Source organism: Nocardia sp. NPDC060259 (genome assembly GCF_042728775.1).
Taxonomy (GTDB): Bacteria; Actinomycetota; Actinomycetes; order Mycobacteriales; family Mycobacteriaceae; genus Nocardia.
The window spans coordinates 1-56,473 of sequence record NZ_JBHXAY010000007.1 but is presented as its reverse complement, the minus strand read 5'-3'; the positions used below and the strand labels follow the sequence as shown (position 1 = coordinate 56,473).

Below are 56,473 nucleotides of genomic sequence, written 5' to 3'. Positions count from 1 at the left end.
AGAGGCGGTGTTGTGCAGACCCGCGATCACCCGCGCAAGGGTCGTCTTCCCCGCGCCGGACGGGCCGACCACGGCCAGCGCTTCACCCGCGCGCACCGTGAAATCGATGTCGACAAGGATCTCGTGGCCGTCGGCGACCGCGCTGATCCCGTTGACGCGCAAGGCAGTCGCGCCGTCGGCTCCGTTCCCCCGCGACACCGTCACACTGTCGGGACCGGCAGCTCCATCCACGCCGCCAACGCCGACCTTGTCGAATCGACCTGGGGTCGAATCCTTGCCTGTGGACGGGAGAGCGGTCTCCGGCCCGGCGGCCCCCGCCTCGTCGATGACCGGCATACCGCCGGGCGGGTGGACCTCGACCACCGTGTCCGCGATGGCATGGACCGTGGTGGTGTCGTGACCGGAGAGGAGGACCGCGGTCGACTCGCGGACGGCGAGGTCGGCGATGAGGCGGGCGATGTCGGTGCGCAGGGCGCCGTGCAGGCCCGCGAGCGGCTCGTCGAGGACGAGTACCTCGGGGCGGCGGAGGAAGGCGCGGGCGAGGGCGACGCGGCGTTGCTGGCCGCCGGAGAGGCGGCCGCAGCGGCGGCGCAGGTGGGTGGCGTCGAGGCCGACCAGTTCGAGGGTGGCGCGGCGGTCGGCGGCGGAGGCGGCCGGCGCGGCTTCGGCGAGCAGCGCGCGCACCCGGAGCAGCGGATTCAGTTCGGAGCCGGGGTCCTGGCCGACGTAGGCGATCCGGGTGCGCCGGAAGGTCCGCAGCGCGCCGGAATCCAGCGCGAACACCTCGTGCCCCGCGACCAGCACCGCGCCTTCATATCTGGCGCCTGCGGGAAGATGGCCGAGCAGCGCCCGCATCGCGGTCGACTTACCCGCACCCGACGGACCGGTCAGCGCTGTGACCGTGCCTGCCTTCAACCGGAAGGACAGCGGCGCCAACAGCACCGCACCGGATTCGGCGACCACGGTCAACCCATCGACGACGGCGGCGTCGCCGGCATCGACCACCGATATCCCACCGCCAGCCGTCACCTGGTCCGACGCGAGGGGATCAGTGCTCGTCTGATCGATAGTCCTGCCGGTGGATTCACCCACCGTGGGCCTGCTCTTCGCGACACCACCGGTGACCACCAGGTTCACCCCGACCGCGACGATCGCGATAGCCGCGCTCGGAGCCAGCACCGCCCACGGGTTGAGCAGTAGGCCGGAGGCATTGTCGCGCACCATATTCGCCCAATTGTTGTCATCGAGAGCGGGCACGCCGAGGAAGGAGACGGTACTGACGAGGTAGACGGCGACGACGAACCGCAGGCCTAGCTGGGTGGTGAAGACCGACCGCAGGTTCGGCAGAATCTCCCGGAAGACCACATGGGACAGGGACTCTCCGCTGGCGATCGCCGCTTCGACATAGCCGCTGGTCGCGATGCTCGACGCGGCGGCCGCGAAGATCCTGGCGCAATAGGGCACACCGAACAGCAGCGACACCGTGATCAGCGCGAACACCCCGCCCTGCGGCCATGCGGTGAGGACAAGCAGGATGCCGAGCACCGCGGGCAACAGGATCACCAGATCGCCACCGAGTTCGATCACCGAACCCGCACGCGGGCGGACCGCCGCCACCGCACCGAGCACCGCCGACAACACGGTCACCGCCACCGCGATCACCGCCGACACCACCAGCAGCTGGGTACCGCCGGCGAGCAGATGACTCAGCACATCCCGGCCGAGCCGATCGGTCCCGAGCACCGCTCCCCCACCGGGCGGCCCGAACGGCATCCCGACCGCCCGCTCGGCGGGATAGGGCGCGAGTAACGGCCCCACCACCGCGACGAGCGCGACCAGCCCCACCCCAGCCGCCGCCGACCACCGCCACCACCACGCCCGGGCGTTCATCGCGCACCTCCCGATGCCCAGTTCCGGACGAAGTCGGCCGCCGCGAGCAGGGCCATGATGAGGATGGCGGTGAGTGCGACGACCGCGGCGACCGTCGCGGTGTCGCGGTCGGCGACCGATCCGGCCAGCACCGCACCGACTCCCGGGTAGTTGAACAGGGTTTCCACGACCAGCGCGCCGCCGAAGAGCATGCCGACGGAGGTGGCGTAGCCGGCGACGATGGTCGGCGCGGCGAAGGGCAGCATGTGCCGCACCAAGACGGTGCGGGCCGGAAGTCCCTCCAGCACTGCACTCTCTACGTGCGGCGCGGTGGCCACATCGTGCAGTGCCGAGCGCACCACCCGAGCGTTCCAGCCGATCTGCGGTATCGCCAGGGCGAGCACCGGCAGGATCAGCATCTCCGGGCCCGCGGGGAAACCGGAGCGGTCGGTGATGGTGACCGCGGGCAGCAAACCCGTGGCCAACGAGAACACCAGGATCAGGAGTGTCCCGCAGACGAATTCGGGAACCGCGACCGCGACCGTGCTGGCCGGCTGCAGGAAGCGCGCGCCAAGGGCGGTCGGCCGCACCGCCCACCAGCAGCCGAGCACGAGCGAGGTCGCGACGGTGAGCAGTAGCGCGATCCCGCCGAGCAGCAAGGTCTGCGGAAACTTGTCGGCGAGCAGCGCACCGATCGAGTTGCCGCGCGCGGTCTGCCCGAAGTCACCGGTCAGCACGCCGGAGAGCCAGTGCCAGAACTGCACCGGCACTGCGCGGTCGAGGCCGAGCTCGTGTTCCTTCGCGGCGAGCTCGGCCTGTCCGGCATCCCTGCCCAGCGCCGAGCGGGCCGCGCTGCCGGGCAGCAGGTCCACCGCCACGAAGACGATGGCCAGCAAGGCCAGCAGCAGCGCGATCCGCCGAAGCAGTGGCAGGGCGAAGGTTTTCACGGCGATCACGCCAGCCAGGCACGTTCCAGCTGGACGCGGGCGAAGCCGCCGAGGGTCGGCAGACCTCGCACCGGCGCGGCGGCGATGTCGATGCCGTCGGCCATGCCCCACACCAGATAACCGCCACGCTCGAACTCGATGCGCTGGATGTCGCGGACCGCCTTGGCGTAATCGTCACCAGAGGCGGCGAGCGCCTTGGCGGTGGCCGCGTCGAACTCCGGGTCACGGAAGGCGGTTTCGTTGCGGTTGGTACCCGAGGTCATCAGCTTGTCGGCGAAGAAGAGCACCGAATCGTTGGTACCCCACGACACCGTGTAGAGCGGTGCGTTCAGCCAGGTCTGGTCGTAGAAGGACGTGGGTTCGACCGCCTGTACATCCAAGCGGACGCCGATCTCGGCGAGCTGGGTGGCGATCACCTTCGCCGATTCCACCTCGCCGGGCACCTCGGCCTTCGTCACGAACGGATAGCTGCGGCCGGTATCGAAATTCGCCTCGCGCAGCAGGGTTTTGGCGCGCTCGATGTCGCGGTCACGACGCGCGAGCGCGGTGTCGTAGCGCGGGTCGGCGGTGCCGAGGATGTCGGCGGCGGTGGTGCCGTAGCCGGAGTGCACCTGGTTGACCAGCGCGGTCCGGTCGACGCCGAGACGCAGCGCGGTGCGCACCCGCGCGTCGGCGAACGGGCCGTCGGCGACGCGCATCGCCACGCCGAGCATGGTGTCGTTCGCGCGCCGGACCACCTGCAGGTCGCCACGGCCCGTCGCGGTGCGTCCGGCGATCGCGCCGACATTGGAGGCGAGGTCGATCTGGCCGCCGAGCGCGGCATTGCCGAGCGCGGTGACGCTGTCGAACATGGTCACCTCGATCGCGTCGAGCAGCGGCGGGGTGCCGTGCCATTGCTCGTTGCGGACCAGCCTGGCATTGCCGCCCTGATAGGACTCGAGCCGGAAGGGGCCGGTGCCGATCGCGGCGGCGAAGTCGGTGGTGCCCTGCGGAACGGTGAAGGTCATGAGCCGAAGCAGCAGTGGCAGTTGGGTATTGGGCGCGGACAGGGTGAACACGACGCGGTTCGGGCCGTCGGCGGCGATATCGCTCTCGGCCACCGGCATCTTCGACGCGCCGCCGACCGAGCGCAGGCGGCGCATCGACCACACCACGTCCTCGGCGGTGACCGGTGCGCCGTTGTGGAACTTCGCGCCGTCGGCGATGGTGAATGTCCAGCGGCGGTTGTCGGCGGAGGGCTCCCAGCGCGAGGCCAGTCGCGGCGCGACGGTCGGGTCGGCGCCGGGGACGGTGAGCGCGTCGTAGACGAGCGAGGCGATCAGGAAGTCGCTGTCGTTGCTGAGATTGGCGTGCGGATCGCGCTCGATCCGGGCGGTGGTGCCGAGCGCGCCGACGCGCAGCGTGCCGCCCTTCTTCGCGGGCCCGTCGGCCCCCTCGTCGCTCGTGCACGCGGCCGCCAGCAGTAGTGCGGTGACGCCGAGCCCGGATTGCAGGAGTTGCCTGCGTGTGAAACCCATCGTGTTGCCTCCCTCTAACCGCGTGCGCCGCACCACTTTTCCTGGCGTCGCAAACTAGGCGAGGCTAGCCTAAAGTGCGGGCCGAGTGGTGGGGATCCTCGCGACCGTCGCCGAACCGCAGCCGGGCTGGACACCCCCCGAATGTCGCCCCTTCGGACACTTCGGGTAAAACACCGTGTTATATGAATTAGCTATTTCTCAGCTGATATCTTAGGTAAGTCTTGCCTAATTAGAAAACAAGCACTACCTTCGCTCATCGAGTCTCCGATCACCCGTGTTCGACCGATGCGAAGAAGGGAAGGCCGGTGAAAAGCGTTCTGTCCGAACGTATGACACTTCACCTGCACGACATCGAACATCGCGAGCTACCGCCCGACGCCGCCACGGCCGTCCGCGCGCTCGCGACCGACATCCGACACCGATTAGGTGACGCACCCCACACCGAGACCTTGCACGACCCCGTGCTGCTGGCCCAGGTGCGCGACCGCGCCGCCGAACTCCCCGACGCCGTCCGCCACGCCGTGCGACCGCCCGCCACCGCGGCGGGCGCCACCGTCGTGCGGGGCCTGTGCGTCGACGACGCCGAATTCGGCCCGACCCCGCCGCACTGGCAGGCCGCGGCCACCGCGGCGGCCGACCCACGGCACACCGGCTCGCTCGAACTCGACATCGCGCTGCTGCTGCTGGCACGGTGCGCGGGCGAGCCGTTCGGGTGGCAGGGCCAGCAGAACGGCAGGCTGGTCAACAACATCCTGCCCGCCGTCGGCCACGAGGACGAGCAGTCCGGCGCGAGCAGCTCCACCTTGCTCAGCCCGCACAGCGAGGACGCCTTCCACGCCGCGCGGGCGAACCTGCTGATGCTGACCTGCCTGCGCAATCCCGACCGGGTCGCGACCACGGTGTCGTCGGTGGGTCAGGTGCGGTTGCCCGAGGAGGATCTGCGCGCGCTCGCCGTGCCGACGGTGCCGATCCTGCCCGACGTGTCCTACGGCACCGATTTCGATCAGCCCGCACCCGCGCTGCCGACCATCTGGTTCGACGAAACAGGTAGTCCCACACTGCGTTACGATCCCGCCTATACCCCGCTCGACGATGCCGACCCGGTATTCAGAGCGGCCTATGCCCGCCTCACCGCCGAGCTCGCCCGGGTCTGCCACGCGCCCGCGCTGGCTCCGGGAGAGGTCCTGCTGGTGGACAACGACGTCGCCGTCCACGGCCGGGTGCCGTTCCGCGCCCGCTACGACGGCACCGATCGCTGGCTCAAACGCGTCAATGTCCGGTTGCCCGAACGTCGCAGGCGCCCGCAGGAGTCGTCCGAGAATGGGTATGGGCAACAGGTGGTCGCGCCGTTCCGGGCGAGCACTGATCGGACAGCAGAGCGGGGCAGGACAGATGAACGAGGATCCGTTGAACAACCGTGACCGGAGCATCCCGCTGCGGGTGCTCTCGCGCAGCGACCTGGCCGACGTGCCGATCACCCCGGCGGAGGTGGTCAGGGCCGTCGAGGAGGCGTATCTCGCCTTCGCGGCAGGCGAATCCGACAACCCGCGCAAGCTGAGCGTCGCCGATCCCGGCGGTTCCTCGGTGTCCTACGCGATGCTCGGCCGCGACGGCAGGCGCCGGGTGGTTGCCATGAAGACCTCCTACAAGTTCGATCCCGGCCACGACCGCAGCACCAAGCGGTACTACACCACCATCACCCTCTACGACGACACCACCGGCGCGCCCATCGCGATGATGGACTGCGCGCGGGTCGGCGCCTTACGCACGCCCGCGGTGTCGGCACTGCTGGTGCGCGAGACCGTGCGACGGGGTGCGGAGAGCGCGCTGCTCATCGGCACCGGCACCCAGGGCCGCAACGCCCTGCCGCACCTGCTGGCGGTGAATCCGCAGCTGCGCAAGCTGATGGTGTTCGGCACCCATCCGGAGGGTTTGGCCGCGGTACACACCCATCTCGCCGACGCGGCGCCGCACGCGCTGCTCGAGGTGGTCGACGATCCGTACGCGGCGGCCGCCACCGCCGACGTGGTGCTGGCGACCGCGGGGCCCGGCACCGAGGTCGCCCTCGAATCCGCCCATCTCGCACCGGGTTCGGTGGCGGTGCTGGTCGGTTACGGGCTCGCGCCGTCGACCCTGGTCGAGGCCGACCGGGTGGTCGCCACCAGCGCCGCGCAGATGGCGCTGACCGGCACCGATATGGCCGGGCCGGACGGGACGCTGCGCAGCGTCGATGCCGAACTGCCGCAGATCCTCACCCGCAGCACACCCGCACGGCGCAGCGAGGATGAGAAGATCTTCGTCTACAACAGTGGGCTGGTGCTCACCGATATCGCGGTCGCGCACGCGCTGGCGGCCCGTGCCATCGCCGAGGGACGGGGTACCGAGGTGCCGTTGTGGGACTGACGGACGCCGGTTCCGGTGGCGGCGTCGGTGGTTCGTCCGCCGACGCCGCCGTCCTGCGTCGGGCGGGTGAGCCGCAGCCGGGTCATGATCGGCCGGCGCACTGTGCGCCGCCGATGCCCGCTCGGATCGGCGTGGTGGAACACCGGCTGCTCGAGGCTCCGCGGCTGCTCGGCGATATCGCGGAGGTTGTCGGCGGACCCTTCCACGTGATGTTTCCCGACCGGGTCGCGATGAACATCAACGCCTTCCATGCCGCGTTCACCGACGCCGGAGTCGACGGGTTCGTGTACTTCGGGAAGAAGGCGAACAAGGCGGCGTGCGTGGCCAGGGCCTGTGCCGAGAACGGCGCCGGCATCGATGTCGCCAGTATCGGTGAGCTGGTCGCGGCGCTGGCGCAGGGAGTGCGCGGCGAGGATCTGATGGTGACCGGGCCCGCGAAGTCCGACGAGCTGTTGTGGCTGGCGGCGCGGCACCGGGCGCTGATCGCGATCGACGCGCTCGACGAGCTCGATCGGCTCACCGAACTCGGGGTACCTGCCCGCATCCTGCTGCGGGTGCTGCCCGGCGGCTCGACCAGCCGTTTCGGTCTAGACCCCGTCGAGTTGGAACAGGCCGTGCAGGCGGTGGCCGTCGAAGGCCCGATCACGCTGTCCGGCTTCAGCTTTCATTTGTCCGGCTATGACGCCATGGCCCGTGCCGAGCAGGCTGTCGCACTGGTCGGGCACTGTCTGCGGGCACGGGCGGACGGTCACCCGGCCGACACGATCTCGATCGGCGGCGGGTTCGGGGTGAACTACCTCGATGCCGACGCGTGGGCGCGGTTCCAGGACAACCTGAGCGAAAGCTGGTTCCATGCCGACCAGCCCACCGGTGGCTACTACCCGTATCACTTCCCGGCCCCGGGCGCGGACATGCTGACCGCGATCCTCATCCACAACGATCTGGCAGGACTGGTGCGCGACAACGGGATCCGTCTCGCGGTCGAGCCGGGCCGGGCGCTACTGGACCGGGCGGGTAGTTCCGTGTTCCGCGTCCAAGGCGTGAAAACCCGTACCGCACAGAGCGAACCGTACGACATCCTCACCGTCGACGGCACCAGCCTGAGCCTGTCCGAGCAGTGGTTCGCCAGCGAATACCTGCCCGATCCCGTGCTGTGGCCGCCACGATCCGGCCATCGCACCCCCACCTGTGTCGGCGCCACCACCTGCCTGGAGTCCGACCTGCTGAGCAGGCGGCGGATCCCGCTGCCGCGTCGCGCCCGCGTCGGCGATCTGCTGATCTACCCGAACACCGCCGGGTATCAGATGGACTCCAACGAGTCCCCGTTCCACGAACTCCCGCTCCCGCCCAAGGTCGTGGTGCGCGAGGCAGGCGACCGGTTGCGCTGGAGTATGGACGCCCGCTGATCCACCCGAGCTCCCAATCCGATGGAGGAATTTCCCATGGCTCTCGTCACGCGCGTGACGGATCTGATCGGCCGCACTCCCCTGTTCGAACTCGCCGTCACCGACTCCGGTACCCGGCTGCTGCTCAAGCTCGAACAGTTCAATCCGACCGGCGCCGCCAAGATCAGAATGGCCAGGTCGATGGTGCTCGACGCGGAGCGGCGAGGTTTGCTGCGCGATGGCGGGCATATCATCGAGTCGACGTCCGGCAACACCGGGCTCGGCTTGGCGGTGGTCGCGGCCGAACGTGGCTATCGATTCACCGCCGTGGTCGACAACCACGCATGTAAGGACAAACTGCGCGCGATGCGGGCCATGGGCACCGACCTGGTGTTCGTCGCCGACGACGGTGACGACGAGCTGGCCACCTCGGCACGAGAGGACCTCGCCGAGGCGATGGCGGCCGCCCGCGACGACGCCTACTTCACCGAACAGCACAACAACGACGCCAATGCCGTCGGCTACTACGCGGTGGCCGAGGAATTGCTGGCCGAGGTCGAGCGGGTCGACATCCTGCTCTCGGCGGTCGGCACCGGCGGCTCGCTGTTCGGCACGGCCACCCGGCTGCGCGAGCTCGGCCTGCCCGCCCGGGTGATCGGCGTCGAGCCGGTCGGTTCCATCGCCTTCGGCGGCGAGGGCGGCCCGTACTGGCAGTCGGGCACCGGGACCCCGCCCGGCGCGACCATCGGCACCGCCGTCGACTACTCCCAGCTCGACGAGGGCGTGAAGGTCGGCGATGTCGACGCCTTCGCCACCGCGCGCGCCGTCGCCAGGACACACGGTCTGCTGATCGGCGGTTCGGCGGGCGGTTCGGTGCACAATGCCTTGGCGCGGCTCGAGGAATTCCCGGCCGGGTCGACCGTGGTCACCATCGTGTGCGACGGTGGCGAGAAGTACCTCGACACCGTGTTCGACGACGACTGGATGGCCGCGCGCGACCTGCTCGACCCCGCCGCCGAATGCGAGATCACCACGCTGCTGCGCCGCTACTCGCCGCTGCGGCGCCACGACGAACTGCTGGAGGTCAGGTGAGCGCGATCGCGCGCCACACGAGCAGCCGCCCCGGGGCGACCCGGAGCCTGCGGGTCGGCGCCCAGGGGCGCCACCTGTGGAACCGTCCCGGAGCGGGCGGGTGATCGGCACGCGGGCGGACAGCGGCGCACTGGCCAGGCTGGCGACGCCGATCGCGTTGACGCAGCTGGCGCAGATCGCGGTCTCGACCACCAACCTCGCGCTGATGGGCACGCTCGGGGTGGCCGAGGTCGCCGCCGGTGGCCTGGCGCTGGTGCTGTTCAACCAGATCCGCACCATGTGCGTCGGGTTGATCACCGGCACCGGCAATCAGATCGCCGGGGCGCTCGGCGCGGCGGGGAAGCGCGGCGACTCGGCCGACGACGAGGTGCGCGGCGTGGTGCGCGCGGCGTTCGTCATCGCCACCATCGCGGGTCTGCTCGGTGGGGCCCTGCTGATCGGGCTCGGCTGGGCGCTGTCGTGGCTGGGCCAGGACGAGGGCGTGCTCGCCCTCGCCAGGCCGATGATGATCGCGCTGGCGCCCGGCCTGCTGCCGTGTCTGTGGTTCCAGGTGCTGCGCCAGTACACCGTCGGCATGCAGCGACCGCAGGCGCTGCTGCTGGTGACGCTCGGTTCGGTCGCGCTGAACCTGGTGCTCGCGCTGACCTTCATCCACGGCTGGGCCGGGATTCCGGCGAGCGGCCTGACCGGCGTCGGCATCGCGACCTCGCTGGTCTTCCTGATCACCTTCGCGGTGTTCTGGGCGATGGTGCGCCACGACGAGCGACTCGGCCCGACACTGCCGTCCACGCCGTGGCCGGTGCGCTGGGCGACCGTGCGCGAGGAATTGCGCCTCGGCACCCCCATCGCGCTGACCTACGGGTCGGAAGCGGGCATGTTCTCGGTGCTGGCACTGGTGATGGGCAGCTTCGGGCCTGCCGCGCTGGCCGCGCACAATGTCGTCTACCAGATCATCTACATCGTGTTCCAGGTGGCGATCGGCATCTCGCACGGTGCGTCGATCCTGGTCAGCCACGCCGTGTCGCGCGACGAGTACAGCCACGCCAAGAACCTGGCCTGGGTGGCGCTGCGGCACGCGGGCATCGTCGCCGCGGTCACCGGCGTGGTCTATGTTGCCGCGCCGAACCTGGTGCTCGCGCCGTTCCTCGACTCCGGCGACACCGACACGATCGCCATCGCGCACACGCTGCTGCTCATCGGCATCGTCCTGCAATTCTTCGACGCCGCGCAGAACATCGGTACCGGCCTGCTGCGCGGGCTCAAGGAGACCTCGGCGGGCTTCCGGCTGTCGCTGGTCGGCTACTGGGGCGTCGGCCTCCCCGCGGCCCTGCTGTTCGCGTTCCCGCTCGGCCTGGGCGCGGCCGGCGTGTGGTGGGGCCTCACGGCAGGCCTGGCCACCACCGCGGCGCTCATGCTGCGCAAGTACTTCGCCCTGCTCGACCAGGCGAGCACCGCGCGTCCCCTGCGGGTGCCTGCCACTCAATCGCGCTGACAACACGGCCCCGGTTCCGAGTGGAGCCGGGGCCGTGTTCGTCTCAGATATTCACGCCGTAGTCGCGGGCGATGCCCGCCAGGCCGGAGGCGTAGCCCTGGCCGATCGCGCGGAACTTCCACTCGTTGTTGTGGCGGTACAGCTCGCCGAAGACCATGGCGGTCTCGGTGGAGGCGTCCTCGGACAGGTCGTAGCGGGCCAGCTCGACGCCGGTGTTGGCGTCGGTGACGCGGATGTAGGCGTTGCGGATCTGGCCGAAGGACTGGCCGCGGGCCTGGGCGTCGTGGATCGACACCGGGAAGAAGATGTTGGTGATCGTCGGCGGGGTGGCGGCCAGGTCGACGTTGATCACCTCGTCGTCGCCGTCGCCCGCGCCGGTCAGGTTGTCACCGGTGTGCTCGATGGTGCCTTCCGGCGAGCGCAGGTTGTTGTAGAAGATGAAGTGCTGGTCGGAGAGCACTTTCAGGTTGGCGCCGGTCGCCAGCGCGCTGGCGTCGAGGTCGTGATCGGCGCCGGTCGTCGTCCGCACGTCCCAGCCCAGACCCACCGCCACCTTGGTGAGGTTGTCGGTCTGCTTCGACAGCGAGACATTGCCGCCCTTGGCGAGCGTGACAGTCATTTCAGTTTCCTTTCTCTGCCCAGGTCCGCAGGGTTTCGACCCGGCCCTCCAGTGCGCGCAGTTCGGACTCGTCGAGCACGGTGCGCTGAATGCCACGGTCCACCGCGAAGGCCGACTGGCGATGGTCGTCGATCACGTCCACATCGAGCTGCACGGCGGTGTAGTCGTCCGCCGCAGGCATCTGCTCGGCGATCACCTTCGCCCGTCCGCGCGCGCACAGCGCGACATTGCCGCCGCCCAGGATCAGCAGCGCCACCTCGGGCTGGGCCCGCAGCCGGGCCAGCGAACCGCGATCGGACTTGAGGCTGATGAGAATCCGCCGGTCGCCCGCGCGCACCGGCCACGAGACGGGAATCGCGTGCGGCGCGGGATCGGTCGTGACCAGCACCGCGATCGTCTCCTGCGGCCACACCGGCAACACGTCGAGCTCAGGGTGATCGGTCGCGTAATCCTGCTCGGCCGGATCGACTTCTGTTGCCATCTACCTCACCTCGACGATCGTCGGACACCACGTGGCCCGCCGCGAACGGCGAGCGCACCCCCGAGTCTAAAGCGGTGTGCCACATGCCCGCTGGCTCGCGCCGGATTGTCCGGCAGATCTCAGCAACGTCTCAGCCGTCACCCGCGCGCACTTTTCGATTAGCTGACCGGTAACTACTTCGGCCAGTAGGCGCGCCATTCCTGCGCCGTCAACGAGAGACGTTCGCCACGTGCGGATTCCGCGGCGTCCTCAGCGGCGCGGATGGCGGTGGCGAAGTCGAGGGTGGCCTTACGCAGGCGTTCCTCGGCGGAATCCGGCCCACCGAGCTCGACTACGCGCAGCGTGCCGGGGACCAGATCGTCGGGCAGGCCCGCCAGGGAACTGCGCGAGCGGACCTTTTCGGCCAGCGCCAGCGCGGGCTGGGCCATGGCGATGCCGTCGAGGCAGGAGCGGCGCGACTTCTCCGCGGATTTGCGCTCCTCCCACGCCTTTTCCTGGGCGGCGATCTTGTCGGCCACCGAGGTGCCCGCCGGCAGGTCGGCCGCGGTCAGGTGCGGGCTGCGGTTGACCAGCTTGCCGACCAGCGTCGCTGCCACCTCGTCGACGGTGAATTCGCCTGCGGCTTCGGCGATCCGGGAATGGAACAGCACCTGCAGCAGCAGGTCGCCGAGTTCTTCCTTGATGGTCTCGTAGTCGCCCGCCTGGATGGCGTCGAGCAGCTCGTAGGTCTCCTCGAGCAGGTAGGGCCGCAGCGAGTCGTGGGTCTGGGTGGTCTCCCAGCCGCCGAAATGCCACAGCCGGTCCATCACCTCGACCGCTCCGGCGAGTCCGGCCGCGACGACGGCGGTGTCGGCCGCCTCCTGGGTAGCCTCGCCGCCCATCAGACCGGCGTCGCTTCCGTCGGCACCGAAAGATCCACCATGCCTTGCGGTTTGCCGTCCAGCGCGAGCAGCAGATCGGCGACGAACTGCAGCACGGTGACATCGCGCACCCGGTCGGCGCCGACGCTGTCGGTGACCCGGGGCAGCGGCAACTGCACCAGGCCGCTGGCCGCGCGGTAGGTCGCGCTCGGGTAGAGCCGCTTGAGCCGGAGCTGTTTGGAATCGGGCAGATTCAGCGGCGCGATCTTGAGTGTCGTTCCGGTGACCACGATCTCGGACACGTCGTAGGCGCGGGCGAGCAGGCGCAGCTTGGCCACCGACACCAGCCTGCCGACCTCCACGGGCAGCGGGCCGTACCGGTCGACGAGCTCCTCCACGACCGCGGCCAGCGCCGGATCGTCCTGCGCGGCGGCGAGTTTGCGGTAGGCCTCGAGCCGCAGCCGGTCGCTGGCGATGTAGTCGGGCGGGATGTGCGCGTCCACCGGCAGGTCGATGCGCACCTCTTTGTTCTCCTCGGTGACGATCGGCTTGCCGTCGGCGGCCGCGCGATACGCCTCGACGGCCTCGCCGACCAGGCGCACGTACAGGTCGAAGCCGACGCCAGCCACATGGCCGGACTGCTCGGCGCCGAGCACATTGCCCGCGCCGCGGATCTCGAGGTCCTTCATCGCCACGGCCATGCCCGCGCCGAGGTCGGAGTTCTGGGCGATGGTGGCCAGGCGGTCGTAGGCGGTCTCGGTGAGCGGCTTCTCCGGCGGGTACAGGAAGTAGGCGTAGCCGCGCTCGCGGGACCGGCCGACGCGGCCGCGCAGCTGGTGCAGCTGCGACAGGCCGAGGGAGTCCGCGCGTTCCACGAGGAGGGTGTTGGCGTTGGAGATGTCGAGGCCGGTCTCGATGATCGTGGTGCAGACCAGCACGTCGTATTCGCGCTGCCAGAAACCCTGCACGGTGCGCTCTAGCTGGTCCTCGTTCATCTGGCCGTGCGCGACGACCACGCGTGCCTCGGGCACCAGGTCGCGAATCTTCTTGGCCGCCTTGTCGATCGAGGACACCCGGTTGTGCACGTAGAACACCTGACCGTCGCGCATCAGCTCACGGCGGATGGCGGCGGTGACCTGCTTGTCGTTGTAGGCGCCGACATAGGTGAGGACGGGGTGCCGTTCCTCGGGCGGGGTGAGGATGGTCGACATCTCGCGGATGCCCGCCAGGCTCATCTCCAGGGTGCGCGGGATCGGGGTGGCCGACATGGTGAGCACGTCGACGTGGGTGCGCAGGGCCTTGATGTGTTCCTTGTGCTCGACGCCGAAGCGCTGCTCCTCGTCGACGATGACCAGGCCGAGGTCCTTCCAGCGCACGCCGGTCTGCAACAGCCGGTGCGTGCCGACCACGATGTCGACCGCGCCGTCGGCCATCCCGGCCATGATCTCCTTGGACTCGGCCGCGTCGGTGAACCGCGACAGGCCCTTCACCGTCACCGGGAAACCGGCGACCCGCTCGGTGAAGGTCTGCAGGTGCTGCTGGGCCAGCAGGGTGGTCGGTACCAGCACGACGACCTGCTTGCCGTCCTGGACCGCCTTGAACGCGGCGCGCACGGCGATCTCGGTCTTGCCGTAGCCGACGTCGCCGCACACCACGCGGTCCATCGGGACCGCCTTCTCCATGTCGGCCTTGACGTCGGTGATGGCCGTCATCTGGTCGACGGTCTCGGTGAACGCGAACGCGTCCTCCATCTCCTGCTGCCACGGTGTATCCGGGGCGAAGGCGTGACCCGGCGCCGCCTGGCGGGCCGCGTAGAGCTGCACCAGCTCGCCCGCGATCTCGCGAACGGCCTTGCGTGCCTTGCGTTTCGTGTTCGCCCAGTCGGAACCGCCGAGCTTGGACAGGCTCGGCAGTTCGCCGCCGACGTAGCGGGAGAGCTGGTCGAGCGATTCCATCGGCACGAACAGCCGGTCGCCGGGCTGGCCGCGCTTGCCCGGCGCGTACTCGATGACGAGGTACTCGCGGCGGGCGCCGCCGATGGTGCGCTCGATCATCTCCACGAAGCGGCCGATGCCGTGCTGGTCGTGTACGACCATGTCGCCCGCGGTGAGCGCGAGCGGGTCGACCTGGTTGCGGCGCTTGGCAGGTAGTCGCTTGCCCTCGGTGGGGGCGGTGACCCGGTTGCCTGTCAGATCGGATTCGGCGACGACCACCAGGCTCGCGTCGTCGAAGATCAGGCCGTCGTGCAGCGAACCGCACAGCACACCGACCACACCCGGCTCCGGCACCGCGCCCGCCGCCAGGGCCGCTGCCGGCACCTCGGCGTCGGCGAGGCGTTCCAGAATGCGTTGCGCCGTACCGTGTCCGGTCACCACGACGACCGCGCGACCGCCGGTGGCCACGTGCGCGCGCAGCGACGCGAACATGGTCGCGACCAGTTCCTCGGACCCGCGTGCGGTAGGACCGGCCATTACAGGCAGGTTCACCTCCACCGGATCGCCGGAGCTGAGCGGGCTCAGCGTCCACCACGGCAACCCGAGTTCGTCGGCGCTGGTGTGCAGTTCGGGCAGGCTGCGGTAGCCGGAGGCGGCCAGGTCGAGGCCATGCGCGCCCAGTGGCGCGTCGCTTCCGAAAGACGCGGCGGTCCACGAGGCTTCGAGGAATTCCTCACCGGTGCGCACGAGATCGGCGGCGCGGGTGCGGATCTTCTCCGGATCGCACAGCAGCAGGTGGGTGCCTGCGGGCAGGGCCTCGGTGAGCAGGCTCAGCTTGCCGGGCGCGAGCACCGGAAGCAGGGCTTCCATGCCGTCGACCGGGATGCCCTCGGCGATCTTGTCCAGCATCTCGACCAGGGCGGCATCGGCCGCGTTGTCGGCGGCGACGGCGGCGGCGCGTTCGCGCACCGGCTCGGTGAGCAGCAGTTCGCGACAGGGCGGCGCGACGATGGTGTCGAGGGTGTGCTCGCTCAGCGAGCGCTGATCGGCCACCGAGAACGGGCGCAGCTCGGTGACCTCGTCGCCCCAGAACTCCACGCGCACAGGGTGATCCGCGGTCGGTGGGAACAGGTCGAGGATGCCGCCGCGCACCGCGAACTCGCCGCGCTTGCCGACCATGTCGACCCGGGTGTAGGCGAATTCCACCAGGCGGGCGAGCAGGGCGTCGAAGTCGTAGTCGGCGCCGACGCGCAGCACGATCGGTTCGATATCGCCGAGACCCGCCGTCATCGGCTGCATCAGCGAGCGCACCGTGGTCACCACGACGCGCAGCGGCTCCGGAAAGACCGGGTCGTCGGGGTGGGCCAGCCTGCGCAGTACCTCGAGCCTGCGGCCCACCGTGTCGGGGCCGGGCGAGAGCCGTTCGTGCGGCAGCGTCTCCCAGGACGGGAACATCGCCACCGACGGACCGAGCATCTCGGCCAGCTCGACGGTCAGGTCGTCGGCCTCGCGGCCGGTCGCGGTGACAACGACCAGCGACTGCTGGGCCGCGATCGTCCCGGCGACGAACGGGCGCACCGCCGAGGGCGCGACCAGTTCCACCCCGGACTTGCCGACCAGGTCGGCAACCGTCCGCAGCGCGGCGTCACCCCCAGCCGCCTCGGCCAGACCGGCGAGCGGAGGACGAAGGGAGGACATGAACGCTCCTGATACGCAGACGGGATGTTCCGGGTCGAGTCTAATCACCGGCCCCGACACGTTCGGCGCACGCCTCCCGCCCCGCCGCGGTGAGGTCTCGGGTCGCGCCCGACGAGGTGATGTCCCCCGCGCACGCGTACCGTCGAGGTCGTGAGTCTGGCTCAGCGGGAACGCCACGCCCTGGTGGCGACAATGATCGAAGCGGGCCCGTCGGCCCCGACCCTGTGCGGTACCTGGACGGTGCACGACCTGGCCGCCCATCTGGTGGTCAGGGAGCGCAGGCCGGATGCCTCACTGGGCATCCTGGTGAAGCCGCTGGCCGGATACCTCGACGCGGCCCAGGACAAGATCGCGCAGCGCCCCTTCGCCGAACTCGCCGAACTGGTCCGCACCGGACCGCCCTGGTGGTCACCGCTGCGGCCGGTCGACGCGTTCGCCAACCTCACCGAGATGTTCGTGCATCACGAGGACGTCCGCCGCGCCGAACCCGGTTGGACGCCACGGGAATTGGCGGCGAGCGACGAGTCGCGGCTGTGGTCGGCGCTGCGCGCGGTCGCCCGTGCCGCCTATCGCAAGGCACCCGTCGCGGTGGCGCTGGCGACGCCGGACGGCGACCGGATCACCGCGCACAAGGCGCCCGGTGCCGAGGTCGTGCTCACCGGCAAGCCGTCGGAGCTGTTGCTGCACGCGTTCGGCCGCAACGAGGTCAGGATCGAGACCACCGGCGACGAGGCCGACATCCGCGCGGTGCTCGCCACCGACCGCAGCGTCTAGAGCACGTAGCGGCGCAGGCGGCGGGCGGCGAACTCGCGGAAGTACGACAGCTTCTCCGGCGGCACGATCGAGGGCAGCAGGAAGTACCAGGCACGTTCCATCCTGGCCGCCATCTCGTCCATCGACTCGGTGCCGACGGCCACGATGTGCACGCCCGCCGTCAGCTCGTGCAGCAGCAGGCCGACCACGTCGGCGTCCAGATCGGCGTTCAGATCGCCCTGGGCGATGGCACGCTCGGCCAGCACCCGGTACGTCTCACTCCAGACCTTGGCGATGTTGTCGCCCTGGGCGCCGCGATAGTCGCCGATCTGATGGTTGAGCTTGAGCATCGCCCCGACCATCGGATCGTTCATCGACAGGTCGGCCACCACGTAGGTGATCCCGATGCACGCCTCCAGCGCGGGTACCCGGGAATCGAAGAATCCCTGACACGAGCCGATCAGGCGCTCGTTGCCCTGATCGACCACCGCCCTGGCCAGCTCCTCCTTGGAGCCGAAGTGAAAGTACAAGGCGCCCTTGGTCACATTGGACTGCGCGATGATTTCGCTGAGGCTCGCGTTGGCGTAGCCCAAACGGAGAAAGACATCGGCAGCGCCAGCAAGGACGGAGTCGCGGGTGATCTCCGCGCGCGCTTGCCTAGCCATCAGATCCGCCTGTCATCCAATAATCCAGCCATCCTGAAGTAGACCGACATCCCGAAGTTTGATCGACATACCGCCCGGCAGCACCCAAAAGGATGGGTGAACCGTACCACCAGGCGGCTACGGGGCAGCCGAATCCTGGATTCACTGTGGCAGTAGGCGCTATCGTCCGGTTACCCCGCCGATCCGCCTGCCTGCCCGGTATTCCATTCGGAGCTGAGCCCCGGTTCGGCTTCCAAGTGGCTCAATCCGTTCCAGCACAGATTGACCAGATGCGCCGCGACCACTTCTTTCGGTGGTTCACGCTCGTCGAGCCACCACGTCGCGGCGGTGGACACCATGCCGACGAGTGCCTGCGCGTAGAGCGGGGCGAGGCTGGTGTCGAGATCACGGCGAGCGAAATCGCTCGCCAGCAGGTGGGCGACCTGATTGACGGCCTCGTTGAGCAGGCTCGAATAGCGGCCGTCGGCATTGGCGGCCGGCTGATCGCGCACCAGGATCCGGAAGCCGTCGGTGCGCTCCTCGATGTAGGTGAGCAGCGCCAGCGCCACCTGCTCCAGCCGGACCCGCGAGCGATTCTGGGTGAGCGAGGAGGTGATCATGTCCAGCAGCATCGACATCTCGCGGTCGACGACCACCGCGTAGAGCCCCTCCTTGCCGCCGAAATGCTCGTAGACCACCGGCTTGGACACCTGCGCACGCTGCGCGATCTCCTCGATCGATGTCGCGTCATACCCCCGCTCGGCGAATAACGCGCGACCGATCTCGATCAGCTGCTGCCGCCGCTGCGTACCCGTCATCCTTGGCCTGATGGGACGCCCCGACTCGGTCGAAGACATGAGCTCCCCCGCCTCTCCGTGCTTTCGGTTCATCAGATCTGTACGTGCGTTCCAGAAGGCTAACAACGGGTCGCGCCGCGGCCACGACAGGCACACACAAGATTCGCCCCCGAGCGGGGAGATGTGCGAGGATCTAGGCCGTGCCGTAGCACAGTGGTGGGCTCTCACGGCCCACTGGTGTGGCGATCCGCCGTAGTGTAATGGCAGCACCTCTGATTTTGGTTCAGATAGTTCAGGTTCGAGTCCTGGCGGCGGAGCACACGGACACAGTGACGTATCGTCGGCCCGCACCATCACCGACCGAACCCGCCACAGCACACTCGCTGACAGGCAGCCGAGGGAGATCCATGCCACCGCAGACCGCCGTCGTCGTTCTCGCAGCAGGTGCTGGGACGCGAATGCGGTCGAAGACTCCGAAAGTGCTGCATCCGTTAGCAGGCCGGTCGATGCTCTCGCACGCGCTGCACGCCGCCGCCGAGATCGATCCGACCCACCTGATCACCGTGGTCGGCCATGACCGCGACAAGGTCGGCGCCGCCGTCGCCGAGGTGGGCAAGGAACTCGGTCGCGAGATCGTCAGCGCGGTGCAGGAGGAGCAGCTCGGTACCGGCCACGCGGTGCAGTGCGCACTGAGCTCGGTGCCCGCGGACTTCGACGGCGATCTGCTCGTCACCTCGGCCGATGTGCCGCTGCTTGACGGGCACACGCTCGCCGCGCTGCTCGACGAGCACCGCAGCTACGCCGAACGGCCCGCCGTCACCGTGCTGACCTTCGTCCCCGACGACCCCAACGGCTACGGCCGGATCGTGCGCGACGCCGACGGCCAGGTCGCCGAGATCGTCGAGCACGCCGACGCGACGCCCGCCCAGGCCAAGATCAAAGAGGTCAACTCCGGCGTCTACGCCTTCGACGCCTCCGTGCTGCGCACCATGATCGGACGGCTGTCCACCGCCAACGCCCAGCACGAGCTCTACCTGACCGACGTGCTGCGGCTGGCCCGCGAAGCCGGGCATCCGGTGCACGGCGCGCGACTCGTCGACTCCAACAAGGTGACCGGGGTCAACGACCGGGTGCAGCTGTCCGAGGCGGGCGCCACCCTCAACCGGTACATCCTCGAACGGCACATGCGCGCGGGCGTCACGATCATCGATCCGGCGACGACCTGGATCGACGCGACCGTGCGGATCGGGCGCGACGCCGTGCTCCGTCCCGGCACCCAGCTGTTCGGCGAGACCCACATCGGCGAGGACGCCGAGATCGGGCCGGACACCACGCTGACCGACGTCGTCGTCGGCGCCGGCGCGAGCGTCGTACGTACACACGGCGAGCGCGCCGAGATCGGTGACGGCGCGACCATCGGCCCCTTCAGTTACCTGCGCCCTGGCACCGTGGTCGGCGACGCGGGCAAGCTCGGCGCCTTCGTCGAAACCAAGAACGCCACGATCGGAGCGCACTCGAAGGTGCCGCACCTGACCTACGTCGGCGACGCGACGATCGGCGAGCACAGCAACATCGGCGCTTCCAGCGTCTTTGTGAACTATGACGGCGTCAACAAGCATCACACTGTGGTCGGTTCCCACGTGCGGACCGGTAGCGACACCATGTTCATCGCCCCGGTCACCGTGGGTGACGGAGCCTATACCGGAGCGGGTACTGTGCTGCGTAGAAGCGTTCCACCGGGGGCACTGGCCGTGTCGGGTGGGCCACAGCGCATCATTGAGAACTGGGTGCAGCGTTACCGTCCAGGAACCGCTGCGGCGCGCGCGGCGGCGGATGCCATCGCGGCAAACGAGACGTCTGATCAGACAATCGAGCAAAAGGATGGCAACCAGCAGTGACCGCGTTCTCGATCGACAACCAGAAGAACTTGATGCTCTTCGCCGGCCGGTCACATCCTGAGCTGGCCGAGCAGGTCGCCAAGGAACTGGATGTCGACATCACGCCGCAGACTGCGCGCGATTTCGCCAACGGCGAGATCTTCGTTCGGTTCGAGGAGTCGGTGCGCGGTTCCGACGCCTTCGTGCTGCAGAGCTTCCCCGCTCCGCTGAACCAGTGGCTGATGGAACAGCTGATCATGATCGACGCGCTCAAGCGTGGTTCGGCCAAGCGGATCACAGCGGTGCTGCCGTTCTACCCGTACGCGCGCCAGGACAAGAAGCACCGCGGCCGCGAGCCGATCTCGGCCCGCCTCGTCGCCGACCTGCTCAAGACCGCGGGCGCCGACCGCATCATCACCGTCGACCTGCACACCGATCAGATCCAGGGCTTCTTCGACGGCCCCGTCGATCACATGCACGCGCTGGTGCAGCTCTCGGAGTACATCCGCACCAACTACCAGTCGGACAACCTGGCCGTCGTCTCCCCCGACGCCGGTCGCGTGAAGGTCGCCGAGAAGTGGGCCGACTCGCTCGGCGGCACGCCGCTGGCGTTCATCCACAAGACCCGCGACCCGCTGGTGCCCAACCAGGTGAAGTCCAACCGCGTCGTCGGTGACGTCGAAGGCCGCACCTGCGTGCTGATCGACGACATGATCGACACCGGTGGCACCATCGCGGGCGCGGTCAAGGTGCTCAAGGAGGCCGGCGCGGGCGATGTCATCATCGCCGCCACGCACGGCGTGCTGAGCGACCCGGCCGCCGAGCGCCTGGCCAACTGTGGTGCCAGGGAAGTCGTCATCACCAACACCCTGCCGATCAGCGAGGAGAAGAAGTTCCCCACGCTGACCGTGCTGTCCATCGCGCCGCTGCTGGCGCGCACCATCCGCGAGGTCTTCGAGAACGGCTCGGTCACCGGCCTGTTCAACGGCAACGCGTGAACTGACGCTCTTACGGAACGGCCCTTCGGCAGCAGCTGAGGGGCCGTTTCTGGTGTGTGGACCGCTTGCGTGGTAGGCATGGAATCCAGGCCATTCGAGGGGGAGAACATGGGGATCGAACCGGAACGCCGGGTAGAGCTCAGTAAGGATCGGGTGCAGGACGCGCCCGAGTCATCCGCGCCGCCGCCCGCGCCGCCCGCGCCGACCGAGCGGATGTGGGTGGACGACGCCCCGCCCGCCGAGCTGCCTGCCCCCGCGCCCGCGCAGCCCGAGCTGCCGTGGGCCGGGATCGAACGGCCGGCGCCGCCGGTCGAGCTGCCGCCGTATCCGCCGCCACCGCCCGGGCCGGTCTATCCGCAGGCGTATCCCGTTCCAGGCCGGGTCGGTTATGGCGCGCCGCGGTATCCGCTGCCCTATCAGCCCATGCCGATGCAGCGCTACGGGTATGCCGACACCACACCCATCTGGTCGATCATCAGCTTCTGCTGTGTCGCGGCGTCGGTGGTCGGCGGGGCGATGCTGTGCGGGTTGCCGATCCTGGTGACCGCGCCGACCGGGATCGTGCTCGGGCTCGTCGGGCACGCCAAGGGCGAGCAGATGGGTAAATGGGCGGCGATCGCCAACGGCGTCGTCGCGGCGCTGGCCGCGCTGGCCGTCGTGCTGTTCGTGGTGGCGCTCGGCAGTCTCTGACCGGCACGGGCGATACTGCATCGATGGACGCTTTCACCGGGTTCCCGCTGGCGGCCCTCGACTTCTACGAGGACCTCGAGGCCGACAATTCCAAAGCATTCTGGACCGCGCACAAGCAGACCTACGACGAGGCGGTGCGCGCGCCGATGACCGCGCTCGCCGCCGAACTCGAACCGGAGTTCGGGCAGGCCAAGATCTTCCGGCCCTACCGCGACGTCCGCTTCTCCGCCGACAAGACGCCGTACAAGAACCATCAGGGCGCGGTGGCGGGCACGGCGCCCGGTGTCGGCTGGTACGTGCAGATCAACGCGGCGGGGCTGTTCGTCGCGGGCGGCTGCTACCAGATGTCGCCCGCGGCGCTGGCGACGCTGCGGGCCACCATCGACGACGACGTCCGTGGCGCCGAACTCGAGGCGATCCTCACGGCGGCGACCGCAGCGGGTTACACCATCGGCGGTGACCGCCTCAAGACCAAGCCCAAGGGCTACGCCATCGACCATCCCCGCATCGAACTGCTGCGGCACAAATCGCTCATCGCGAGCCGCGAGTTCGGCGCGCCCGACTGGCTGACGACCCCGGCGGCGGCCACCGAGATCCGGCAGGCGTGGACCGAACTGCGGCCGCTGGTCGAGTGGTTCACCGGCGTCTTCGAGGGCATCGAGCACTGACCGCCGGGCGTGGCTACGGTGACTGACGCCGACCGGAGGCCGATACTGGGCCTATGAGCCGTGAACCACTGGACATGGACATGGGCGACGACGATCAGGCCGACGACATCGTCGAATACGAGCGGTACGTCGAGGACCCGCCGGAGGACTACGTGATCCGCAATCACGAAGCCGACGCCGACGGCTTCCTCGGCATCAACGAGGAAGTCGGCGAGGAGTGGACCGAGAACGGCGCTGCCCGCGAGGCGGTCCACGAGGACGAACGCCCCGCCGAGGTCTCCGCCGTCCGGATAGTCAGCGACGACGGCGTCGACGGTGACCTCTACGACGAGGACGCGATCGACGGCGAAGAAGGCGTCGAACGCGATCTCGAGGGCGACGAGAACCTCACCGCGGGCGAGTACCTCGCCGACGAGCTCGACCTGTAGCCCTCAGCGTCGTTCGGCCAGGACCAAGGCGAACCGGTCGTCCTGGTCGGTCCAGGTGTGTGCCGTGGTGAAGCCGGCGGCGTCGAGTTCCGCGTGCAGGCCGTCGGGGCGGAACTTGGCGGAGATCTCGGTGCGCATCTGCTCGCCCGCCGCGAAGTCGACGGTCAGGTCCAGGTCGGCGACGGTGGCGGTCATCGCCTCGGTGGCGCGCAGGCGCATCTCGATCCACTCGTTCTCGGCGTCCCACAGGGCGATGTGCTCGAACTTGTCCGGGTCGAAATCGGCGCCGAGACGGTGGTTGAGCACGTGCAGGACGTTGCGGTTGAATTCGGCGGTGACACCGGCGGCGTCGTCGTAGGCGGGGACGAGGACGGCCGGGTCGATCACCAGGCCCGCGCCGAGCAGCAGCAGCTCGCCGGGTTCGAGCACCTCGTTGATACCGGACAGGAACTCGGCGCGCTCGGCGGGCACCAGGTTGCCGATCGTGCCGCCGAGGAAGGCGATCATCCGGCGGCCACCACGGGGGAGATTGTGCAGGGTGTCGGTGAAGTCGCTGACGACGCCGTGCACGGCCAGATTCGGGTACTCGGTCGCGATCTCGACCGCCGCGCCACGCAGCGCCGAGGCCGAGACATCCTGCGGTACATACGTTTTCAGCGAGCCTTCGGCGGTGAGCGCGTCGAGCAGCAGGCGGGTCTTCGCGGCCGAACCTGACCCGAGTTCCACCAGTACCTCGGGGTGGGCGGCCGCGGCGATCTCGCCGACGACTCGCCGCAGCAAGGCCCGCTCGGTGCGGGTCGGGTAGTACTCGGGCAGTTCGGTGATCTGTTCGAACAGCTCGCTGCCGCGGGCATCGTAGAACCATTTGGGCGGCAGGGATTTCGGCGTGGCGGTGAGGCCGGTGCGGGCGTCGGTGCGCAAGGCCGCGGTGAGATCGTCGTCGGTGAGATGGATGTCCAGCAGCGGCGCGGTCATGAACGGACCCTTTCGGTGACGGGAAGCTCGAGAGCGGTGATGGTGCAGTGGCCGGGGTCCGCGATCACCAGTCGGCGATCGGGGACCGGCTGCCACCGTGGATCGGCGTCGTACGGTTCGGAGCACAGCACGGTGTAGTCGTCGGCGACGAGGACCGACAGCGAGTGCCAGCAGGTGGTGGCCCACAGCTGTGTCCCGTTGCCGAGCAACAGGTTCAGGCGGGCGCTGGGCTGGTGGCGCAACACCGCGGCGGTCAGCAAGCGCAATGCGTCGGCTGCGTCGGCGATCGGGCCGCCGGGTCGGATCGCGCCGAGCAGTCCGCGAAGCAGCACCCACAGGGCCGCGGAATCGGTCAGCGCCTCGGCCTGCAACAGTGCCGCGGCCGAACCGAACAGGGGTGTGACATCGGCGCGGATCCGCACTGAATCGACGGACGACGCTGCACCGGCCTTCTGCCCGCCAGAAGACGACCCGGCAGGCGAATCCGATTGCACCGCACCATTTCCCTGTGCGTGAGGCACACCGGCGGGCACACCGAATCCTGACGCGGGGGCCAGTATCTCGTCCAGGTCGGCGAGTACGAGCGCCAGTGTTGTCCGCCAGTCGGGGACGACACCGTTGTGGCTGAAGGCCCAGTGCTCATCGACGAACGGCGCACAGGCCGCGCGCTCCACCGGCATACCGACAGTGGCCGACCGGACGGAGGCGAGCACTGCGCGCGATTCCAACTGACCGAGGACCTCGCCCACGGCCGGGTCGGTCCAGATGGGAGCCGCGTTGCGGTAGCGGGTGACCGCGTCACGCGCGCCTTCGACGCCCACATCGGCCCGGCGCCACCAGGCGACGCCGAAACCGTCGGCATTGATCGTGCCGCCTGCCCGCATATCGGTGGGCGCCCAGGATTGCTGGTAGAGCGAGTGGGAGCCGCGCACGACCAACTCACCGACCGGCACCGGCGGGCCGAGATATCCGAGGTGTCTGCACATCAGCGATCGCCCGCCCGTCGTGCGGTCCGGGAACGACCGACGTTGTTCCCGGACATCAGCCTTCGTCCTCACGCAAGTCGCGGGCCAGCCGGAATCCGGCGAAGATCTGACGGCGGATCGGGTGGTCCCAGTTGCGGAAGGTGCCGCGGCAAGCGACCTCGTCGGTGCCGAACGAGCCGCCGCGCAGGATGCGGTAGTCACCGCCGAAGAAGACCTCCGAGTACTCGCGGTACGGGAACGCGCGGAACCCCGGGTACGCCTCGAAACCCGAAGCGCACCATTCCCAGACGTCGCCGATCAGCTGATGCACGCCGGTCGCCGACACACCGGCCGGGTACGCGCCGACGTCGGCGGGCTCGAGATGCCGCTGACCGAGATTGGCCAGGCGCTCGTCCGGCGTGTCCTCGCCCCACGGATAGCGCCGCGACGCACCGGTGGCCGGATCGAACCTGGCCGCCTTCTCCCATTCGGCTTCGGTCGGCAATCGCTTGCCCGCCCAGCGCGCGTACGCCTCGGCCTCGAACCAGCACACGTGCACCACCGGCTGCCTTGGCCGCAGCGGTGCGCTGACACCGAAGGCCCGGCGCGTCCACTGCGCGCCGTCACGCTCCCAGAACTGTGGTGCGACGAGCCCGGCCTCATGCCGATGCGCCCAGCCCCGATCAGACCACAGTTCGGGCCGCTCGTAGCCGCCGTCGGCGATGAAGGCCAGGTACTGCTCGTTGGTCACCGGCGCGACATCGATGGCGAAGCCGGGCACGTGCACCGGGTGGGCGGGGCGTTCGTTGTCCAGCGCCCACGGGTCGGCGGAGGTGCCCATCAGGAATTCACCTGCGGGAACGACGACTTCGCCGCCGATCAGCGCCTGCGCGGCGGGTGGGGACGGCGCGGACAGCACCGGCGCGCCGAGGCGCAGCTGGTGGGTGGCGAGCATGGTCTCGTCGTGCTGCTGTTCGTGCTGGGCGATCATGCCGAACGCGAAGCCGTTGTCCACCAGTGGATCACCGGATAATGCGCTGGAACCCAGGACGTCCCAAACCTTCTCGCGCACCGTGCCGACATAGCCGCGCGCCTGATCGGGATTCAGCAGCGGCAGCGCGGGACGGTTCGCGCGGGCGTGCTTGAACGCGTCGTAGAGCTCGTCGATATCGGCCCGGACGGCCTCGCGGCCGCCGACATCGCGGACCAGCCAGAGTTCTTCCTGATTGCCGATGTGCGCGAGGTCCCAGACCAGCGGGCTCATCAGGGGCGAATGCTGGGCGACGAGGTCGGCCTCCTCGACGCTGTCGGTGAGGGTGGCGGTGCGGCGGCGGGCACGCTGCAGGACCTCGGCGATCCGGTCGCGCATGCGGTCGCGGCTGCTGTGGTCGGCGGGGGCGGAAAGGGTCACGGGATCAGCTCCGAACGAAGAGGGCGACAACGACATCGGGTCGGCGAGCGGGATCGTCACGATCCGTCATGTGCCGGCTTCGCCACGGTGAGCGGGCTGCGGCCGGACCGACATCGGCGGGCGGCGAGCGCCAATTCCTGTGCGGCGGTGACCGACCGGGCGTGCTGCTCGGCCAGCTCGAACAGATCCACTGCGGCTCGGCGCAATTGGGGGTCGTTCAGACCGGTGCGCGCGGCGCCCAGCCACTCCCCTGCCGTCGGGGCGGCGATGGCCGTCGCCTCCTCGACCACCGCCGGTGTCGACAACAGCGCGTCGACGACGTGGATCGGGGTGGTCCAGGTGTCGCCGGGCTGGGTGTCGAGGTAGCGGACCTCGAGGTGGCCCGCGGCTCTGACCGGCGGGAACAGGGTGGTCAGGTGATAGTCGAGGTCGTCGGTGCCCGGCCTGCGGCCCACCTCGTCGTCCAGTGCGCCCGCCAGCCAGTCGGCGAAGGTGGCGCCCGGCGGTGGCGACCAGTCCGCATCGCGCTCGGTGCAGCGCACACACAGCAGGGGCACGTCCAGCGCCCAGTGTGCGTAGGCGGCGATAGGATCGCCCCAGTCGGCGACCGGTGGGCGGGTGCGGGACAGGTCGAGCCGCAGCCAGGTGCGCATCCGCTGCGAGACCCACTCACCCTGCGGTGCGCCGTGCAGCACGGGCGAGCAGGCGAAGGCGGCGATCAGGGCCGGTCCGAGCGCGTAGAGCGCCGTCCAGCGCGCTCTGACCTCGTCGGCGTCGGCGCCCGCGTCGACGCTGACCTGGGTGGCGGCGGTATTGCACATCATGAGGCTGCCGAACGGGCCGACACTGTCGAACCGGCGTTCCATGGCGGCGTAGCGCGGGAGGCGAAGCAGTCTTTCGGCAGGTCGATCGGCATCGGCGGCGGCGGAGACGATGCCGATGCCGTGGGCGGCGAGCAGGTCCCGCAAACGGGCCGCATCAGCGCGCAGATTGTGCGTCAGCGCCTCGGTATCGGCGAACGGGGCGCTGGAGAGTTCTATCTGACCACCGGGTTCGAAGGTGACCATGCTCCCGCCGGGCAGGGGGGCCGCCGGCGATGCCGGGGCGATCGAGGTGGGCGCGTATGGCCCGAGGGCCGCTGCCATCAGCTCGAGCGAGGGGCGCGCACCGGTGGGCCCGGCGGTGAGCCACTCCAGTTCGGCGCCGATCAGCGCGGGTGGCCCGAGTTTGAAACAGACACCGCCGACATAGGCCTCCGCCGCCGCCCTGGACGATAGTTCGCCCTGGTCAGTGGCGGAATCAGGCCACGAAGAACGTTCCAGAGTGACCGCCATGCCAACCTCCGCGTGCTGTGTACTACCGGGGGAATTCGCGTGTTCATGCAACCGACTCATTCCAGAGTAGCGACGAGCACCGACAGGAAAAGTGACGAATTGGGGAACGCCTCGCCGACGGTAGGGTCGTCGCCATGATGGATCTCGCCGCGATCAGAGCCGCCACCCCCGGACTTGCCGCCGGACAGGTATTCCTCGACAGCGCCGGATCCTCACTGCCGCCGCGGGTCGTCACCGACACCGTCATCGGCCACCTGCGCCGGGAAGCGGAGATCGGTGGCTATCGTGCAGCTAACGAACGCCTCGACGATCTCGCCGCGGTGAAGGCCTCGATCGCGACCCTGATCGGCGCCACCGCGGACACCATCGCGCTCAGCGACAGTGCCACCCGGTCATGGGCCGATTTCGCCTACTCACTGCCCCTGCGCCCCGGCGATCGCATCCTGATCTCCGGGGCCGACTACGCCAGCAACGCGATCGCCGCGCTCCAGCGCGCCAAGCAGACCGGCGCGGTGGTCGAGCACATCCCCAGCGACGACACCGGCCGCCTCGACACCGACGCGCTCGCGGCCATGCTCGACGAACGGGTACGGCTGGTCTCGCTCCAGCACGCACCGACCAACGGTGGCCTGGTGAACCCGGTCGCCGAGGCCACCCGGATCGCCCACGAGGCGGGCGCGCTGGTCCTGCTCGACGCCTGCCAATCGATCGGCCAGCTGCCGATCGATGTCGCCGAACTCGGCGTCGACGCGCTCTCGGCCACCGGGCGCAAGTGGCTGCGCGGCCCCCGCGGCACCGGATTCCTCTACGTCCGCAGGGAATTGGCGCAGACGATGGAACCGGCCAGGCTCGACCTGCACAGCGCCGAGTGGGTGAGCGAGAGCGAATATCGCCTCGCCCCCGACGCGTCCCGTTTCGAATTCTGGGAATGCGACGTCGCCGCCCGCCTCGGCCTCGGCGCCGCCGTCGACTACCTGCTCGCCCTCGGCCCCGACGAGGTCTACGCCACCGTCGCCGAGCGCGCGGACCACCTCCGCAAAACCCTGCCCGAGCTGCCCGGAGTGACCGTCCGCGACCTCGGCACCGACCACAGCGGCATCGTCTCGTTCACCGCCGACAACCACAACCCCGTACACCTACGCGACCGCCTCGCCGACCACGCCGTCACCGTCACCGTCAGCCACGCCAGCTCCACCCTGCTCGACATGACCGCCCGCACCCTCCCCGCCATCGTCCGCGCCTCCCCCCACTACTTCGTGAGCACCGACGACCTCGACCGCTTCGTCACGGTTCTGGCCGACATCACCCGGTAGCCGTGCTCGCCGACGATGCGCCTGGGCAATTCACCCGGAGGGCACACGGTCGATCGACGGCAGGGTCTATCGTGGTCGCACCGGGGCGCTACGCGTTGCCATGGCTACAGGGGCGCCGGTGGTGCCCGTGGTGCTGGACGGAACCGACCGTATGAACCCTCGCGGTCGGAAACTGTTGCGTTTCACCAAGGTGCGCATCAGTATCCAGCCGGCGCGGCGTTATCCGGCAGCGGTTCATCGCGCCCAGGTCAGAGTGGCAACTGATCAGCTGATGCGGGAAATGTCAGCACTATCGGGTAGACCATATGTGGACCGCTACGCTGCCACCTTCGCCGCCGAGAACTGATCGGCGAGGGTGCTCGGGTGTCAGTCGGGGTTAACACCCGTTGGGCGGGCGGGGATTTTCTGTTGGGAGCACGGCCGTAACCGATCGTTGGCGTAAAGGGAGTCCGACGTTGAGCAGGTTCACCGACGAAATGTTTGCCACAGCGCTGACCAGCCCACGGGGGCTGGTCACCGGGGAACCGGAGGCGCCGCTGCGGCAGACCTGGGGGGAAATTCATCGCCAGGCGCGGCGAATGGCGGGTGGTCTCGCGGCCGCCGGGATCGAGCACGGCGACGCCGTCGGCGTGCTCGCCGGGCTGCCCGTCGACATCGCGCCGGTCTGCCAGGCCATCTGGATGCGCGGCGCATCCATCACGATGCTGCATCAGCCGACACCGCGCACCGATCTCGCGGTCTGGGTACGCGATACCGAAACCGTCCTCGGCATGATCGAGGCCAAGGCCGTCGTGCTCGGCGCGCCGTTCGCCGCCGCCGAACCCGTGCTGCTCGAACGCGGGATCACCGTGGTCAAGATCGAGGACCTGCACACCGGCCCCGATACGGATCCGGTGCCGACCACCGAATCCGATATCGCCCTGCAGCAGTTGACCTCCGGGTCGACCGGGTCGCCCAAGGCCGTGCGCATCACCCACGGCAACTTCAACGTCAACGCGCACGCGATGTTCAATCGCGTGAAGTTCCAGCTCGACGACGACGTCATGATCAGCTGGCTGCCGCTGTTCCATGACATGGGCATGGTCGGATTCCTCAGCGTGCCCATGCAATTCGGTGCCGAGGTGGTCTGCGTGACCCCGCTGGACTTCCTGGCGAGGCCGCTGCTGTGGGCGGAGCTGATCGACAAGTACCGCGGAACCGTCACCGCGGCACCGAATTTCGCCTACTCGCTGCTGGCCAGGCGCCTGCGGCAGGCCGAGCCGGGGTCGATGGACCTGTCCAGCGTGCGCTACATGTGGAACGGCGCCGAACCGGTCGACCCGGACACGATGATCGCGCTCGCGGAGGCGGGCAAGCACTTCGGGCTCAACCCGATGGCGCTGACCCCCGTGTACGGCATGGCCGAGACCACGCTGGCCGTATCGGTGCCCGACTGCGGCCACGGCATGGTGCTCGACATCATCGACGCGGATCTGCTCGAGGCCGTCGGCAAGGCGGTGCCGGTCGCCGAGACCGGCCACCACGGCACTCCGCGCAGGCTGCCGACGCTCGGCCACCTCGTCGACGATCTGGAGGGCCGGGTCGTCGACACCGAACGGCAGTCGCTTCCGGTCCGCACGGTCGGCATCATCGAATTGCGCGGTCCCGCGGTGACTTCGGGCTACGTGACCGTCGACGGGTTCCGGCCCGCCCAGGACGACGAGGGCTGGCTCGACACCGGCGACATCGGCTACTTCACCGACGCGGGCCTGATCGTGGTGTGCGGGCGGATGAAGGACGTCATCATCATGGGCGGCCGCAACATCTACCCGACCGATATCGAGCGGGCCGCGCTGCGCGTGCCCGGCGTGCGTCCCGGCAATGCGGTGGCGGTGCGCCTGGACGCGGGCGAGAAGCGCGAAAGTTTCGCGGTAGTGGTGGAATCCAACGACTTCCAGGAACCCGACGAGGTGAAGCGGATGGAGCGCGAGATCGTCCACGAGGTGTTCGCCGAGGTCGGCGCCCGCCCGCGCACGGTCGCGGTCCTCGGCCCCGGCGCCCTGCCGAAGACGTCGTCGGGCAAGCTCCGGCGCGCGGCCACCGCGGTCCACCTGCGCTGAAACGCACTCGGCGCGCCCTGGCGAATTCGCCTGGGCGCGCCGGGAGTTCAACTCAATGCAGTGAGTTCTGGGCCGTTTCCAAACCGACCTTCAGCAGCAGCTCGACCGCGTCGGCGGCCTGCTCGACGATCACCGGAACCTCTTTGCGCTCCGGCGCCGCGAACGGCTTGAGCACATAGTCGGCGGGATCCTGGCGCCCCGGCGGACGGCCGATACCGATCCTGGCGCGCAGGTACTCCTTGGTGGTCAGCGCCTGCGAGATCGACCGCAGGCCGTTGTGGCCGCCCTCGCCGCCGCCCTGCTTGAGCCGGATCGTGCCGAACGGCAGGTCCAGCTCGTCGTGCACGACGATCACCTGGTCGACGGGCACCGAGAAGAACTTCGCCAGCGCGGCCACCGGCCTGCCGGACAGGTTCATGTAGGTGCGCGGCTTCGCGATCAGAATCTGGCGCCCGTCCAGCCGCGCCTGCAGCAGGTCGGCGCCGGACTTCTTGTGCACGGCAAAACGGCCGCCGACGCGCTCGGCGAGCACGTCGGCGACCAGGAAGCCCACGTTGTGGCGGGTGCGCTCGTATTCGGGGCCGGGGTTACCCAGACCGACCACGAGCGCGGGCCCGGAAGATTCGGTCATCGGCCGAACCGTGGTGCGGGAGTCTTACTCGGACTCGGTCTCGGCCTCCGCGGCCGGCTCCTCGGCGGTAACGCCTTCGCCTTCGCCCTCGACCTGCGCGGCGGACGGCGCGGCGATCACGTTGACGATCAGCGCCTCCGGGTCACCGGCCAGGGTGACGCCGGCGGGCAGCTCGATGGAGCCGGCCAGGATCTGGGTGCCCGCCTCGATGCCCTCGACCGAGATCTCGATCGACTCGGGCAGCTTCAGCGCGTCGGCCTCGATGGACAGGGTGGTGGCTTCCTGGGTGATCAGGGTGCCCGAAGCGGCATCGCCGGTGACGACGACGTTGACGTCGGTGGTGACGCGCTCGCCACGCTTGACGATCAGCAGGTCGGCGTGCTCGATGTAGCGGCGGATCGGGTGGACCACGACCGACTTGGTCATCGCGAGCTGCTGCTTGCCGTCGACGACGAGGTTCAGGATGGCGTTGGTGCCGTGCTCACGCAGGATGGCGGCGAAGGCCTTGGCGTTGAGGTTCAGGTGCTGCGGCTCGGCCTGGTGGCCGTACAGCACGGCGGGCACGTTGCCGTCGCGACGGGTACGGCGAGCGGCGCCCTTACCGAATTCGGTGCGGACGGCGGCTTCGATCTGGTTCACGTCGGACATGACTGAATGCGCTCCTACGGCTCTTCCGGGCTGGTCATTGTGGCGACCCATCTGAGGGGTCAACGTCTACTCGTCGGACGAAGAACGAACGAGGACGACCGGGAAGGCCGAGCCGCGTCGATCACGGTGAGCACCACCACCAGGGGCAACTCACCCTCGCCGAGACAACCCGACAACCATACCGCATCCACATAGCCCGGAAAAACCGGGTCACTTCGGCAGAACACCCCGTCGACCTCGCCGGACCGGCGACCTTTAGGCTTTATAAGTTGCCGACCACTGCGAAAGGTTCTGCGTTGACCGAGTCCGGAGATAGCGCCGCCCCCACCCCGCGCGGACTACCCGCCGAGGTCGCGCGCCGCCGCACGTTCGCCGTGATCTCGCACCCCGACGCGGGTAAGTCGACGCTGACCGAGGCGCTGGCGCTGCACGCCAGGATGATCTCCGAGGCGGGCGCGATCCACGGTAAGGCAGGCCGCAAGTCGACCGTGTCGGACTGGATGGAGATGGAGAAGGCGCGCGGCATCTCGGTGAGCTCGACCGCGCTGCAGTTCAACTACCGCGTCGCCGGGTCCGATGTCGACAATGTCATCAACCTGGTCGACACCCCGGGCCACTCCGACTTCTCCGAGGACACCTACCGCGTGCTCACCGCGGTCGACGCCGCGGTCATGCTGATCGACGCCGCCAAGGGCCTCGAGCCGCAGACGCTGAAGCTGTTCCAGGTCTGCCGCCACCGCGGTATCCCGGTCATCACCGTCATCAACAAGTGGGACCGCCCCGGCCAGGCGCCGCTGGAGCTGCTCGACGAGATCAGCGAGCGGATCGGCCTCACCCCCACCCCGCTGTTCCTGCCGGTCGGCATCGCCGGTGACTTCCGCGGCCTGCTGCGCCGCGGTCCCGAGGGCGAAGCGAGCGAGTACATCCACTTCACCCGCACCGCCGGTGGCGCGACCATCGCGCCGGAGGAATCGCTGACGTCCGCCGAAGCCGAGGCGCGCGAGGGCGAGGCGTGGACGACCGCGGCCGAGGAGAGCGAGCTGCTCTCGGCCACCGGGCAGGATCACGACCAGGAGCTGTTCCTGGCCGGGCAGACCTCGCCGGTGATCTACGCCTCGGCGATGCTGAACTTCGGTGTGCGCCAGCTGCTGGAGACTCTGGTCGCGCTGGCGCCGGCACCGGGCGCGCGGGCCGACGTCGCGGGCAAGGACCGCGAGACCGGTGATCCGTTCAGCGCGGTGGTGTTCAAGGTGCAGGCGGGTATGGACACCGCGCACCGGGACCGGCTGGCGTTCATGCGGATCGTGTCGGGCGAGTTCGAGCGCGGCATGGTCGTGACGCACGCGCAGACCGGTCGCCCGTTCGCCACCAAATACGCGCTGACGGTGTTCGGCCGCGAGCGCACCACCGTCGACACCGCCTACCCCGGTGACGTGGTCGGCCTGGTGAACGCGACCGCGCTCGCGCCGGGTCACACCCTGTTCGTGGACAAGAAGGTGGAGTTCCCGCCGATCCCGAGCTTCGCCCCCGAGCATTTCGCGACGCTGCGCGCGCAGAGCGCGGGCAAGTACAAGCAGTTCCGCAAGGCCATCGACCAGCTCGACTCCGAGGGCGTGGTCCAGGTGTTGCGCAACGACGCCCGCGGCGACCAGTCGCCGGTGCTCGCGGCGGTGGGCCCGATGCAGTTCGAGGTGGTCACCGCCCGCATGCAGGCGGAGTTCAACGTGGAAACCCAGCTGGATTTCCTGCCCTTCACCCTGGCCCGGCGCACCGACGCCGAATCGGCGCCGGAACTGGATCGTCAGCGCGGTGTCGAGGTGTTCACCCGCACCGACGGCGCGATCCTGGCCCTGTTCAGCGACAAGTGGCGGCTGCAGTACATCGAGAAGGAACACCCGAAGCTCACGCTGGAACCGCTCGTCGCGACCGCGGACTAACTGGTCAACTGTCTGAGTCGGCCCTACGCGGCCGGTCCGGGGTTGCGTTCCACCGAGGAGATGTGGTTCTCCTGCGCGATCATTCCCCAGCGGCTCGCGGTCAGGCGCAGGCTGGGCAGATCGCTGAGCGAGAGCACCACCTCATAGGTGCGCTCGTAGCCGGTATGCGAGATGCGCCAGTGGCCGTCCTCGCAGCGGACGTAGCGGTCGGTGTAGAAGGCCGCGCCGCGCAGACACATGTTGTGCTCGGGGATGATCACCGTGTCCGCGAGGTACCAGGTGCCGGTCGCGGTGTCGCCGACGACATCGATCTCCGGATGATCGCAGCGGTGCTCGGTGATGACATGCGGTCCGAGGGTGTTGCGCAGGAAGGCCAGGAAGGCCTCACGCGATTCGAACTGCAGGTATTCGCTGTAGGTCGCGGTCGCCTCGGGGATCAGCGTGTCGGCGAACTCGTCCCACGACTTGGTGTCCAGCGCGCGCAGGTAGCGGAACTTGAGCCTGCTGAGCGCGATGAGGTCGTCGGGATGATCCGGCGGCCGCACGACCGGTTCCGGCTGCTCGTCGGACGCATCCTCGGGCAACTCCGCGGCCATCCGGTCCTCCCCCGTCTCCGGCCCGGCGACCAGCGGTTCGTCGCCTCCGGGTAGCAACGGACCCGGCCGCACCCATGCGGGCGCGACAGGATCGTCGACCCGCACGTCGTTTGGTGATCCGGACCCCTGCTCCATGTCTCCACGATCCCACTGAAACGCGTGTAGTGCGCGATCTGTATCAGATCGCTATCACTGCCGACACCGGAGCGTGACCTCCGGCGCCGGAGCCCCGCGCTGTCTCAGCTACCCGATGGTGAAGCAGGTACGGCAGAAGTCCTCGCCGAACTCCGACAGGCGCAGGCTCTTGCGCACGATCTTGGGCGCGCGGCCCGCCTTCTTGAGCGCTTCCTCAACCACCGGCTGCACCTCGAGCACCATGTAGCGGCTCAGCACCACCGGGTCGTCGGAGGTGAACGTCAGGCCGAGCCGGTTGAGGTTGATCAGGTAGGAGCGGGCCCGGTCCGGGTAGCGCACGCCTGCCTGCTCCGGCACCGAGGTCAGGTCGCCCTGGACCAGCTCCGAGCCGATGCCGAGCGGCCGGTTGGTGCGCACGTCGACCGAGGGCTGCGGACCGTTGAGCGCCATGAACCGCAGGATGCGGGCCTCGTCGGGCGCGATCTCGTCGAGGATGCGGTCGTAGGCCGGGTGCACGTCCTCGGTGAAGTACACGTCGGCCGAGCGGGCCAGCAGCGCGTCGCCGCGGCGGCGCAGGTCCTCGGTGCTGGCCGAGCGCAGGTATGGGCCGACGGTGATGGCCTGCTGGGTCGACCCGTTGGGCGTCGGCACATAGCTGACGATCTCGCGCACCGACCCCTCGGTGACGCCGAGCGCACTGCGGGCGATGGAGCGCAGCGCGTTTCCGGTGCGCTCCGCGATATCGGCCGAGGACTCGCCGTCCAGAGCCGCCTGGGCCAGTTCCTTGGTCACCTCGTAGGTGGTGCCGACGGCCCACTGGCTGCCGCGCACCGCGGTGCCCGCGGCCAGACCCGCGGCGCGGAACACGCCCCGGATCAACCGGGCTTCGTTGCTGATCTGTCGCTGCTCGACATCCGAGCTGCGCTCGACGGCGCGGGTACCGGCACGGGCCAGGTCCTGTCCGGTCCTGTCGTCTGTCACGTCCTACTCCGAAGTCTCGCCATGTGAACTTCTCGCTCACAGATTATTGCCCGACCACGCCTCAGGCACAGTGCATACGCAACGCGCCCCCTGAACGCGCCGATTGTGGCCTGTCACCAACTGTGGTGGTGCTCATTGTTCCGACTCGCCAGGGCGAGTACGGCATTCGGGACAGGTTCTGTGACTGATGTCTCAGACACTACCCTGTGGCCTGGCGCACGACGAATGGACCCAGTTCCGCAACTCACAGTAGGGTCACCTCGCCATGGGGGTGCTAACTTTGGTTGCCGGTGAAGGAGGTGGTCACCGGATTACGGCAGGAGGGTGTCGTTGTTGGAGAGTGTGTTCGGGTTACACCCGACACTCCTGCTCGAGATTGTGACCATTCCTCTTTTCACAGGAATCATCGGTTACATCACCAACTGGACCGGCATTTTGATGCTGTTCCAGCCGATCAAGTTCTATGGCGTCAAGCTGCCGGGCCTGCGCGCCGTCTTCCCGTACCTGCCCAAGCGGATCCAGGTGTTGCCGCTGCTCAGCTATGACGGCCGGATCGGCTGGCAGGGCATCGTGCCCTCGCGCGCCGACAAGATGGCCAGCATCGCCGTCGACAAGGGGCTGTCCAAACTGGGCAGCGTCTCCGACTTCTACCGTGAGCTCGATCCGGAGAAGCTGGCCGAACATCTGGCCGATGTCGCCGACGCGCAGATCAGCGACATCGTCGAGGTGATCCTGCGTCGCGAGCACCCCCAGCTCTGGTACAACCTGCCCACCCAGGTGCGCGAGATGGTGCATCAACGGGTGCGCTCGCAGCTGCCGGAGATCCTGCGCGAACTCACCATCGAGCTCGGCACCAACATCGATCAGCTGCTCGACGTGAAGCAGATGGTCATCCGCTACTTCCAGGCCCGCCCGCAACTGCTCAACCAGTTGTTCCAGGTACTCGGCGCCAAGGAACTGCGGTTCATGCAGAACTTCGGCTTCTACTTCGGCGCGCCCTGCGGCCTGCTGCTCGTCCTCGCGCTGCACACCACCGGCCTCTCGCCGCTGATCGTGCTGCCGATCGGCGGCATCATCATCGGCTGGGTGGTGAACTGGGTCGGCATCAACATGATCTTCGCGCCCGCGCTTCCCAAGTGGTGGTGCCCGTGGCGGCAGGGCCTGCTGATCAAGCGTCAGCCCGAGATCACCGCGGGTTACGCCGAACTCGTCTCCACCGAGGTCGTCACCGTCGCCAACATCGGCGACGAACTGCTCAACGGCCCGCGCTCGGACCGCACCCTGCAGATGCTCGAGGACACCCTGCGCCCGGCCGCCGATCGCGCGCTCGGCCCGGCGAGGCCCGCGGTGAAATTCATGCTCGGCAGCCGCGAATACGATTCGCTGCAGTCCACGATCACCGCCGAGGCCATGACGATCGCGCCGATGGCCTTCGCCGATCCCGCGTTCAATGTCCAACAGGGCAGGCAGGTCAACGAATACATCGCCCGGCAAATGTCCGCACTTTCCCCGCACGACTTCGTGGACATGCTGCGTTCGGCCATCAAACAGGACGAATGGTTGCTTTTTGTCCATGGCGGCGCGCTGGGGCTGCTCGCCGGATACGCTCACATCCTGGTCTTCGGAACAGGAGTAGCGACGACATGGATGTAGACGACGGGACCCCGTCCACCGAGCTGGTGCGACGGCCGGTACCGCCGATCGAAACCACCGGCGACAGACGCGGCGTGCTGCCCGTCTCGCCGGTGCGCACAGTGCGTGCCGCGACCGGTGTCGCGCGGGTCGCGCTCACCGCGGCCTCGGGCATGACGCTGTGGACCCTCGACACCGCGCTCGGGGTGACCGTCACCGTCCTGCGCGGCAGCATCGCCGGTAACCCGCCCAAGGAAGTCCTCGCCGAGGCCGAAGGCGAAGTGCGCGACCGGCTCCGGCACGCGCTCGGCCTGCCGACCGGCGGCGAACACGACAGCGACCCCGGCACGCCGACCCTGCGCGAACAGGGCGCCAAACTGCTGCGCCTGTCCGCCAGTACCCAAGCGTCCCAGCCGGATACACACCCGGCCTATCCCGGCATCCTCGCCGAGATCACCCCGGACGAGGCACGGATCCTGCGGTTCATGCACGTCGACGGTCCGCAGCCAGCGCTCGACGTGCGCACCGGCCGTCAGCGCGCGTTCGGCGGCGAACGCCTGATCAGCGGCCTGACCCTGATCGGCGAGCACGCCGGCCTGCGGTTCCCGAACCGGGTCCCGCAGTACCTGTCCAACCTGCGCAGGCTCGGACTCATCGAGTTCACCCGCGAACCGGTCGGCAACCCCAGCCGCTATCAGCTCATCGAGGCGCAGGAACAGGTCCGCGACGCCATGAAGCGCGGGTTCGGCACCAAGGTGAGCTACCGCAGCATCCTGCTCACCGAGTTCGGCGCCGACTTCGTCCAGACCTGCCTGCCCGTAGTCATCAGCGACGGCCGAGAGACCGCGACCTAGTACCGCGCTGAACGTTCACTTTCCCGCCGATCGGTCGAAACGGTCTGAGCGTTCGGTGAATGCTCAGCGCATGCCCGGCCCTAGTTCTCCGCCAGCTCGGCGAGTTCCATCCAGCGTTCCTCGGCCGCTTCCTTTTCGGCGACGACCTCTTTGAGTTCGCCGCCGAGTTTCACCAGCTTGTCCGGGTCGGTGGCGGCGTCGGCGAGGGCGACGTGGAGTTTCTGTTCGCGCTCGTCGAGCTTGGCGATGGTGCGTTCCAAGCGGGACAGTTCCTTGCGGGCGGCGCGGCGGTCGGCCGAATCCGTGGTCGCTGCGGCCGGTTTCGCGGTGACCGGCTTGGCGGCGGTGGCCAGGGTGGCGCGCTTGGTGAGGTACTGGTCGATGCCGCCGGGCAGGTTGGTGAGCTTGCCGTCGCCGAACAGGGCCCAGGTGGAATCGCAGATGCGCTCGACCAGGTAGCGGTCGTGGCTGATGACCACGAGGGTGCCCGCCCAGTTGTCGAGCAGGTCTTCGAGCTGCTGCAGGGTGTCGATGTCGAGGTCGTTGGTCGGCTCGTCGAGCAGCAGGACGTTCGGTTCGGCCATCAGGATGCGGGTCAGCTGCAGGCGGCGGCGTTCACCACCGGAGAGGTCGCCGACCGGGGTGCGCTGGCGGGCGGGGGTGAACCCGAGCCGTTCGGCCAGCTGGCCCGCCGAGATCTCCTTGTCGCCGAGCATGATTCGCTGAGCGATCTGCTGGACCGCCTCGAGCACCCGCATATCGGTGGGCAGGTCGTCGAGTTCCTGGCGCAGCCAGCCGATCTGCACGGTCTGGCCCTGGATGCGCTTGCCCGTGGCGGGTTCGACGTCACCGGCGAGCGCGCGCAGCAGGGTGGTCTTGCCCGAGCCGTTGACGCCGACCAGACCGACCCGCTCGCCCGGCGCGAGCCGCCAGGTCAGGTCGCCGACCAGTTCGCGGCCGTCGGGGGTGGCGAGGGTGGCGTCCTCGAGCTCGATCACCACGCGGCCGAGCCGCTTGCGCGCGAAGGCGGCCAGCGACACCGAATCGCGCGGCGGCGGCACGTCGGCGATCAGCGCCTCGGCGGCCTCCACGCGGTAGCGCGGCTTGGAGGTGCGTGCCTTGGCGCCGCGGCGCAGCCAGGCCAGTTCCTTGCGGGCCAGGTTCTGGCGGCGGGACTCGGTGGCGTCGGCCTGACGGGCGCGTTCGGCGCGGGCGAAGATCCAGTCGCCGTAGCCGCCCTCGTAGGTCTCGACCTTGCCGCCGACGACCTCCCAGGTGCGGGTGGCGACGGTGTCGAGGAACCAGCGATCGTGGGTGACGACGACGAGCGCGGTGCGCCGATCCACCAGGTGCCGCGCCAGCCACTGCACACCCTCGATGTCGAGGTGGTTGGTCGGCTCGTCGAGGACGAGCAGGTCGAGGTCGCGCACCAGCGCGGCGGCCAGCGCGACGCGACGGCGTTCGCCGCCGGAGAGGTTGGTGACCGGGGTGTCCAGGCCGAGGTCTGCGATGCCGATGCCGTCGAGCACCGAGCGGATGCGGGCGTCGGCGGCCCACTCGTGTTCGGCGATGTCGGCGGTCGACAGGTCGTCGGACAGGCCCGCGAGCACGATGGAGCCGATGGTGGCGCCGTCGGGCAGCACGCCACGCTGGGTGACCACGGCCATCCGCAGCCCACCGACGCGGCTCACCCGGCCGCTGTCGGGGGCCTCCAGCCCGGTCAGCACCTCGAGCAGTGTGGTCTTGCCGCCACCGTTGAGACCGACCACCCCGATCCGCTCTCCCGCGTGAATGCCGAGGGATACGTCATCCAGCAGCGGCTTGACACCGAAGCTCTTGGAGACCTGCTCGAGGTTGATCAGGTTGGACATAGGTGTTGCTCGCCCGCCTTCCGCGTGACTATCCGGCCGTCCGAGCCTACTTGCCCCGGTCGTCGCCGGTCCGGCCCGCTCCGCCTTGCGCTACGGACGAGGTGGCATCCGCGCTCGGCGCCGGGGTCTGCGGTCACACCGACAACGACGCGGACCAGATCGACCGGCTCGCCGACATCATCAGCTCATCCCGTCGCCGAATCGGCGACGTCACCTGTCTGCGCCGGCCGCGCGCCGACTGACTCGGCGACCGGTGGTCAGCGCTTGCCGTGGGCCTCGGTGTCGAGCACGCGCGCGCCGGGCACCGGGCCGCTCGCGGTGCGCACACTGCGGCACACGCCCGCACCCGCCAGCTCCGCCGCTACCGCGATCGCCGCCTCCTCGGTGTCACACAGGAACGCGCAGGTAGGCCCTGACCCCGACACCAACCCCGCGAGCGCGCCCGCGCCGACACCGGCCCGCAGCGTGCGCCGCAGTTCGGGCTTCAGCGACAGCGCCGCGGCTTGCAGGTCGTTGCCGAGCAAGGGCGCGAGCGTCTGCGGATCGCCCGCGGCCAGCGCCTGCATGAGTTTCTGCGGGTCACCCAGGCGCGGCGGATCGCCCTCGGCGCGCAGCCGGTCGAGTTCGCGGAATACCGACGGGGTGGACAGGCCGTCCTTCGCGAGTGCGAGCACCCAGTGAAACGTGCTGCGTGACAACACCGGGAGCAGCCGTTCGCCGCGGCCGGTGCCGAGTGCGGTGCCGCCGTGCAGGGCGAACGGCACATCGCTGCCGAGCTCGGCCGCCACCGCGGAGAGCTCGTCGCGGCCGAGGCCGAGGTCCCACAGCTCGTTCAGGCCGACCAGCGTCGCGGCCGCGTCGGCGCTGCCGCCCGCCATGCCGCCCGCCACCGGAATACCCTTGGCGATCGCGATCTCCACCAGGGGCGCGCGCCCGGCCAGATGCGCCAGCCGCACCGCGGCCTTCCAGACCAGGTTGGTCCGGTCGGTGGGCACCTCGGCGGCGCTCTCACCGCTGACCCGCACGGCCAGCGAGGCCGACGGGGCGAGTTCGAGCTCGTCGGACAGCGACAGCGCTTGGAAGACAGTGGTCAGATCGTGATAACCGTCCGGACGCAGATCACCGACTCCGAGATGCAGGTTCACCTTCGAAGGCGCGCGCACGACGACCGGGCTGGGCACAACTGACAGCACGATCACCAAGCGTAACCGGTTACACCGACGAGTACGCATGCCGAATCCCGACCCGCAACGCGATCCCGCGCACACGGACGCGAGACAGGGTTGCGCAAGGTACCCATGGGGGGTATGTTCGTTCCTGTCGGGGACATACCCCAGGACCGTATGATCGAACAGCGAAGGAGTCGGCCATGGCCACCACCACCTACACCGTCACGGGGATGACCTGCGGACACTGCGTGAGTTCGGTCAAGCAGGAGATCGGCAAGATCGACGGTGTCACCAGCGTCGACGTCGACCTCGCGAGCGGCCTCGTCCGTGTCGACAGCGCGAACGAGCTGTCCGAGACCGATGTCGCGGCCGCCGTCGACGAGGCGGGCTACGAACTGGCTGCGTCCTAGGCGGCCGGCGCCGCGTGTTTTCGGCCTCGCGACCTCGCGTCCGACAGACGGTACTGCGCCTTCGGCGTTCCGTCTCGCCCCTCGGACGCGAGGCGCCCGAAAACCGCATGCGTTAACCAGCGGTTCATCCACCGCTCGGGACGCCGCGAATCATCCACAGCGTCATCCACATCTGTGCCACCTGGCGCAACAGTGCGGATATTCACCCGCTACCGGGTACGCGGCCCACAGACCATGATCAACTCCGGCACCGGCGAAAACCTGTTGTCCACAATTGCTTTCACAGGCCGTGATTCCGAGGGCCGATGAACAGCCGGTGTACTGCGGGTTCTCGTGGAGGAACCCGCGATTCAGCTCTGCGCGGCCAAGCGGACGAAAGCCGCCGTATCCAGCGTCTCACCCCGCGCGGTCGGATCGATACCCGCCGCCACCAGCCTGCGCTCAGCCTCCGCCGGCGAGCCCGCCCAGCCGGACAGGGCCGCGCGCAACGTCTTTCGGCGCTGCGCGAACGCGGCATCGATCACCTCGAACACGCGACGGCGATGCGCCTCGTCCATCGGCCACGGCGGCTCGGCGTAGCGATCGATGCGGACCAGGCCCGACTCGACGCGCGGCACCGGCCAGAACACCTGCGTGCCCACCGCGCCCGCCCGGCGCACCGTGCCGAAGAAACCCGCCTTGACGCTCGGCACGCCGTACACCCGGCTACCCGGTTCGGCCGCGAGCCGGTCGGCCACCTCGGCCTGCACCATCACCAGCGACACCGTGATGCTCGGCAGCACGGCGAGCAGGTGCAACAGCACCGGGACCGCCACGTTGTACGGCAGGTTCGCCACCAGCGCCGTCGGCGCGGCGGGCAGCTGGTCGGGGCGCACCCGCAGGGCGTCGGCCTCGACCACCTGCAGGCGGTCGGCCAGGCTGGGGGCCCGATCGGCGACGGTCTCCGGCAGATAGTTGGCCAGCACCGGGTCGATCTCGACCGCGACCACCCGGTCGACCACATCGAGCAGCGCCAGGGTCAGCGAGCCGAGACCCGGCCCGACTTCGAGCACGGTGTCCTGGGCTCCGACACCTGCCGCGGCGACGATGCGGCGCACGGTATTGCCGTCGTGCACGAAGTTCTGCCCGAGCTGCTTGGTCGGCCGGACGCCGAAACGCTCGGCCAGCGTCCGCACCTCGGCGGGACCGAGCAGTGCGGCGCTACCGCGCGCGGGAATCTCTGGTTCGGGCACCGCTAGAACCTACCAACCCGGCCGATCGAGCAGCTCAGCGCTGCGGCGGGGCGGCATGGACACGGTCGAGGAAGGCGTCGATCGCCGCGCGCTGCTCCGGCGAGATCGACCCGTGCCTGCCGTTTCCGGGGACCACCTGCTGGTCGACGCCGTTGGCCGCGAACTGCGCGACCAGCGCCGCGTGCAGCGGGGACGGCACGATCGTGTCGGCGACGTTCATGGTGAGCAGGACCGGCGCGTCATATCCGCTGGTCGGCAGGGTCATGTAGGCGGCGAGCACGTCGCGCAGCCCGGCGAGCGGGCGCGCCAGCAGATCACGCGCCCACAGGCCTTTCGTCGAGGCGATGATCGCGTCCAGGCACCGGTCGCCCGCCGCGTCGATCAGCGAGCGGCCCAGCGGTGTCAGATAGGAGTCCACGTCGGCCTCGGGATGGGTGGCGCGCAGCCCGGCCAGGATGCTGACAACGAACGACGTGGCCGAGGACAGCACCGAGATCTCCGGCAGCTCGGGACCGATGAACGGCAGCACCTTCTCCACATCGGAGGCCGCGTCGACGGCGACGGTCCCGCGGAAGTCCAGCTCGGGCGCGTAGCTCTGCTGCACGTGCGCGGTGCTCAGCGCCGCGTGCCCGCCCTGCGAGATGCCGAGCACGCTCCAGGTCCGCGACAGGTCGGGATCTGCGGCGCGGGCGGCACGGACCAGATCGACGGTGGCGGTGGCCTCGCTGCGCACCTCCAGGTACGGATGCGGGCCGGTCTCGAAACGGCCGAGGCCGAGATAGTCGGGGGCGACGACGGCGTAGCCCTGGTCGACGAACCGCTTGATGAACGCGTCCTCGGCGCCGCGCTGCAGGGGCAGCGGCGCCAGCTCGGGGTCGGCCTGGCCGCCGCAGCCGGGACCCGAGCCCGAGGTGCCGTGGTCGTAGGCGAGGATCGGCCAGCCGGTGGCGGGCGCGTCGCCCTCGGGCAGGAACAGCGCGCCGCTGGCCGGGCGCAGGGTGCCCGCCGAGTCGGTCATCCAGTACTCGACGACCGACCCGCGCGCCATCCCGTGCCAGCCGTCGGGTTCGGGCTGCACCGAGATGATCGCGCCCGGCGCTTGTGCCGCCGCGGGGGCGAAACCTGCGGCGAGCAGCGCGCTCACGGTGACAGCCGCGACGATCGCGGCGCGTATCGGGGTCTTCGGCAACGGATCCAGCTCTCCACCAGGCGACAGTTCCTGGACGAGTGTACAGATCGGCGGCGGTTCGGCCTGGTACATCGAGGTGTTGCCCAAATTCGTTGCGCCCCTTGGTTATTCGACTGTCAGCGGCGCGGCGGCGCGGTGTTGACCCGCGCGACGAACCCGTCGAGCGCGTCCCACATCTGCCGGCTGAGCACGGTGTGCTGACCGAATCCGGTCACCGCCTGGAAGTCGACACCGCCCGCCGCGAACTGCGCGACCAGCGCGGCGTGCAGCGGCGACGGCACGATCGTGTCGGTCGCGTTGATCAGCAACAGGATCGGCGCGTCGTACCCGCTGGTCGGCACGGTCATGTACTCGGTCAGCGCGGTCCGCAGCGGACCGTCCGACAGCGAACGGGCGAACAGGTCACCGAACCCGAGGCCCTTGACGTTCGCGACGATCGCGTCGACGCACTGCCCACCCGCGGCATCGAGGATCTGCTTGCCCTTCGGGGTGAGGTAGGAGTCGACCTCGGCCTCGGGATGGGTAGCGCGCAGGCCGGCCAGGATGCTCACGGTGAAGCCGGTCAGGCCCGCGGTGCCCTCGATCTCCGGGAAGGCGGGGCCGAGCAGCGGCAGCACCTTCTCCACATCGGAGGCGGGGTCGACGGCGACGATGCCGCGGAAGTCGAGCTCGGGCGCGTAACTCTGCTGCACGTGCGCGGTGCTCAGCGCGGCGTGCCCGCCCTGCGAGGCGCCGACGGCGGTCCAGGTGCGCGAGAGGTCGGGGTTGGCCGCCCTGGCGGCGCGCACGAGGTCGATGGTGGCGGTCGCCTCGCTGCGGACCTCGAGGTACGGGTGCGGGCCGGTCTCGAAGCGGCCGAGGCCCAGGTAGTCCGGGGCGACGACGGCATAGCCCTGGTCGACCAGGCGCGCGATCAGCTGGTTCTCGGCAGCCCGATTGACCGGCAGCGGCGCGAGTTCGGGATCGGCCTGGCCGCCGCAGCCCGGACCCGAACCCAGGGTGCCGTGGTCGTAGGCGATGACCGGCCAGCCGGTGGCAGGCGCCTGGCCCTCGGGCAGGAACAGCGCGCCGCTGGCCGGACGCTCGGCGCCCGCCGAATCGGTGGTCGTGTACTCGATCACCGAGCCACGGTCCATGCCGTGCCAGCCGACGGGTCGCGATTCGGTGGCGAGCACGCTGCCCGGTTCCGCCGCGGCGGGAGCGATCACCGTCCCCGGCGGGTTCGCGTTCGCCGGCGTCATCGGCGCGCACACTCCCACACCTGTCGACAGCACTGCCACAGCAGCCGCCCGCCGCCAGGCCAAAACCCCACCCATCACAACCACCCTCGACTCGTCGACGAGCCGAAACCGCACGAGCACAGCGGCCCCAGCGAAACCGAGTGGACGGTACCTTGCACCGCCATCCAGTCAACCCGACCCGCCGAGCGCACCCTGAAGTCGCGACCTACCGAATTCCCGGCCCCGCGCCACAACTCGAGTCCGCCATAACCGCACTCCCAGCCCCGCACGACCCGACCTCGCGGAGGGTCCGACCGGTTCGCGGCCGTCCTGCCGAACGCTGGATCCGCAGACCCGGTCAGCTCAGACCGAGGCGACCCGTGCACGCGGGCCAGGCGCCCCACCCCTGACGGGCGCGGGTCACTTCGGCGATGGCGATCTGCTCTTCGCGGGTAGCCAGATCCGCACGCGGCGCGTACTTCAACCCGCCCTGGCGTTCCCAGGTGCTCTGGTCGAACTGGATGCCGCCGTAGTACCCGTTGCCGGTGTTGATCGCCCAGTTGCCGGTCGACTCGCAGCGGGCCAGCGCGTCCCAGATCGCGCCGTCGCGGACCGGGGGCACCTCGGTACCGGGCTTGGCGCCCTTGCGGATGGTCTTGGGCTGGGCCGGGGTGATGACATTGGAGTTGGTCTGCACACGACCGGATTCGACGCCGTTGGTCATGGTGACCGCGAAGGTCGCCTCGTGCAGGCCCGGCACGCCCGGGTTCTCGACCACGGTGCGGCTCATGTTCATGGTGGCGTCCTCGATCACCAGCTCGACGGGATCGAGCGGCAGCGTCTCGGTGCGCTGCTCGATCCGCTGCCGGGTGACGGTGACCTGCATGTCGCCGGTCAACGGGGTGGTCGCGGCGGGCTCGGCGAAGTCCTGATCCTTCAGCGGAATGCCGGCCGCGGTGAGGAATTCGCCGACCGTCGGCGCCGCGAGCCGCACGTCCACCGGGGCAGCGCCACCGTCGAGCAGCGTGATGGTGCGCGGGGTGTAGACGCTGAGCGCGGCGCCGGCCAGCGGCAGCTTCTCGGTGCGGGTCGGCACGACGTGGGTGTCGGACGGGATCTGCATCTGGGCGAGCGCGTCGCCCGCGGTGATTCCGGTGGTCCACACCTTGCGCTCGGCGCCGTCGACGGTGATCGTGATCTCGCGACCGCGGTTGAGGGTGATGGTCGCGCCGTCGCCGACCTTGGCGCCGGCGGCGGGGCTCACCGCGTCGTGCTCGGAGAGCTCGTAGCCCGCGCCGGCCAGGATGGCGCGCACATCACGGGACATGGTGCTGTGCTCGATCCGCTCACCGTCGACAACGAGTGCGACCGTCTTGTGGTTCGTGATCGCCAGCGAGGCGCCGACCAGCAGAGTCAGCAGCAAAGCCGCCACCGCCGCGTACAGCAGCGGCGAGCGTGACGAGTTGATCCGCGCAAAAGCCGACATGGTTACAGAACGATAACGACTAGGTTTGCCCCAGACAACACCGAAGCGCCCGATCAGCGGGATCGCAGATCACGATTCGGTATAGGCATCGCTGGTAGATAACGACCTGGGCGCCCGAAAGTGAGCCGAATCACGTTTGACGTCCAGCCCCCTGCCGATCGGACGAAACGGACTAGCGGATGCGATACAGCCGTCGCGCGTTCGCGGTGGTGATCTCGGCGAGCTCCGCCGGGTCCTGCTCGCGGACTTCGGCCAGCGCGCGCACGGTGTACGGCAGGCAGTACGACTCGTTCGGCGCACCGCGATACGGGTGCGGCGTCAGATACGGCGCGTCGGTCTCGACCAGGATCTGGTCGTCGGGCACCAGCTGGGCGGCCTCGCGAAGTTCGTGCGCGTTCTTGAAACTGACCGTGCCGGAGAAGCTGAGCACATAGCCCTCCGCAACGCAGGCCTCGGCCATGGTCGCGTCGGAGGAGAAGCAGTGGAAGATCACGGTGTCCGGCGCGCCCTCGTCGAGCAGCACCGTGAGCAGGTCGTGGTCGGCCTCGCGGTTGTGGATCATCAGCGGCTTGCGGACGCGTTTGGCCAGGTCGATGTGCCAGCGGAAGCCCTCGATCTGGGTCTCGATGTCGGCGCAGCCGTCGAGTTTGCCGGGCCAGTAGTAGTCGAGGCCGGTCTCGCCGACCGCGACCACCCGCGGGTCGGTGGCCAGGCGTTCCAGCTCGGCCTTGGCCTTGTCGTCCAGTGCGTTCGCCCGCGTGGGATGCAGCGCGACGGCGGCGTAGACCCGCGGATCCCAGTTCGCCGCCTCGACCGCCCACTGCGCCGCGGCGAGGTCGTCGGCGACCGTCACCACGTGCCCGACACCGGCCGAGGCAGCCCTGTCCAAGATCACCGCGGTCGACTCGGCATCGGTCGCACCGCAGGCATCGAGGTGGGTATGCGCATCGATCAGCGGCGCGAGCGGGGGCGGAACAGGCGGAGCCGGACGATTCGTGTTTGGCACGCGGATTACAGTAGTTCGCATCATGAGCGCACCTGAAGGCGCCGAGGCGCCCGCCTTCTACGTCACCACCGCCATCGCGTACCCGAACGGTGCGCCGCATATCGGGCACGCGTACGAGTACATCTCGACCGACGCGATCGCCCGGTTCAAGCGACTCGACGGTTATGACGTGTTCTTCATGACCGGCACCGACGAGCACGGTCAGAAGATGCAGCAGACCGCGGCCACCGAGGGTATCCCGGTGCAGGAACTCGCGGCCCGCAACTCCGACGTCTTCGAGGCGATGGACAAGGCGCTCGACATCTCCTTCGACCGCTTCATCCGCACCACCGACGAGGACCACAAGGCCGCCAGCGTCGCCATCTGGGAGCGCATGCTCGCCAACGGCGACATCTACCTGGGCAACTACTCGGGCTGGTACTCGGTGCGCGACGAGGCCTTCTACACCGAGGAGGAGACCACCCTCCTCGACGACGGCACCCGCGTCTCGACCGAGACCCAGACCCCGGTCACCTGGACCGAGGAGTCGAACTACTTCTTCAAGCTCTCGGAGTACCAGGACAAGCTGCTGGCGCTCTACGAAGAGCGGCCCGAGTTCATCGCGCCCTCGACCCGGCGCAACGAGATCGTCAGCTACGTCAAGGCCGGGCTGAAGGATCTGTCGATCTCGCGCACCACCTTCGACTGGGGTGTCCCGGTCCCCGGTCATCCCGATCACGTGATGTACGTGTGGGTCGACGCGCTCACCAATTACCTGACGGGCGTCGGCTTTCCGAACACCGATTCCGCCGGGTTCCAGAAGTTCTGGCCCGCGAACCTGCACATCATCGGCAAGGACATCACCCGCTTCCACACGGTGTACTGGCCCGCGTTCCTGATGTCGGCGGGCATCGAGCTGCCGGATCGCGTGTTCGTGCACGGGTTCCTGTACAACAAGGGCGAGAAGATGTCGAAGTCGACGGGCAATGTCGTCGACCCGCTCGCGCTGGTGTCCACCTACGGCCTGGACCAGGTGCGGTTCTTCCTGCTCCGGGAGATCTCCTACGGCCAGGACGGCAGCTACAGCAACGACGCCATCGCAGGCCGGATCAACAGCGACCTGGCCAACGAGTTCGGCAACCTGGTGCAGCGCAGCCTGACCATGGTCAACAAGAACTGCGACGCGAAGGCGCCAGCCCCCGGTGAGTTCACCGAGGACGACCGCGCCCTGCTCGACCGCGCCAACGCCCTGCTGGACAAGTGCCGCGCCGAGTACGACGTCCAGCAGATGCACCTGGCGCTGGAGGCCATCTGGCTGACCCTGGGCGAGACCAACCGCTACTTCTCCGCCAACGCGCCGTGGGCGCTGCGCAAGTCGGGCACCGAGGAAGACCTGGCCAGGATGGCCACGGTCCTCTACGTCACCCTCGAGGTGGTCCGCATCGTCGCGATCCTGGTGCAGCCGGTGATGCCGGGTTCGGCCGCCAAGATCCTGGACCTGCTCGGCCAGGAGGGGCGCACCTTCGCCGATATCGCCACTCCCCTCGTCGCCGGTATCGACCTGCCCGCGCCGGAGCCGGTGTTCCCGCGCTACGTCGAGCCCAAGGAGTAGGCCGGTGTGGCGCACGGCATCTCACCGTGCGCCACACCGCATCTCAGGTCCAGGCGGCGAGGAGCTTGCTCGCTTCGGCGCCCAGCGCGGCCTGCAGGAACGGACCGAAGCTGATCCGGGCGACGCCGAGTTCGGCGAAGTGGTCCTTGGCCGGAGTCCCCGGCTGCCCGATCGCGTTGACCGGCAAGGGCAGTTCGCTCGTGAGCCTGCGCGCCACGTCGTCGGCATGCATGCCCACCGGGTACAGCACGTCGGCGCCCGCCTCGGCGGCCAGTGTCAGCCGGGCGATGGCGCGGTCGACGCGGTCGGCCTCGTCCCCGTCCTGGCGCAGGAACAGATCCGTGCGCGCGTTGACGACCACGTGCACCCCCGCCGCGTCGGCGGCCGCGCGCAGCCCGCGCACGAGCTCGGCGTGCTCCTCGGGAGTGCGCAGCCGCTTGCCCTCGCTGTGCACGGTGTCCTCGATATTGAGCCCGACCGCACCCGCCGCGAGCAGGCCATCGATGAGCCGCGCCGGCTCGAGCCCGTAGCCCGATTCGATGTCGACCGACACCGGCACGTCCACCGCCCCGGTCACCTGGGTGACCCGCGCGAGCAGCTCGTCGTAGGTCATCCCCTCGCCGTCGCTACGCCCGACCGAGTCGGCAACCGGGTGACTACCCATGGTCAAGGCCGAAAAACCCGCGGCCACAGCGATATTCGCCGACCACGCGTCCCACACGGTCGGTAGCACCACCGGGTCTCCCGGCCGGTGCAGTTCGAGCAGAGTCTTCGCTTTCGCATCCAGAGAGGTCATACCGCGATGATGCCGCACCGCGCGTCTGCGCGCCGCCGGACTAGACGCAGCCGGTCCGCGGCGGGCAGTTCAGCTGGACATCGAGCACACGCGCGCCGGGGCCCTCGGCGCCGAGGCGGTCGTGCTCGTTGACGAGCTTGCACGAGCCCAGCGACAGGCAGCCGCAGCCGATACAGCCGGTGAGGTTGTCGCGCAGCCGGGTGAGCTGGACGATGCGGTCGTCGAGATCCTCCCGCCAGGTGGTCGAGAGAGTCTCCCAGTCGCGGCGGGTAGGCGTGCGTCCTTCCGGAAGCCGGTCCAGCGCCGAGCGGATCTCACTGAGCGGGATCCCCACCCGCTGCGAGATCCGGATGAAGGCGACCCGGCGCAGTGTTTCGCGAGCGTAGCGACGTTGATTGCCGCTGGTTCGACGACTCGATATGAGACCTTCGCGTTCGTAGAAGTGCAACGCGGACACTGCAACTCCACTACGCTCGGATAGCTGCCCGGGGGTCAGCTCCTTCGTTTGCCAATCGGCCGTCGTCATCTGCGCTCCTCCCGTTTTCGCCCTCAACAATACTTGAGGTTTTCGTGTCGTGTACGAAAACGGCTGGACTCTCCCCTGGCCAGGTCTGCGGGTCTTCCGTGCCGACGCGGGCTCCTCGGATTACGGTTTCCGCATGGGAACCGCCCCCGACTCGCGCCTGGCCGTCACCTCCGAGGTCGGCACGCTCCGGACGGTGCTGCTGCACCGGCCCGGCGACGAACTGCGCAGGCTCACCCCGAGCAACAACGATCAACTGCTCTTCGACGGCATCCCGTGGGTGGAACGCGCCCAAGCCGAGCACGATGCCTTCGCCGCCCTGCTGCGCGAACGCGGCGTGGAAGTGCTGCTGCTGTCCGAGTTGCTGGCCGAAACGCTCGAGGTGAGCGGCGCGGCCAGAATCCAGGGTATCTCGGCCGCCGTCGATGCCCGCAGGCTCGGGCACGGACTGGCCGACCAGCTCGCCGCCGAACTGCGCAAATTCGAGGCGCGCGAGCTCGCCGACATCCTGATGGCCGGGATGACCTTCGACGAATTGCCCTTCGGCCCCGACACCACCTCGCTGGTGCGCCGGATGCACCACGGCGCCGATTTCGTCATCGACCCGCTGCCCAATCTGCTGTTCACCAGGGATTCCTCGTTCTGGGTCGGGCCGAAGGTCGCGATCACCTCCCTCGCTCTACCTGCCCGGCACCGCGAGACCTCGATCACCGATCTCGTCTACGCCTTCCACCCGCGTTTCCTCGGCGTGCGCCGGGCCTACGAATCGCACACCGCGCCGATCGAGGGCGGCGACGTGCTGCTGCTCACGCCGGGTGTGGTGGCGGTCGGCGTCGGCGAGCGGACCACGCCCGCCGGCGCGGAAGCGTTGGCGCGCAGTCTCTTCGACGACGATCTCGCCCACACTGTGCTGGTGGTGCCGATCGCGCAGAACCGCGCGACCATGCACCTGGACACCGTGTGCACGATGGTCGACACCGACGCGGTGGTGATGTATCCGGGCGTGCGGGAGTCCCTGCAGGCCTTCACGATCCGCCGCGAGGATGGCTTCTCCGGGCGCAGCGACCTGGACCGGATCAGCATCACCGGACCCGAACCGTTCCTGCCCGCCGCGGCCGCCGCCATGGGCATCGCGCGCCTGCGGGTGATCGACACCGGCCGCGACGGGCCGACCGCCGAACGCGAACAGTGGGATGATGGCAACAACACGCTGGCTCTCGCGCCGGGCGTTGTCGTCGCCTACGAACGCAACGAGATGACCAACTCGCGGCTGACCGACGCGGGGGTCGAGGTACTCACCATCCAGGGGTCGGAGCTGGGCTCCGGCCGTGGCGGTCCGCGCTGCATGTCCTGCCCACTGGCCCGAGACGAGGTGTGAGCGATCATGTTCCACGTCGAGCTGTCCGCCGATTCCACCCAGCCGCCGTATGAGCAGCTGCGCATGGCCGTGATCGAACAGGTCCGTGCGGGCACGCTCACCGCGGGCACCAAGATCCCCACTGTCCGCGCGCTCGCCGCCGATCTGGGCATCGCCCCCAATACCGTCGCCCGCGCGTACCGCGAACTCGAGGCGGACGGGGTCCTCGAAACCCGGGGCCGCCAAGGCTCTTTCATCGCCTCCTCCGGCGACCCCACCCGCGATATCGCCGGCCGCGCCGCCGTCGACTATGTGACGACGATCCGCCGCCTCGGTCTCACCGACGCCGACGCGCTCGAGTTCGTCCAGCGCACGCTCGACAGCTGAGTCAGCGCCAGCTGGGTAGCCAGAGGTGGTCTTGCCAGCTGGCCGGGGTGATCGGCTGGGCCGTGAGGATCGGCCAGAGCCAGACGAAGTTCGCGATCACCAGGCCCAGATAGATGCTGACGATGAGCAGCCCGAGCGCGTACCGCTCGTTCACCGGGGCGGGCAGATAGGTGCCGGTCGGGCTGCGCGGTATCCCCGCAGGCCGGGCAGAACCGAGGATGTCGCCGAGGATCAGGGCGACGCCCATCGCCAGGAAGGGCGCGAGTACCACCGCGTAGAAGAAGTACATCTGCCGGTCGAGGGTGAGGAACCAGGGCAGCAGGCCTGCGCCGTAGCCGACCAGCACGGCGGCGTAGCGCCAGTCCTTGCGCACGACCGAGCGCCACACCATCCAGCCCAGCGCGGGCAGCGCCAGCCACCACAGCGCGGGTGTGCCGACCGCCATCACGGCCTTCACGCACTGCGCCTCGCCGCAGCCGGTGACGGTACCGTCGGCGTAGTAGTAGAGCATCGGGCGCAGGCCCATCGGCCAGGTCCACGGCTTGGATTCCCACGGATGGTGGTTGCCCGCCGAGTTGGTGAGACTCGAATGGAAGTCCAGGGTTTCGCCCTGGTAGTACCAGAGCGAGCGCAAGGCGCCGGGCACGAACGAGAACGGGCCGCCGGTGCCGATCTGGTTGCCGACCGCGTAGCGGTACACCCCGTTCTCACTGGCGAACCAGGCCCAATACGAGGACAGATACACCACCAGCGGAATGACGACCAGCGCGTACAGCGCCGGGCCGACGTCACGGACCAGCGTGCCGACCCACGGCTTGCGCACCCCGTACGCGCGCCGCGCGCTCACGTCGAAGGCCACGCTCAGCAGCCCGAAGAACATGATGAAGTAGACGCCCGACCATTTGGTGCCGCACGCCAGCCCGAGCAGCACGCCCGCGCCGAAGCGCCACCAGCGCACGCCGAGTCGCGGTCCCCAGTCGGTGATCCCGATCCGGCCCGCCACGTCGGCGGCGGCCATCCGTTCGCGGACCTCGTCGCGGTCGACGATCAGGCAGCCGAACGCGGCGGTCACCAGCAGCGCCATGAAGATGTCGAGCATGCCGATGCGGGAGGAGACGAAGGTCAGCCCGTCGGCGATGAGCAGGATGCCCGCGAACGCGCCGATCAGCGTCGAGCGCGACATCCGGCGCACGATCCGGATCACCAGCAGCACCAGCAGGGTGCCCGCCAGCGCCGCGGTGCCGCGCCAGCCCCACGCGTTGTAACCGAACAGGGCCTCGCTGATCGCGATGAACTGCTTGCCGACCGGTGGATGCACCACCAGCCCGTAGGCGGGGTTGTCCTCCACTCCGCCGCCGGTGACCATCTGCCAGGCCTGCGGCGCGTAGTGCTTCTCGTCGAAGACGGGGGTGCGCGCGTCGGTCGGGTAGTTCAGGTTCGCGAAGCGGGTGATCGCCGCGATCATCGTGAGCACGGCGGTGACCGCCCAGCCGCGGGCGGTATCGAGCGGGCCGAAGTCGGGTGCGGGTCGCAGCGGAGCAGGCGCGACCAACGCCGCCGACCGCGACGGTGGCATCGCGCGCGTTTCGGTCACCGGGATCACGCCCCGATCGTAGGCGGTGCGCCCATCGAAGTCCGAGCCGACACTGTTCCCCCTTGTTTCCCGGCAGATGCGCGATCCGGCGTGGCGGGCCCGCCTGACAGAATGGCCGGACACCGCATGCACGCCCCGCCGCCGCACTCGATCGGTACGGCCAAAATACCGGAGAGGCTGGACAACACTGTGTTGGTCTTAGCGGCTACACCGATGGGCGACATCGGGGACGCGTCCCAGCGACTGCGGGACGCGCTCGGCTCGGCCGATGTGGTCGCCGCCGAGGACACCCGCAGGACCAAGTCGCTGGCGAAGGCCCTCGGCGTGGAGATCACCGGCCGGATCGTCAGCTTCTACGACCATGTCGAGACGGCCCGCATCCCCGCCCTGCTCGACGACATCGCGAGCGGTCTCACCGTGCTCCTGGTGACCGACGCGGGCATGCCCTCGGTCAGCGATCCCGGCTACCGGCTGGTCGCCGCCGCCGTCGAACGCGACCTCCCGGTCACCTGCCTGCCCGGCCCGTCCGCGGTCACCACCGCCCTCGCCCTGTCCGGCCTGCCGGTCGAACGCTTCTGCTTCGACGGATTCGCCCCGCGCAAGGGCGGCCAGCGCCGGGAGTGGTTGCGCACCTTGGCTTCCGAACAACGGGCGTGCGTCTTCTTCGAAGCGCCCCACCGTCTCGCCGACTGCCTCGCCGACGCCGTCACCGTCCTCGGCCCCGACCGTCGCGCCGCCGTCTGCCGCGAACTCACCAAGACCTACGAGGAAGTCGTCCGCGGCACCCTCGCCGAACTCGCCGCCTGGTCCGTCGAGGGCGCCCGCGGCGAGATCACCGTGGTCCTCGCAGGCGCCCAACCGGTTTCGGCCGACCCGGCCGACCTGGTCACCGAGGTGGAAACCCTGGTCGCAGGCGGCATGCGCCTCAAAGACGCCTGCGCCGAAGTCTCCGCAGGCCGCGGCGCCTCCCGCAAGGACCTGTACGAGGCAGTACTGGCCGCCCGCTCCGCCGAGTAGTTCAGTGTTGCGATTTTTTCGAATTTGACCCAAGCTGAGGTATGGCTACTACGCATCGTGAGACCCTGCGGAAGGGCACAGTCCTTCCGCCGGAAGACCTGCGTGAGCTGCTGGACTTGTCCGCCTTCCTCGATCAACACGGTGAGCCCGCCGCGTTGCTGGGACCTGACGGTGCGCAGATTCCACTTCCGGTCGAGGTCTACGAGGTGCTTGTTCAGGTCGTCGGCGCGATGCGGAAGCGTCGCGCGGTGACCATCGCTCCCATAGAGCAGTGCTTGACCACGCAGCAGGCTGCTGACCTGCTCGGAATCAGCCGTCCCACCCTCGTGAAGCTGTTGGAGCGAGGGAAGCTTCCGTGTGATAAGCCGTCTGGTTCGCGACACCGCCGGTTGCTCCTGAGTGACGTGCTCGACTATCAGGAACGTCGGCGCGCCGAGCGGAACGACGTATTGAACGATCTGGTCCGCGACGCCGAGGAAGATGGGCTCTACGATCCTCCGGCCGAGGACTATCTACAGGCAGTCAGGGAAGCGCGGGCGGCGCGAAGCGAAGAGAGCTGATGTCCGGGTTTCGGGTGGTCCTGGATGCATGCGTTCTTGTTCCCATCGTGAAATCCGATCTCCTCCTGACACTGGCCAAACGACATGCGTTCTGCCCGCTGTGGAGTGAACGAATCCTCGACGAGGTCTCGAGGGCGGTTGTGAAGGTCCACCCGCGAATCACCGAGGAGCGGATAGCGCGACGTGTCGATGGGATGAACGCGGCGTTCGAAGACGCCTGCGTCGAGGGCTGGGAACCGTTGGAGCAGTGCGTAACCGGACTGCGGGATGCGGCCGATCGGCATGTCGTCGCAGCTGCTGTCCGGGGGAACGCGGCGGCAATCGTCACCGACAATGTCAAGCATTTTCCGGTCGAGGCGCTGGACCGTTGGGGGCTCCACGCGATCAGCTCAGATGACTTCC

The 56,473-nt window shown here is 69.1% G+C and carries 52 protein-coding genes, 1 tRNA gene and 1 pseudogene (1 of these 54 cut by a window edge); 27 read left to right on the top strand and 27 right to left on the bottom strand.

Annotated features, from left to right (window positions below; all coding sequences use genetic code 11):
• The 3 genes in view from ACFWF2_RS05340 to ACFWF2_RS05330 are tightly spaced (each overlapping or abutting the next) and all read right to left on the bottom strand, a layout consistent with a single transcriptional unit that may run on beyond the window.
• Positions 1–1,890 carry the 5' portion of an ATP-binding cassette domain-containing protein gene (locus ACFWF2_RS05340; RefSeq protein ID WP_379304834.1) on the bottom strand. 564 nt of this gene lie to the left of the window's left edge, so 1,890 of the gene's 2,454 nt are visible here — the first part of the coding sequence; it begins with the start codon at positions 1,888–1,890; the stop codon falls past the left edge of the window.
• Positions 1,887–2,825, bottom strand: coding sequence for an ABC transporter permease (locus ACFWF2_RS05335; protein ID WP_379304832.1), 939 nt, complete (start codon positions 2,823–2,825; stop codon positions 1,887–1,889). Before ACFWF2_RS05335 ends, ACFWF2_RS05340 begins: the two co-directional genes overlap by 4 nt.
• Complete coding sequence (locus ACFWF2_RS05330; RefSeq protein ID WP_379304831.1) at positions 2,822–4,333, bottom strand: ABC transporter substrate-binding protein; 1,512 nt, start codon at positions 4,331–4,333, stop codon at positions 2,822–2,824. The genes ACFWF2_RS05335 and ACFWF2_RS05330 overlap by 4 nt, the downstream gene beginning before the upstream one ends.
• A gap of 329 nt (positions 4,334–4,662) precedes the next feature.
• Here ACFWF2_RS05330 and ACFWF2_RS05325 point away from each other — a divergent pair, with 329 nt between their 5' ends.
• The 5 genes from ACFWF2_RS05325 to ACFWF2_RS05305 all read left to right on the top strand — a co-directional run bounded on the left by ACFWF2_RS05325 (position 4,663) and on the right by ACFWF2_RS05305 (position 10,705).
• On the top strand, positions 4,663–5,754 hold the full coding sequence (locus ACFWF2_RS05325) for a TauD/TfdA family dioxygenase (RefSeq protein ID WP_379304829.1): 1,092 nt from the start codon (positions 4,663–4,665) through the stop codon (positions 5,752–5,754).
• Positions 5,726–6,736 carry an ornithine cyclodeaminase family protein gene (locus ACFWF2_RS05320; RefSeq protein WP_379304827.1) on the top strand — a complete coding sequence of 337 codons (1,011 nt, stop codon included), beginning with the start codon at positions 5,726–5,728 and terminating at the stop codon, positions 6,734–6,736. Before ACFWF2_RS05325 ends, ACFWF2_RS05320 begins: the two co-directional genes overlap by 29 nt.
• Complete coding sequence (locus tag ACFWF2_RS05315; protein ID WP_379304825.1) at positions 6,727–8,142, top strand: alanine racemase; 1,416 nt, start codon at positions 6,727–6,729, stop codon at positions 8,140–8,142. The genes ACFWF2_RS05320 and ACFWF2_RS05315 overlap by 10 nt, the downstream gene beginning before the upstream one ends.
• A 36-nt stretch (positions 8,143–8,178) precedes the next feature.
• Positions 8,179–9,213 carry a PLP-dependent cysteine synthase family protein gene (locus ACFWF2_RS05310; RefSeq protein ID WP_379304823.1) on the top strand — a complete coding sequence of 345 codons (1,035 nt, stop codon included), beginning with the start codon at positions 8,179–8,181 and terminating at the stop codon, positions 9,211–9,213.
• 103 nt (positions 9,214–9,316) lie between these two features.
• Positions 9,317–10,705 (top strand): MATE family efflux transporter, encoded by a 1,389-nt coding sequence (locus ACFWF2_RS05305; protein WP_379304964.1) that lies wholly within the window; start codon positions 9,317–9,319, stop codon positions 10,703–10,705.
• A gap of 43 nt (positions 10,706–10,748) precedes the next feature.
• Here the strand turns inward: ACFWF2_RS05305 and ACFWF2_RS05300 are convergent, their stop codons facing one another.
• The 4 genes from ACFWF2_RS05300 to mfd all read right to left on the bottom strand — a co-directional run bounded on the left by ACFWF2_RS05300 (position 10,749) and on the right by mfd (position 16,297).
• Entirely contained in the window at positions 10,749–11,324 is a 576-nt protein-coding gene (locus ACFWF2_RS05300) for a TerD family protein (RefSeq protein WP_189026033.1), read from the bottom strand.
• Position 11,325: 1 nt separating this feature from the next.
• Positions 11,326–11,805: a hypothetical protein gene (locus ACFWF2_RS05295; RefSeq protein WP_379304821.1), complete on the bottom strand. Its 480-nt coding sequence runs from the start codon at positions 11,803–11,805 to the stop codon at positions 11,326–11,328.
• Positions 11,806–11,978: 173 nt separating this feature from the next.
• The gene (locus ACFWF2_RS05290) at positions 11,979–12,686 is read right to left on the bottom strand and encodes a MazG family protein (protein WP_379304819.1); all 708 of its coding nucleotides are present in this window, start codon (positions 12,684–12,686) and stop codon (positions 11,979–11,981) included.
• A complete protein-coding gene (mfd, locus tag ACFWF2_RS05285; RefSeq protein WP_379304817.1) occupies positions 12,686–16,297 on the bottom strand; it encodes a transcription-repair coupling factor in 3,612 nt (1,203 codons plus the stop codon). The genes ACFWF2_RS05290 and mfd overlap by 1 nt, the downstream gene beginning before the upstream one ends.
• 150 nt (positions 16,298–16,447) lie before the next feature.
• Between mfd and ACFWF2_RS05280 the strand changes: the two genes are divergently transcribed.
• On the top strand, positions 16,448–17,071 hold the full coding sequence (locus ACFWF2_RS05280; RefSeq protein ID WP_379304815.1) for a TIGR03085 family metal-binding protein: 624 nt from the start codon (positions 16,448–16,450) through the stop codon (positions 17,069–17,071).
• On the opposite strand, the gene ACFWF2_RS05275 is transcribed toward ACFWF2_RS05280, so the two are convergent.
• Both ACFWF2_RS05275 and ACFWF2_RS05270 read right to left on the bottom strand, forming a co-directional pair.
• Positions 17,068–17,715: a TetR family transcriptional regulator gene (locus ACFWF2_RS05275; RefSeq protein WP_379304813.1), complete on the bottom strand. Its 648-nt coding sequence runs from the start codon at positions 17,713–17,715 to the stop codon at positions 17,068–17,070. The two genes, ACFWF2_RS05280 and ACFWF2_RS05275, sit on opposite strands and share 4 nt — an antisense overlap.
• Before the next feature lie 170 nt (positions 17,716–17,885).
• The gene (locus ACFWF2_RS05270) at positions 17,886–18,512 is read right to left on the bottom strand and encodes a TetR/AcrR family transcriptional regulator (RefSeq protein WP_379304811.1); all 627 of its coding nucleotides are present in this window, start codon (positions 18,510–18,512) and stop codon (positions 17,886–17,888) included.
• Between the two features lie 225 nt (positions 18,513–18,737).
• Between ACFWF2_RS05270 and ACFWF2_RS05265 the strand changes: the two genes are divergently transcribed.
• The 6 genes from ACFWF2_RS05265 to ACFWF2_RS05240 all read left to right on the top strand — a co-directional run bounded on the left by ACFWF2_RS05265 (position 18,738) and on the right by ACFWF2_RS05240 (position 23,152).
• A tRNA-Gln gene (locus tag ACFWF2_RS05265) sits at positions 18,738–18,808 on the top strand.
• 90 nt (positions 18,809–18,898) lie between these two features.
• Positions 18,899–20,389 (top strand): bifunctional UDP-N-acetylglucosamine diphosphorylase/glucosamine-1-phosphate N-acetyltransferase GlmU, encoded by a 1,491-nt coding sequence (gene glmU / locus ACFWF2_RS05260; RefSeq protein WP_379304809.1) that lies wholly within the window; start codon positions 18,899–18,901, stop codon positions 20,387–20,389.
• Complete coding sequence (locus ACFWF2_RS05255; protein WP_379028460.1) at positions 20,386–21,366, top strand: ribose-phosphate diphosphokinase; 981 nt, start codon at positions 20,386–20,388, stop codon at positions 21,364–21,366. The genes glmU and ACFWF2_RS05255 overlap by 4 nt, the downstream gene beginning before the upstream one ends.
• A 108-nt stretch (positions 21,367–21,474) precedes the next feature.
• Entirely contained in the window at positions 21,475–22,056 is a 582-nt protein-coding gene (locus ACFWF2_RS05250; RefSeq protein WP_379304806.1) for a hypothetical protein, read from the top strand.
• Between the two features lie 23 nt (positions 22,057–22,079).
• A complete protein-coding gene (locus ACFWF2_RS05245; RefSeq protein ID WP_379304804.1) occupies positions 22,080–22,724 on the top strand; it encodes a DUF2461 domain-containing protein in 645 nt (214 codons plus the stop codon).
• Between the two features lie 53 nt (positions 22,725–22,777).
• A complete protein-coding gene (locus ACFWF2_RS05240; protein WP_379304802.1) occupies positions 22,778–23,152 on the top strand; it encodes a hypothetical protein in 375 nt (124 codons plus the stop codon).
• A 3-nt stretch (positions 23,153–23,155) separates the two neighbouring features.
• Here ACFWF2_RS05240 and egtD read toward each other — a convergent pair whose 3' ends face one another.
• The 4 genes from egtD to egtA all read right to left on the bottom strand — a co-directional run bounded on the left by egtD (position 23,156) and on the right by egtA (position 27,837).
• Positions 23,156–24,127 (bottom strand): L-histidine N(alpha)-methyltransferase, encoded by a 972-nt coding sequence (egtD, locus tag ACFWF2_RS05235; RefSeq protein ID WP_379304800.1) that lies wholly within the window; start codon positions 24,125–24,127, stop codon positions 23,156–23,158.
• A complete protein-coding gene (locus tag ACFWF2_RS05230; RefSeq protein ID WP_379304798.1) occupies positions 24,124–25,113 on the bottom strand; it encodes a class II glutamine amidotransferase in 990 nt (329 codons plus the stop codon). Before ACFWF2_RS05230 ends, egtD begins: the two co-directional genes overlap by 4 nt.
• A 55-nt stretch (positions 25,114–25,168) precedes the next feature.
• Positions 25,169–26,461: an ergothioneine biosynthesis protein EgtB gene (gene egtB / locus ACFWF2_RS05225; protein WP_379304962.1), complete on the bottom strand. Its 1,293-nt coding sequence runs from the start codon at positions 26,459–26,461 to the stop codon at positions 25,169–25,171.
• A 98-nt stretch (positions 26,462–26,559) separates the two neighbouring features.
• On the bottom strand, positions 26,560–27,837 hold the full coding sequence (egtA, locus tag ACFWF2_RS05220) for an ergothioneine biosynthesis glutamate--cysteine ligase EgtA (RefSeq protein WP_379304796.1): 1,278 nt from the start codon (positions 27,835–27,837) through the stop codon (positions 26,560–26,562).
• Positions 27,838–27,971: 134 nt separating this feature from the next.
• Here egtA and ACFWF2_RS05215 point away from each other — a divergent pair, with 134 nt between their 5' ends.
• The 4 genes and pseudogenes from ACFWF2_RS05215 (at position 27,972) to ACFWF2_RS05200 (ending at position 31,249) form a co-directional block, all read left to right on the top strand.
• A complete protein-coding gene (locus ACFWF2_RS05215) occupies positions 27,972–29,150 on the top strand; it encodes an aminotransferase class V-fold PLP-dependent enzyme (protein ID WP_379304794.1) in 1,179 nt (392 codons plus the stop codon).
• A 28-nt stretch (positions 29,151–29,178) separates the two neighbouring features.
• Positions 29,179–29,232: pseudogene (locus ACFWF2_RS05210) on the top strand (hypothetical protein); the annotation flags it as partial.
• Between the two features lie 48 nt (positions 29,233–29,280).
• The gene (locus ACFWF2_RS05205) at positions 29,281–29,496 is read left to right on the top strand and encodes a hypothetical protein (RefSeq protein ID WP_379304792.1); all 216 of its coding nucleotides are present in this window, start codon (positions 29,281–29,283) and stop codon (positions 29,494–29,496) included.
• Between the two features lie 109 nt (positions 29,497–29,605).
• Complete coding sequence (locus tag ACFWF2_RS05200; protein ID WP_379304790.1) at positions 29,606–31,249, top strand: fatty acyl-AMP ligase; 1,644 nt, start codon at positions 29,606–29,608, stop codon at positions 31,247–31,249.
• A 52-nt stretch (positions 31,250–31,301) separates the two neighbouring features.
• On the opposite strand, the gene pth is transcribed toward ACFWF2_RS05200, so the two are convergent.
• Positions 31,302–31,880 carry an aminoacyl-tRNA hydrolase gene (pth, locus tag ACFWF2_RS05195; RefSeq protein WP_379304788.1) on the bottom strand — a complete coding sequence of 193 codons (579 nt, stop codon included), beginning with the start codon at positions 31,878–31,880 and terminating at the stop codon, positions 31,302–31,304.
• Between the two features lie 24 nt (positions 31,881–31,904).
• Positions 31,905–32,528, bottom strand: a complete 624-nt coding sequence (locus ACFWF2_RS05190) for a 50S ribosomal protein L25/general stress protein Ctc (RefSeq protein WP_379304786.1) — start codon at positions 32,526–32,528, stop codon at positions 31,905–31,907.
• 296 nt (positions 32,529–32,824) lie between these two features.
• Here ACFWF2_RS05190 and ACFWF2_RS05185 point away from each other — a divergent pair, with 296 nt between their 5' ends.
• Entirely contained in the window at positions 32,825–34,465 is a 1,641-nt protein-coding gene (locus tag ACFWF2_RS05185) for a peptide chain release factor 3 (protein WP_379304784.1), read from the top strand.
• A 23-nt stretch (positions 34,466–34,488) separates the two neighbouring features.
• Here the strand turns inward: ACFWF2_RS05185 and ACFWF2_RS05180 are convergent, their stop codons facing one another.
• Together ACFWF2_RS05180 and ACFWF2_RS05175 are read right to left on the bottom strand one after the other, a co-directional pair.
• Complete coding sequence (locus ACFWF2_RS05180) at positions 34,489–35,010, bottom strand: nuclear transport factor 2 family protein (RefSeq protein ID WP_379304960.1); 522 nt, start codon at positions 35,008–35,010, stop codon at positions 34,489–34,491.
• A 294-nt stretch (positions 35,011–35,304) separates the two neighbouring features.
• Entirely contained in the window at positions 35,305–36,177 is an 873-nt protein-coding gene (locus tag ACFWF2_RS05175; RefSeq protein WP_229739660.1) for an Abi-alpha family protein, read from the bottom strand.
• 378 nt (positions 36,178–36,555) lie between these two features.
• On the opposite strand from ACFWF2_RS05175, the gene ACFWF2_RS05170 reads away from it, so the two are divergent.
• Positions 36,556–37,830 (top strand): hypothetical protein, encoded by a 1,275-nt coding sequence (locus ACFWF2_RS05170; RefSeq protein WP_379304782.1) that lies wholly within the window; start codon positions 36,556–36,558, stop codon positions 37,828–37,830.
• Entirely contained in the window at positions 37,821–38,663 is an 843-nt protein-coding gene (locus tag ACFWF2_RS05165) for an Abi-alpha family protein (RefSeq protein ID WP_379304780.1), read from the top strand. The genes ACFWF2_RS05170 and ACFWF2_RS05165 overlap by 10 nt, the downstream gene beginning before the upstream one ends.
• Before the next feature lie 80 nt (positions 38,664–38,743).
• Here the strand turns inward: ACFWF2_RS05165 and ACFWF2_RS05160 are convergent, their stop codons facing one another.
• Positions 38,744–40,534: an ABC-F family ATP-binding cassette domain-containing protein gene (locus ACFWF2_RS05160; RefSeq protein ID WP_379304778.1), complete on the bottom strand. Its 1,791-nt coding sequence runs from the start codon at positions 40,532–40,534 to the stop codon at positions 38,744–38,746.
• A gap of 101 nt (positions 40,535–40,635) precedes the next feature.
• On the opposite strand from ACFWF2_RS05160, the gene ACFWF2_RS05155 reads away from it, so the two are divergent.
• Positions 40,636–40,776 (top strand): hypothetical protein, encoded by a 141-nt coding sequence (locus tag ACFWF2_RS05155; RefSeq protein ID WP_379304776.1) that lies wholly within the window; start codon positions 40,636–40,638, stop codon positions 40,774–40,776.
• A 15-nt stretch (positions 40,777–40,791) separates the two neighbouring features.
• Here ACFWF2_RS05155 and ACFWF2_RS05150 read toward each other — a convergent pair whose 3' ends face one another.
• A complete protein-coding gene (locus ACFWF2_RS05150) occupies positions 40,792–41,727 on the bottom strand; it encodes a 4-(cytidine 5'-diphospho)-2-C-methyl-D-erythritol kinase (RefSeq protein ID WP_379304774.1) in 936 nt (311 codons plus the stop codon).
• A 176-nt stretch (positions 41,728–41,903) separates the two neighbouring features.
• On the opposite strand from ACFWF2_RS05150, the gene ACFWF2_RS05145 reads away from it, so the two are divergent.
• Positions 41,904–42,113, top strand: coding sequence for a heavy-metal-associated domain-containing protein (locus tag ACFWF2_RS05145; RefSeq protein ID WP_379304772.1), 210 nt, complete (start codon positions 41,904–41,906; stop codon positions 42,111–42,113).
• Positions 42,114–42,463: 350 nt separating this feature from the next.
• Here ACFWF2_RS05145 and rsmA read toward each other — a convergent pair whose 3' ends face one another.
• The 5 genes from rsmA to ACFWF2_RS05120 all read right to left on the bottom strand — a co-directional run bounded on the left by rsmA (position 42,464) and on the right by ACFWF2_RS05120 (position 48,267).
• The gene (rsmA, locus tag ACFWF2_RS05140; protein ID WP_379304770.1) at positions 42,464–43,345 is read right to left on the bottom strand and encodes a 16S rRNA (adenine(1518)-N(6)/adenine(1519)-N(6))-dimethyltransferase RsmA; all 882 of its coding nucleotides are present in this window, start codon (positions 43,343–43,345) and stop codon (positions 42,464–42,466) included.
• A gap of 34 nt (positions 43,346–43,379) precedes the next feature.
• A complete protein-coding gene (locus tag ACFWF2_RS05135) occupies positions 43,380–44,534 on the bottom strand; it encodes a lipase family protein (RefSeq protein WP_379304958.1) in 1,155 nt (384 codons plus the stop codon).
• A gap of 116 nt (positions 44,535–44,650) precedes the next feature.
• Positions 44,651–45,775, bottom strand: coding sequence for a lipase family protein (locus ACFWF2_RS05130; protein ID WP_379304768.1), 1,125 nt, complete (start codon positions 45,773–45,775; stop codon positions 44,651–44,653).
• A gap of 337 nt (positions 45,776–46,112) precedes the next feature.
• Positions 46,113–47,240 (bottom strand): transglycosylase family protein, encoded by a 1,128-nt coding sequence (locus tag ACFWF2_RS05125; RefSeq protein WP_379304766.1) that lies wholly within the window; start codon positions 47,238–47,240, stop codon positions 46,113–46,115.
• 172 nt (positions 47,241–47,412) lie between these two features.
• Entirely contained in the window at positions 47,413–48,267 is an 855-nt protein-coding gene (locus tag ACFWF2_RS05120; RefSeq protein WP_379304764.1) for a TatD family hydrolase, read from the bottom strand.
• Position 48,268: 1 nt separating this feature from the next.
• On the opposite strand from ACFWF2_RS05120, the gene metG reads away from it, so the two are divergent.
• Positions 48,269–49,837: a methionine--tRNA ligase gene (gene metG / locus ACFWF2_RS05115; RefSeq protein WP_379304762.1), complete on the top strand. Its 1,569-nt coding sequence runs from the start codon at positions 48,269–48,271 to the stop codon at positions 49,835–49,837.
• 43 nt (positions 49,838–49,880) lie between these two features.
• Here metG and ACFWF2_RS05110 read toward each other — a convergent pair whose 3' ends face one another.
• On the bottom strand, positions 49,881–50,633 hold the full coding sequence (locus ACFWF2_RS05110; RefSeq protein ID WP_379304760.1) for an isocitrate lyase/phosphoenolpyruvate mutase family protein: 753 nt from the start codon (positions 50,631–50,633) through the stop codon (positions 49,881–49,883).
• Between the two features lie 40 nt (positions 50,634–50,673).
• The gene (gene soxR / locus ACFWF2_RS05105; protein ID WP_379082948.1) at positions 50,674–51,159 is read right to left on the bottom strand and encodes a redox-sensitive transcriptional activator SoxR; all 486 of its coding nucleotides are present in this window, start codon (positions 51,157–51,159) and stop codon (positions 50,674–50,676) included.
• Between the two features lie 133 nt (positions 51,160–51,292).
• On the opposite strand from soxR, the gene arcA reads away from it, so the two are divergent.
• Both arcA and ACFWF2_RS05095 read left to right on the top strand, forming a co-directional pair.
• The gene (gene arcA, locus ACFWF2_RS05100) at positions 51,293–52,534 is read left to right on the top strand and encodes an arginine deiminase (RefSeq protein ID WP_379304757.1); all 1,242 of its coding nucleotides are present in this window, start codon (positions 51,293–51,295) and stop codon (positions 52,532–52,534) included.
• A gap of 6 nt (positions 52,535–52,540) precedes the next feature.
• A complete protein-coding gene (locus ACFWF2_RS05095; RefSeq protein ID WP_379304755.1) occupies positions 52,541–52,900 on the top strand; it encodes a GntR family transcriptional regulator in 360 nt (119 codons plus the stop codon).
• Between the two features lies 1 nt (position 52,901).
• On the opposite strand, the gene ACFWF2_RS05090 is transcribed toward ACFWF2_RS05095, so the two are convergent.
• Positions 52,902–54,476 carry a dolichyl-phosphate-mannose--protein mannosyltransferase gene (locus ACFWF2_RS05090; protein ID WP_379304956.1) on the bottom strand — a complete coding sequence of 525 codons (1,575 nt, stop codon included), beginning with the start codon at positions 54,474–54,476 and terminating at the stop codon, positions 52,902–52,904.
• A 144-nt stretch (positions 54,477–54,620) separates the two neighbouring features.
• Here ACFWF2_RS05090 and rsmI point away from each other — a divergent pair, with 144 nt between their 5' ends.
• From rsmI to ACFWF2_RS05075, 3 genes are all read left to right on the top strand, one after another.
• Positions 54,621–55,511: a 16S rRNA (cytidine(1402)-2'-O)-methyltransferase gene (rsmI, locus tag ACFWF2_RS05085; RefSeq protein WP_379304753.1), complete on the top strand. Its 891-nt coding sequence runs from the start codon at positions 54,621–54,623 to the stop codon at positions 55,509–55,511.
• Between the two features lie 41 nt (positions 55,512–55,552).
• On the top strand, positions 55,553–56,071 hold the full coding sequence (locus ACFWF2_RS05080) for a helix-turn-helix domain-containing protein (protein ID WP_379304751.1): 519 nt from the start codon (positions 55,553–55,555) through the stop codon (positions 56,069–56,071).
• A gap of 47 nt (positions 56,072–56,118) precedes the next feature.
• A partial coding sequence (locus ACFWF2_RS05075; protein ID WP_379304749.1) for a PIN domain-containing protein occupies positions 56,119–56,473 on the top strand: 355 nt, incomplete at its 3' end.

Coding starts and splice junctions, on each gene's coding strand:
- ACFWF2_RS05090 (WP_379304956.1), bottom strand. CDS start 54,476: ATGCCACCGTCGCGGTCGGCGGCGTTGGTCGCGCCTGCTCCGCTGCGA.
- glmU (WP_379304809.1), top strand. CDS start 18,899: ATGCCACCGCAGACCGCCGTCGTCGTTCTCGCAGCAGGTGCTGGGACG.
- egtB (WP_379304962.1), bottom strand. CDS start 26,461: ATGCGCGACCGGATCGCCGAGGTCCTGCAGCGTGCCCGCCGCCGCACC.
- ACFWF2_RS05145 (WP_379304772.1), top strand. CDS start 41,904: ATGGCCACCACCACCTACACCGTCACGGGGATGACCTGCGGACACTGC.
- ACFWF2_RS05310 (WP_379304823.1), top strand. CDS start 8,179: ATGGCTCTCGTCACGCGCGTGACGGATCTGATCGGCCGCACTCCCCTG.
- ACFWF2_RS05120 (WP_379304764.1), bottom strand. CDS start 48,267: ATGCGAACTACTGTAATCCGCGTGCCAAACACGAATCGTCCGGCTCCG.
- pth (WP_379304788.1), bottom strand. CDS start 31,880: ATGACCGAATCTTCCGGGCCCGCGCTCGTGGTCGGTCTGGGTAACCCC.
- mfd (WP_379304817.1), bottom strand. CDS start 16,297: ATGTCCTCCCTTCGTCCTCCGCTCGCCGGTCTGGCCGAGGCGGCTGGG.
- ACFWF2_RS05325 (WP_379304829.1), top strand. CDS start 4,663: ATGACACTTCACCTGCACGACATCGAACATCGCGAGCTACCGCCCGAC.
- ACFWF2_RS05080 (WP_379304751.1), top strand. CDS start 55,553: ATGGCTACTACGCATCGTGAGACCCTGCGGAAGGGCACAGTCCTTCCG.
- ACFWF2_RS05300 (WP_189026033.1), bottom strand. CDS start 11,324: ATGACTGTCACGCTCGCCAAGGGCGGCAATGTCTCGCTGTCGAAGCAG.
- metG (WP_379304762.1), top strand. CDS start 48,269: ATGAGCGCACCTGAAGGCGCCGAGGCGCCCGCCTTCTACGTCACCACC.
- ACFWF2_RS05095 (WP_379304755.1), top strand. CDS start 52,541: ATGTTCCACGTCGAGCTGTCCGCCGATTCCACCCAGCCGCCGTATGAG.
- ACFWF2_RS05295 (WP_379304821.1), bottom strand. CDS start 11,805: ATGGCAACAGAAGTCGATCCGGCCGAGCAGGATTACGCGACCGATCAC.
- ACFWF2_RS05270 (WP_379304811.1), bottom strand. CDS start 18,512: ATGACGGGTACGCAGCGGCGGCAGCAGCTGATCGAGATCGGTCGCGCG.
- ACFWF2_RS05230 (WP_379304798.1), bottom strand. CDS start 25,113: ATGTGCAGACACCTCGGATATCTCGGCCCGCCGGTGCCGGTCGGTGAG.
- ACFWF2_RS05165 (WP_379304780.1), top strand. CDS start 37,821: ATGGATGTAGACGACGGGACCCCGTCCACCGAGCTGGTGCGACGGCCG.
- ACFWF2_RS05125 (WP_379304766.1), bottom strand. CDS start 47,240: ATGTCGGCTTTTGCGCGGATCAACTCGTCACGCTCGCCGCTGCTGTAC.
- ACFWF2_RS05110 (WP_379304760.1), bottom strand. CDS start 50,633: ATGACCTCTCTGGATGCGAAAGCGAAGACTCTGCTCGAACTGCACCGG.
- egtA (WP_379304796.1), bottom strand. CDS start 27,837: ATGGCGGTCACTCTGGAACGTTCTTCGTGGCCTGATTCCGCCACTGAC.
- ACFWF2_RS05190 (WP_379304786.1), bottom strand. CDS start 32,528: ATGTCCGACGTGAACCAGATCGAAGCCGCCGTCCGCACCGAATTCGGT.
- ACFWF2_RS05250 (WP_379304806.1), top strand. CDS start 21,475: ATGGGGATCGAACCGGAACGCCGGGTAGAGCTCAGTAAGGATCGGGTG.
- rsmI (WP_379304753.1), top strand. CDS start 54,621: ATGCACGCCCCGCCGCCGCACTCGATCGGTACGGCCAAAATACCGGAG.
- ACFWF2_RS05160 (WP_379304778.1), bottom strand. CDS start 40,534: ATGTCCAACCTGATCAACCTCGAGCAGGTCTCCAAGAGCTTCGGTGTC.
- ACFWF2_RS05240 (WP_379304802.1), top strand. CDS start 22,778: ATGAGCCGTGAACCACTGGACATGGACATGGGCGACGACGATCAGGCC.
- egtD (WP_379304800.1), bottom strand. CDS start 24,127: ATGACCGCGCCGCTGCTGGACATCCATCTCACCGACGACGATCTCACC.
- ACFWF2_RS05275 (WP_379304813.1), bottom strand. CDS start 17,715: ATGGCTAGGCAAGCGCGCGCGGAGATCACCCGCGACTCCGTCCTTGCT.
- ACFWF2_RS05215 (WP_379304794.1), top strand. CDS start 27,972: ATGATGGATCTCGCCGCGATCAGAGCCGCCACCCCCGGACTTGCCGCC.
- ACFWF2_RS05130 (WP_379304768.1), bottom strand. CDS start 45,775: ATGACGCCGGCGAACGCGAACCCGCCGGGGACGGTGATCGCTCCCGCC.
- arcA (WP_379304757.1), top strand. CDS start 51,293: ATGGGAACCGCCCCCGACTCGCGCCTGGCCGTCACCTCCGAGGTCGGC.
- ACFWF2_RS05320 (WP_379304827.1), top strand. CDS start 5,726: ATGAACGAGGATCCGTTGAACAACCGTGACCGGAGCATCCCGCTGCGG.
- soxR (WP_379082948.1), bottom strand. CDS start 51,159: ATGACGACGGCCGATTGGCAAACGAAGGAGCTGACCCCCGGGCAGCTA.
- ACFWF2_RS05290 (WP_379304819.1), bottom strand. CDS start 12,686: ATGGGCGGCGAGGCTACCCAGGAGGCGGCCGACACCGCCGTCGTCGCG.
- ACFWF2_RS05330 (WP_379304831.1), bottom strand. CDS start 4,333: ATGGGTTTCACACGCAGGCAACTCCTGCAATCCGGGCTCGGCGTCACC.
- ACFWF2_RS05245 (WP_379304804.1), top strand. CDS start 22,080: ATGGACGCTTTCACCGGGTTCCCGCTGGCGGCCCTCGACTTCTACGAG.